The organism is Moritella sp., assembly GCF_013215705.1.
Lineage (GTDB): Bacteria > Pseudomonadota > Gammaproteobacteria > Enterobacterales > Moritellaceae > Moritella.
Genome location: NZ_JABSQR010000021.1, coordinates 1 through 57,671 on the forward strand (window position 1 = coordinate 1; position 57,671 = coordinate 57,671).

Here is a 57,671-nt window from a genome sequence, read left to right on the forward strand (position 1 = left end):
TGCCAGCAACGCACGACTTCTGATTGGCTTGAGCGCCAACAATCAAAGTTACTGCCCGTGCATTACTTTATGGTCACGTTTACTTTGCCCTATGAACTCAGGCTGTTAGCACGCCGCCAGCCAAAGGCGCTTTATCAATCGATGTTCTCAGTCGCTGCAAGTGTGTTGAAGGATTTTGCCAAACGTAGAAACGGCGGCGAAATAGGCTTCACCACCGTTTTGCATACTCACAGTAGGCAACGTAATTTACATCCCCACTTACATATTATAGTCGCTAGTGGAAACTACAATAAAACGCGCAACCAATGGCATAAAGGTAAGAGTAACTACCTGTTTAACGCCTTTGCACTGGCTAAAGTCTGGCGAGCTAGAATGATTGATACAATCAATCAGCACGCTGATTTGTCGCTGGCGAACGCGGATACATTACCCACTAAATGGGTCGTTGATTGCCGAAAAGTCGGTTATGGACTACCTGCGCTGCAATACCTTTCACGCTATTTGTATCGGGGTGTTTTGCCTGATAAGGACATCATCGACACATCTAATAATACCGTTACCTTCAAATACAAAGACGGGCAAACGCAAACCTCCGAAACCAGAACCTTGCCGACGTTACGATTTCTCTGGCTCATCTTGCAACATGTGTTACCAAAAGGATTACAGCGAGTGCGGGATTATGGTTTTTTGCACGGTAATGCCAAGCGGCTACGAATGCGTATTCAAGTCATATTGCTGCATCTGTTTAATTGGAGTATGCCTGAGCTCATTGAAACGAGCACAGCAAAAGCAATCAGGATTTGTCCTTGCTGTCAGCATGAAATGAGGTGTGTTGGCATTACGCGAACGACCTAGCCGAAAGGCGAACATAATAAGGATAATGGCATTAACATTACAGTTGGAGATATTAAATTTATGGTACAACTAGCTAGTTAATTGATAAATAACAGGTCTGTTGTTTATCTCTCTTTCGCTCGCCTTGGGTTTAACCCAAAGACGAAGTACCCACCAAGATCAAACACGTTATTTACTATATAAAGAAGGGCTTCGGACTTGTTCAACACCCGAATAAGGTGTCGGCTGCGCGACACCTATTCTTATATGTTAAGCGGCGACTAGCACGGAACTAGACTAGCCGCATGACCTATGGTTTGTAAAAAAGCATTTATAATTTCGGTAGTTACCTTTGCTTTGTTGAATACAATATCGCAGAGTACAGCAAAAACAAAGGTGAGATAGCCAACATAAGTAAAACCAGTGTAATTATTATAAATAATTGTATAAAACCAATTTTGTTCGAATATGTAAAAATAAGAACAAAGCACCGTTGAAACAAGCATTAATACACTTGGAAGAAAAAGATGCTTAATCGCTGCTGGCTTTAGAAATGAAGCTAACATAAGAAACAAAAAGACAGCTCCATTTGCACCAACAAAGATACGAACATCTAAGGTTAGCTTTTCAACAATTTCCATATACTTTGCTTGAGTAAAGTCGACTAATTTCGATTTAGCGACATTAAGGGAGGCCAACTCGAACTTCATGGAGTTTCGTAATTTTTTCTCCCATGATTTGCGACATTCGCAATCCAAGTTGCGAATTTTTGATAATTGCGCAGCAATTAGTGAAGGCGCATCATCTTTAAGTTGCTGCTTTAGGTTTTGAATTTTTTCTTCTGTTTTATTTCTTAACTCTTTAGCTTTATTTCCCAGTAGCTTTTCAAACTTACTCTCATTGGGCAATTTTATTGAGTCAATTTTAGCGTTTGTTGATTTCTCCAATTTCCATTCAATAAATGATTTCCCTGAATTTTCAATTAGCTGAGGATCCGCAAACGAGAGCAAGAAAATAGGAATAAATAAAATCATTCCTAGAAAGCCAAATACTCTTAATGTGAGATGCTGCATGGATAATCCTTTAGCCGTTTAACGCCTCAATTTGCGGCGAGCGTCAGCGAGTCTGGCCACGAAGTGGCGAACAACATTGACTTGTTATAGGGTTTATGATTCACGGATTAACTTACCCGAGTCCCAAAATTCGTTGACCTTAAGCCACCATCGCTTTGACTCAGTCAATAAATAAGCTTCAATTGAAACTGCATTATTTTCTCCTTGCAGTTCCTCAAGAAGACCAACAGTCGCAGCTTCTTTGACGTAAGCACTGCCTTCAATATGCCAATGCTCAACGATCAAGAATATTTCTTTTAACTCATCAACTTTCCTTGCTTCAACTAGCGAGGCGATATGCCTTGATAGCTCACCAAGAACCAAATATAAGGGAAGATCATTCTCATCTTTCCACTCTTCGAGGAATTCTTCCCACATCGGAGTAAAACTTGGAGAAGCCTTTAGAATTGGCGGAAACATTTCATCTTTATCGATCATGATGTGCCTAGGCCCTATAACGCCGTTTTAAGCGGCAATAAAATAGTTGGTTAAAATAGCGACGAAGGAGCAAAAACCAACTGTTTTTTGTCCGACTTGAAAACCATTGTTAGCTTTAGTTAGAAGCCACGTCATCAATTAAAAAAAGATAAATCTCTTTTTGGGTTTTATATGGTCAGATATATCTACATTCCCATAAGAGAATATAGGATCGATAGTTCTGATATCCTTATTTGAAAGTGACCCTACGCGAATTTTATCTATCATATTCATTCGCTCTTTAGTAGCAATTTCAAAACCACATTCAACAGGAAACTCTTCTTCATACCTCATAGAAAGCTTCATATACAAATCTGCTAATTCTGAATTATTCAATTTATACTCCAATAGAAAGCTAACGTCTTAGTATTTGTGCTTTGCGTTCTTTGCAAGGCTCAAATCGCTTGTTGGACTTGGCCGCTGCCACGTCCAATCTATTCGGTATGCTTTATGTTATAGGAATTTGCTTTTATCGGGTAGGTATTTTTACGTAATTTGCTGTTAATCGCTTGATATTATTTACTCTTTGTTGCTTACATATGCCTATTGCTATCATCTTTATGTCCTTTTTTTTAGTGATAAATTCAACTTCCCACGTTTTAAAACATGTCTGCCTCCCTCGTCGATATTCATACCTACAAGGTATCTATTTTCTACTATTTGCAATGACGTTACCGCCACCTTTACTTCATCAGCCTGACAGTCGTAATTGTTCTCGATATCCTTGCATCATTATCTGCGACAGAGGTTTGATAATACCGACAAACTGCAAGTAGCTCTCCTTACATTGAGGACATAACCACTGACAACCTAATTCTACGGATGTATCTTCTGCTTTAGCGGGAACTGAGGATAATTGATCTTTAATAAGCGCCAGTCTTTTTCGCTTGCAAGCGTTGGCTAAAAATCCAAAATGGCGAACTCGCATCACGCCCTTAGGAAGTACATGTAATAAATAGCGACGGATAAACTCATCCGCCGTGAGTTGCATCACTTTACGCTTATTACCGTCGCCATAGTCAGTATACTTAAAACTCACACTACTAGAGCTCACCGCTTTTATTCTTGACTCATGCAACATGCCTTTACGTGTATATCGGCCTAAATAACTAACCACGGTTTCAGTTCGACTCAAACACGCTTTACTGTATACATTCCATGATTTTTTCATTAACTCATCAGCTTGCTCAATAACTAATTCTCGATGCCTTAACGCTTGCATCATCTTAGCTCGATACACATTAGCAAGGGCTTTTACTGGAAACAAATAATCAGATTTAACCCCATGCCACTCTCCTTGTGAAGTTAGCACTCCACCAGGAATTAAACAGTGTAAATGAATATGCTGCATCAGGGTTTGGCCCCACGTATGCAAAACTACTGTACCTCCAAGTTGACCTTGCAAGTGTTTGCGTGTCATCCCAAATTGGCTCAGCGTCTGCCACACCGCTTCAAACAATGCGCTATACAGTTTCTTGGCTTCATAGTGCGCCAAAATATTCAGCTCGTGAGGCAAAGTAAATACCAGATGGAAATATCGACAATTCAGCACCTCAGTTTGTTGCTTCGCTATCCACGCTTGCGTCTGCTGCCCTTGGCACCGAGGACAATGCCGATCGCGGCAAGAACAAAAGATACGTTGTTCATAATGGCATGCTCCGCAACGCCATTGTTGCTCACCTAACACTTGGGTACGGCAAGCTTGAATATGCTGACACACTAAAGATTGTTGCTGAGTCAATTTGTGCTGCTGTTGGTAATGCCCCAAATTAAGCGTGAGAATATCGCTCAGATGATAGGATGTTGCCATGACAAACCTCCTCCTAGATTTGCCAACAAGTCGGTGCCTTGATGACCTAGTTCTGGCGACCAATGTAAATATCTTTCCGTGGATTGAATACTTTGGTGCCCAAGCTGCTGTTGCAGTTGATTGAGTGGCATACCAGCTTGTAATTGGTGAGTGGCATAAGCATGCCGTAAGCTGTGTGGACTACAAGGTTTTGTTATTCCTGCTTTTTTGGCTGCGCAAGTTAGCCCTTTACGAAATGTGGATTCATGAATCGGGAAAATAACACCATGCCAGCGAGAACCAAACAACCAAGTATCAGGGTGGTACTGTTGCCAGTATTGGCGCATAAACTGGAGCAATACAGGAGAGATAATAACGAGGCGATCTTTAGCTCCTTTACCTTGGCATACTTTTAATAGTTGCCGCTGACCGTCGATATCACTGACTTTCACATGCGTCAGCTCGCTGACACGCAAACCACAGCCGTAGCACAACGCTACCATTGCTCTGTGTTTATTCGTTTTGCAATAGTAAATGACCGCAGAGATATCTTGCTGTGTTAATAGTTGTGGTAGTTTTTCTTTTCGTTTAGGTAAACAAACTGAGATAGTAAAACTGCGGTGTAAGACGTGCTCAAACAGAAAATGAATACCATTAAGGTGCAGCTTTAACGTTGATCTGCAATGGTGTTTTTCCAAGTTCAAATAGCGGAAGTACATTTCCAACTGTTTATCTGAAATAGTATCGAAAGGTTGCCCAAAATACTTATACAGTTGATTTATAGCATAACGGTAAGAGTTCCGAGTTCGCTCAGAGTAACCTCTTAAGGTGATTTCTTCGTTGAATTGTTGCAGTAGTTGTCGCATGACATACCTCCTAAGCAGGGATGATCCCTAGAGGTAAGTGTGGAACAGTGAGCGATCTTTTGGCTCCGCGCAGCGGCTTAGTTCAACATTTGTATAACAGGACTCTCGATTTCCCAAATTCATTCACCTCAATAAAAGTCGATTAATCAATTGAAAAATAAGATTATACTTCAAATTTATTAATTACATGTTTATGGGAAAACGAGTCGTCCTGTAAATTATTTGTTTAGTCTTGTAAGTTATATACAAGACTAGCTATATACTTGATTATATTAACATTAATTTCAGAGTACAAGATAAACCTGACTGCCTTTTGACAAATCGAGACTCAGTTTACCAAAATGCCAATAACACTGTATAAAATCATCCTATCTAACAATTTTATTTATCCATAAATATGATCAACTCAGCCGATCAATTTTTCATGATTTAATGTATGGAATAACGATATGAATATATTTTGGGAGAGCTCTTACTCTAAGCCATTTAGAGGCAGGAATGGCTTAGTGTTATTATTCTAGCCGATGGTAACACACATTAAATTTTGTAGGGTTAGTGATGGTTTTAGCTGATAGCCTCATCACTATAACATCGTTATGCGGGGGGTATTACCCTCTTTGCTTTTGTCTAAATTGGTAATTCCACTACAGTCGCTCCAATACAGAAAAACTTATCCGCTTAATACCTAGAACCCAAGGTAGGAGGACGTTTTTCATTTTTAGGTAGGTAACACAACAGGTAACCCTGACGTAGGCAGTATCCACCAGAGATAAATCATCGTCATTAAAAAAGGGTCCATCATAGAGTACCGCCTCCAAACTTTCGATTTTTTCTTATCTGTGCTTACAACATCGAAAAACTCCTCTTCCGTCTTGGCTGTCGTCATGCGTTGGATATCTATTAAGCAGCTCGAGTTCATCTACGAGCTCATTGATCACTGCTGACTAAAAGATAAAATTACTACCATTCACCACCAAAAGAGGGACGTTTTACTAACTTTTCATATTTACGCTGTTTACTGTGACACTCCGAAACCAACTGCTCCATATCATCCGTCAAAATGCACGTTAGTAGCGCTCCCATTTTTGTCATTACTTTACGTTGCTTAAACTAATCGCTGGTAACTACCCTGCTGTAACAATGTAGTTAAATCCCTAGCGCCATGCTTTTTTATTGCCTTGTTTTGCTGCTCTGTTAATACCTGATCAAAGGTTGGTCGCTGGATCTGACGAAAAATACCAACAGGCACTGGAAATTGAGGATAATTCAGGTTAGCCAACGCAAACGCATAAGCAGATTCCTGTGTCTTTATATCGTGAACAAGCACACTGGGATCATCCACCGTTGTCACCTTGAAGCTAAAACCATCATTTATTAGTGCTTTAGTCTTATCTTTACCAAATAACAGCGGCATACTATTATTCAGATAAAGCAAATTTTCATCACGGTTTTTGGGGCCATTATATGGTTCGTGAACTTTGTCATTAAATATCACACAATTTTGCAATATTTCGACAACCGCGGTCCCTTTATGGTTTGCTGCAGCTTCTAGCACCATTGCCAAATGATTCGGGTCATTATCCGAAGTACGCGCAATAAAGGTCGCATCGGCCGAAGCTGCCAATGCCAATGGGCTTAGGGCTCTGTCAGGAGAGCCTGATGGACTAGACTTAGATACCCACCCCTGTGCACTGGTCGGCGAAAACTGTCCCTTGGTAAGACCATAAACGGCATTATTAAACAGTAAAATTTTAATGTCTTGATTGCGCCGTATCGCATGAATGAAGTGATTTCCACCGATACTCAGTGCGTCACCATCACCAGTGATAACCCAAACATCCAGCTCTGGGTTTACCGCTTTCACACCAGTGGCAACTGCAGGAGCTCGGCCATGAATAGTATGAAAACCATAGGTTTCAAGGTAGTATGGAAATCTGGATGAGCAACCGATACCTGAGATAAACACACTGTTCTCCCTAGTTCGACCCGTTTTGGCTAGTACTGCCTGCATCGTTTTAAGAACATTAAAATCTCCGCATCCGCGACACCACTTGACCTGCGACTTAGAGACAAAGTCTTTCCTATTTAGTATTTCAACATCCATCAGTAATTTCCTCATAATATTCACTTATCGTTTTAACAACATCGCTGACTTTAAATGGTAATCCGGTAGTCTGGGTGACGCTTTTTGCAGGGGCTAAAAATTCAGCTCGGATTAGCTTAATCATCTGCTGATTATTGAGCTCAAATACTAGAATATGTTTGAATGCAGCTACAATAGCAGCCAAATTTTCGGGGAATGGGTTTAGATAACGCAAATGAATGTGAGCAACTGGCATGCCTTGCTCTCGAAGTTGTTTTACCGCTGATGAAACCCCTCCACGAGTGCTTCCCCAGCTAATGACCAACACTAGATCGTCAGTTTCCCCGGTTAATGGCTGCTCCGGAATAAATGCGCTGATCCCAGAGATTTTTGCTGCTCGCTCTTGGGTCATCCGTTGATGATTATCAGGATCATGAGAAGGGTCTCCCGTTACTGATTGCTTTTCCAATCCTCCTATTCGGTGCATTTTTCCTTTGGTACCAGGGCTCACCCAAGGACGACTCCCAGTAATCGGATTGCGTTTGTAGGGATGGAACTGGCCAGTTTGCTGATATTGCTCTACCGCACTGATCATTATGTCATCGGAATTTGGAACCCGCCAAGACTCAGTACCGTTCCCAAGGTAACCGTCACTCAATAGGATCACGGGAGTCATGAAAGTCGTTGCAATTCGGCTAGCTTCTAATGCCATATCAAAACAATCGGCAGACGAAGCAGCTGCTAATACCGGTATGGGTGAATCACCATTTCGACCATACATGGAAAATAACAGATCAGACTGCTCAGTTTTTGTAGGTAATCCAGTTGAAGGGCCGCCGCGTTGCACATTAATTACGACCAAAGGCAATTCGGTCATCACTGCTAGGTTCAATGTTTCCGTCTTAAGGCACAATCCAGGACCTGAAGTCGAGGTTATACCCAGAGCACCAGCATAAGATGCCCCCAGAGCAGCACAGGCTGCCGCAATTTCATCTTCAGCCTGGAAGGTTTTTACACCAACGTCTTGATATTTTGACAAGGTATGCAAAATTTCTGATGCTGGCGTTATAGGATATGAACCTAAGAACAAGGTGCGCTGCAATTTCTCTGCCGCACAGATAAAGCCCAGTGATAGAGCTTCATTTCCCGAAATAGTACGATAGAAACCTTCTTTTTTGGGTGCAGGATCTACTTGAAAACTTTCACCAAATATCTCCGTTGTGTCCGCATAATTAAAACCAGCATTCAGTGCTAAGATATTTGCTTCCATCACAAGCGGTTTATCTGAAAACTGCTCCTTTAACCACTCCTCAGTCTGTGTAACAGAACGACTGTAAATCCAAAAGACGATACCTAACACAAAAAAGTTCTTACTGCGTCTTAGCTGTTTAGTCGGTAAATTAAGTTCCTTGAGAGACTGAACCGTCAAGTGAGTAAAATTATCAGCTATAATGCGGTAATCAGGCAGGCTGCCATCGCTCAGGGGGTCAGAGCTGTAACCGGCCAATTCTATATTTTTTTTACTGAACCCATCTTGGTCTGCTAAAATCAAACCTCCGCTCACCAGACCACCAATTTTATTTTTCAGCGCCGCCGCATTCATGGTAATTAATACAGCAAACTCATCACCCGCAGTATTAATATCAGTGGAAGAAAACTGCATTTGAAAAGCAGACACACCTGACACAGAACCAGCGGGTGCCCTGATCTCCGCAGGATAGTCCGGCAATGTCATAACGTCATTGCCCCATGTGGAAGCATTATGTGAAAAATGAGAGCCAGTTAGCTGAATTCCGTCACCTGAATCACCGGCAAAGCAGATCACTTCCTGCCTAAGTTGAGTTACTGTCATCTATATCTCCAGATATTAAAGAAGGCACTTTGGCGCCTGATTGAGCATAGCGGCTGTTAACAAGCAGCGATTTTTTGTATCTGTCGCTATATTAGAAAATAAAAGGCTGTGTTAAAATAAGCTTTAAGTCACTTTACTATTGAATATTATTCACTAATCTAAGCCCTCTATGGATAAGCTAAACCTATTACAACTATTTGTGTCGCTCGCTGAGCACGGCAGTTTTGTCGCCGTTGCAAATCAGTCAGGTCAATCACCTTCAACCATAAGTAAAGCCATCTCGAGACTTGAAAAAGACTTAGGTGTACGACTTTTACACAGGACGACTCGTCAATTGCAATTGACTGAGGCTGGAAGAAACTACCTACAAACTGCTCGAGAAGTTATTTCGTTGCTGAATAACTGTGAGGGGCAACTGGCTCAAAATGTAGTCGCACCAGCGGGAACGCTCAAAGTGAATTTACCTATTTCATTCGGAAAACTTTATGTGGTGCCCTTGATTCCGGGGTTTTGCCAAAAATATCAGGATATTAAGCTAGAACTTAGCTTTTCTGATGAGTATACGAATATTGTAGATAGCGGAATGGATATTGCGGTGCGCAGCGGAAAATTGGATGACAGCAGCTTAATTGCGAGACGGCTCTGTCCTATCGACATGGGTATATTTGCGAGTCCGTCCTACATAGAGCAGTTCGGCAGACCGGATTCACCAGAACAATTAACTAAGCACCGATGGATATTATACCGCTTCAGACAATCGGGACGTATACTTGAGATCACCTCCGGTAAAAATGCTCAAATGGTTGATATTAAACCTGATTATCAAATTATTGTAGACAACGGAGATGTTATGGCGCAATTGGCTTGCCAAGGTGCAGGGTTAGCATTTATGCCTCACTTTCTTGCTCGAGATCTGGTAAAAGAAGGTAAGCTTATATTAATTTCACCGCAGCAGCGCAATCCCGAACAAGCGGTATATCTGTATTATCTTAGTCGTGATTATATGCCAGTTAAAGTGAGGGTGTTTATCGAATATATAGTGCAACAACTTGAGGCGCAGGGAGAAACAGCTTATACCACTTGGATGGATAGCGACTCTGAACCGTTCTCATAAAAATAGATTACTTGACCATTTTATATAACCCTGCCTTGCTGAAAATATGCTAATTGCATGCACCCTAGAGGTAAATAAAATAAGAACTACACTAATAGTATTCTTTATTATGTTTCAGATCATAGTAATCAATGGCCTAAATGCTGCTGCATAATATCTCTCAACCTTTTTAACCCTTTACCTTTATTCACGGTTTTCCAAGCAAGGTAAATGGCTGATATATACTCGTCATCGTCTAGGTCAATTGCGACCAAAGCACCCGAATTTAAATGTGATTGAATACGTGTTTTCGGCAGATAACCGACTCCAATGCCAGCAATAATGGCTTGAATCTTGTGTTCAACTGAATTGACGTAAAAATGTCGACTCTGTTCAATAATGTTATTTGACCAAGGTATGGCTGTTCTTGCTGAGTCGTGCACAATAACAGTACGATAATTATCAATTTCGGATTTGCTAACTGGCGCTGTAAAACTCACGAGCTCATGGTCTTTAGGTACAACGAATATTTTCTGCAGATTGCCTAAGGCGGTCACACTAATACCTTGTTGATGCGGTATAGGGTCAGGTGCAGCAATAACCAAATCGGTGCGATCTTCAATCAATGCTTCCCACGAACCATTCATTACCTCTTCATTCATGTCTACTTCGATATTCGGATGCTCATTTAAAAACAACGCTAATGGTTGAAGTAATAGCTGCATGTCAAAAAGAGAATCGAATGTGATATTAATTTTAGGTTCCCAGCCATGGGATATGGTTTGTGTTTGCTCCGTCAACTTACTCACAGCACCAAGTACCTTACGGCCTTCATCGAGTAAGTGGCGACCCGCAGGCGTTAATACCGACCGCCTACCCTGACGTACAAACAAAGTCACCGCCAGTTGTTCTTCTAATTTCTGAACTATGTAAGAGAGTGCCGAGGGTACTTTATTTAACTGTTCAGCTGCGGCAGCAAAACTACCACGACGGTCAATAGTATCCAGCACCTGTAATGCTTCTATCGTTATCGGAGATTTATACATTTATCGCCTCTCTCTTCTTATTATTTTATTGTCACGCTTATACACGTCATTAATTGTTCAAATATTTTGAACATATTAAACAAATTTCAGTGGTTATTCCAATCCATTTAAGCGAATACAATAGCTACACACTCAAAAATACATTAACAAATCAAAAAGAGCACAACATGAACACTTCAATAATTAAGCAAGTTTTAACATCAGATAATACCTTTTCAGCATTGCCACTACGTGTTGTTGCCGGGATTATTTTTACCGCTCACGGCGCACAAAAACTGTTTGCTTGGTTCGGTGGTTATGGACTCGACGGCACAGGTCAATGGATGGAATCTATCGGGCTGGCACCAGGTTACTTAATGGCGATGATGGCAGGTAGTGCCGAGTTCTTTGGTGGCCTGCTGCTTATCTTAGGTTTATTGACTAGACCTACTGCATTGGTATTGGCTGTCACTATGCTTGTTGCCATTTTCAGTACCCATTTAACTAATGGTCTATTCATAAGTAACAACGGTTATGAATTTGCTTTGTCACTCTTTGCAATCAGCGTTTCAGTTATGCTGCAAGGCGGCGGTAAATTGTCACTCGACCGCCTGCTTGTAAACAAGCTTAACTAATCAATATATTTCATATTTTTATAAAAATATAACGTATAAAATCACGAATCAGTTAGGAGTATTCTCATGGGATTAATCGTCAACGGTAAATGGCATGACCAATGGTACGAAACCAAAGGTAGTAAAGGACAATTTGAACGTCAGGAAAGTCGCTTCAGAAACACGATCTCAAATGAGGAAGGTAGTCGTTATCCGGCAGAAGCAGGTCGCTATCATTTGTATGTTTCGCTAGCGTGTCCGTGGGCACATCGCACGTTAATTTTTAGACAGTTGAAACAACTTCAAGACATCATTTCAGTCAGCGTCGTTAAACCTGAAATGCTCAGCAATGGCTGGGAGTTCGGCGCTAATAGTGACGACTACAGCGACACGCTCTATCAAAATGACTATGTGTACCAGCTTTATCTTAAAGCTGCGCCGGATTACGAAGGTCGAGTTACCGTACCAGTATTGTGGGATAAAAAAACACAAAGCATCGTTAACAATGAATCAAGTGAAATAATTCGTATTTTTAACACTGCATTTAACGAATTAACGGGTAATCACGATGATTATTATCCGACTGATTTACAACCAGAAATAGACACCATTAACGAACGTATTTACGACACGATAAACAATGGTGTGTATCGTGTGGGGTTTGCCACGACACAAGCGGCATACGACCAAGGGTTTGACGAACTTTTTACCAGTTTAGACTGGCTTGAAATGCACCTGAACAGTCACCGCTATTTGGCTGGTGAACAGCTAACCGAAGCAGATTGGCGATTATTCACAACGTTAATACGTTTTGATGCCGTTTATCATGGTCACTTTAAGTGTAACCGCAATAAGTTAAGTGAATTCCACCATATCAGTCACTATGTACGTGAATTATTTCAGTTTGAAGGGATCAAAACCACGATCGATTTGGAGTATACCAAGATCCATTATTACGCGAGTCATGACACCATTAACCCAACTTTGATTGTCCCGCGTGGCCCACAGCAAGATTTCACAGCTCCGCATGATAGAAATCGCTTAACCAGTAAACCACTGGTAAGGAAAGTACAATGATAAAACACTATCCTTGTCTGTAGATTGGCAAACGAATGAAGGAATTTTCGACGTTATGAAGTCTTGATTTAGAATAACTAAATCCTCGACTTCTTATTAAAAATCGAGACTGATGCCCAAACCACCACGCACCGAGGGTGGACATCGCATCTATGCATTACCTCATGTTAAGCGGCTTAATTTCATTCGCCGTAGCCACGAGCTTGGATTTAGCATTGAACAAATAAAGGCACTGTTCAAATTTATTGATGAACCAGATCATGATTGTGGCGAAGTGCAAACAATGGCAATGCAGAAAATAGCGGAGGTACAACAAAAAATTGCTGATTTACAACGACTACAATCAGCACTCGATGCAATGGTGAACAGCTGTAAAGGCGCTGGCCACTCGATTGATGATTGCCCGATTATTGATGCACTTTATGTTGAAAACCAATAGATTTAGTTTTTACGCCTGAGTCTAGAGACACCTAACTCGGTACTGGCCTCGAAATGATATTTGATTAAGTTATAAGCGCAAACTACCTTTATAGTACGTTTAAGGTGAATATAGCCAAACTACTTCAAAATGGGATATCAGAGGCCAATAGCATGGACAACTTATATGTGATCCTGCCAATGTTGCTTAAGATTGCCGTCGTTGTGGCGGTGCTGCTACTGCTGCCCTTACCTCTTACCTGGCTAGAACGAAAAATTGCCGGTCATATCCAACAACGTCCGGGCCCCATGCGGGTTGGCTGGCATGGTTTGCTGCAACCCGTAGCCGACGGCATCAAACTACTGACGAAAGAAGATCATATCCCCAGCGCAGCCGATCGAACCCTATTCAAAATGGCACCAGTGGTCGCATTGGTACCGCCTTTTGTGGTGTTTGTCGCCATCCCACTCGGGGAGCCAGTAACCATTTTTGGCACTGAAGTGATGCTCAGTCTGTCAAATATGAATGTCGGACTGTTGTTTATTCTCGCCGTTAGCGGCATCGGCATCTTTGGGATCATCCTCGCTGGCTGGGCCTCCAACAGTAAATATGCGGTGCTCGGTAGCCTCAGGGCGATTGCCCAGATGATCAGTTATGAAATCCCCATGGGGTTCTCTGTAATTGGCGTGGTGATGCTGGCTAACTCGATGAATATGATGGACATAGTCACCGCCCAACAAGACATGTGGAATGTGGTCTATCAACCCTTAGGTTTTTTTGTATTCTTTGTCGCAGGACTGGCCGAAGTTCAGCGTATTCCGTTCGATTTACCAGAGGCCGAAGGCGATCTGGGGGCCGGTTATCATACCGAATATAGCGGCATACGCTTTTCCTTTTTTATGCTTAGCGAATATTTGGGCGTCGTGATCATCGGCTTTCTCAATGTGATGCTGTTTTTTGGCGGCTGGCATGGCGCGCCCCCCTTCATACCAGATACAGTCTGGCTGTTACTCAAAGTTGGTTTCTTCATCTGGGTGTTTATGTGGTTCCGTTTTACCTTTCCGCGTTACCGTTATGATCAGTTAATGGCGATTGGCTGGAAGGTGCTTTTACCCCTGTCGCTAGTAAACATTTTAATCAGCGGATTATTTATGTTTTAAGCACATCTCGTTACCCAGCAACACGGGATAAACAAATGAGATATGAGGTATCGCTTATACCGGGAGGCCAACATGGCCAGAACACGACAACAAAAGCAAAGCTGGATCGGATGGCTGTTATTCAGTGATCTGTGGCGCGCACTGCGGCTGACATTACGCTATATGTTTTCCAGAATTATTACCCACAGATATCCGGACCATGAAAAATGGCTGCCTTACCATCGTCATCGCGGGCATCATTTCATGAAAACCAACGATGAAGGCGACGTAAACTGTGTCGGCTGTGAACTGTGTGCAAAGATCTGTCCCTGTGACTGCATCACTGTGGTGCCTTATGAAGATGCAAAAGGTAACCGACGACCAAAAGTGTTTGATATCGATTTGGCGCGCTGCCTTTATTGCGGCTTGTGTGAAGATGCCTGCCCGGCTGACGCGATCAAGCTCGGTCAGGAATATGAGGTTGCTAGCACCACCACCGAAGCGTTAGTGGTGCATCTTGAAGACTTAATCGCCGCGCCACGTAAGGCTGAAGAAGGGGCTGGCACCGTCATCCCGGCATCGCTGGCTACAGATGGCAGTGGTAAAACCATCGCTCAGGCTAACGTAAAAGGTTACGACTGGTGGCAATTGCTCAAACGACAAAAATAACAAAAAAGGATCAATCAATGGAGCAACAATTTTTTATATTACTTGCCTTGGTTGCCATCGGCACTGGCTTGCTGGTTGTTGTCGCCAGAAATCCGATCCACAGTGCCCTGTCTCTTGTCGCCTGTTTTGTGCAGATCGCAGCCCTATTTGTCCTCCTGGGATCGCCATTTCTTGCAGTGATCCAACTGTTTGTTTATGTCGGTGCCATTATGGTGTTGTTTTTATTCGTCATCATGATGTTAGACGTACGTAAAGAAGCCCATGGTCGGTTTATCAATAACAGTCGCTTTATTCAAAAAGGGGCAATACCAGCCATAGTCGCGCTGCTGGCACTGGCATCAGAGCTGTTATTCCTACTCAGCCAAAGCAGCCGTCTGCATGCGGTGATGGCGCAGCAAAGCATCATTGGCGATGAACAAACCAAGCAACTAAGCTTAACCTTATTCAGGGATTTTCTGCTGCCCTTTGAAGTGGCTTCAGTCATCCTACTGGTCGCCCTGATCGGCGCGGTAGTACTGGCGCAAAGTAACGGTACTAATCACAGACCTAGCGAACACAAAAAAGGATCCACCAAGGAGGCATCCAAATGATCCCCATCTCTTGGTATTTGATATTAGCCGCCATTTTATTTGTCATTGGCGCGGCAGGCGTATTACTCCGGCGTAATGTTTTGATTGTGCTGATGTCTCTCGAACTCATGCTCAACAGTGTCAATATCAATCTGCTTGCCTTCGGGTATGAAATGAACGATCCCCGCGGCCAGATCATGGCTATTTTTATTATTGCGATCACCGCAGCCGAAGTCGCTATAGCACTCGGCATACTGGTGGCTTTATTGCGTAACAAACGCACATTGGAAGTCGATGACTTAACAATAATGAAAGGCTGAGACTAGAATTGATGACTCTTATCAATATGGAATTACTGAATTGGGAATTAATATTATCCATAAGGCCAGCTTTAGCGGTCACCGTCTCGCTCATTGCTGCGGGCATCATACTGTGCCTGCATAATCGCCCCAACGCACGGGATGCGGTATCGGTTGTAGCCGCGGTGATAAAGTTCATCATCGTTATTTCAATGGCGCCGTTAATACTGGCCGGCAATACTGTCGACCTGACTTTATTTGAGATCCTGCCAGGGGTTGATTTTGCGTTTCGAGTTGACGCGCTGGGTATGGTATTTGCCACAGTATCCAGCCTATTATGGATATTGGCGGCCATTTATTGCATCGGTTATATGCGCAGCCAGAATGAGAAAAATCAGACCCGATTCTATGCCTCTTTTGCCGTCTCGCTATCGGCCGCTGTGGGGGGAGCATTTGCCGCTAATCTGTTTACCCTGGTGATATTTTACGAACTACTCAGCCTTATCACTTACCCACTGGTTTATCATAAAGAAAACCAGGAATCCTGGTATGGTAGCAAACGATATATCGTCTATTTAGTGGGGGCCTCAAAATCCTTTTTGCTGGCCGCACTGGCGCTCACTTATCAACTTACTGGCAGCTTTGATTTCTTGCCCCAAGGCTTGTTCAAAGATGTCGTCGCCGCCGATGGCTTATTGATTATTATCTATTTCTGCTACCTGTTTGGATTTGCCAAATCAGCCATCATGCCGTTCCACGCCTGGCTGCCAGCGGCCATGGTCGCACCAACCCCGGTCAGCGCTTTGTTACATGCGGTCGCGGTGGTCAAGATGGGGGTATTCTGTCTGTTACGGGTCATTTTCCATGTATTTGGTATCAACCTGATGAGTACCTTGGGTCTTGGCATCATCACCGCTTATCTGGTGTCGTTCACCATCGTTACCGCCTCTATTTACGCGTTGACCCGAGACGATTTGAAAGCCAGACTGGCCTATTCCACCGTTAGCCAACTCTCTTATATCATTCTCGGCGCCGCCATGCTGACTCCGATGGCGGCCATGGGGGGAATAATTCATATCGCCGCCCATGCCTTTTCAAAGATCACCCTGTTCTTCTGCGCAGGTTCTATCTATTGTGCCAGCCACCGCAAGAAGATCAGTGATCTTTCCGGCATAGGTAAAAGACTGCCTATCACCATGGCAGCATTTTTTATCGGCTCCCTCGGTATGATTGGCATCCCGCCAACTGGTGGCTTTATCAGTAAATGGTATCTGGTCGTAGGATCGGTCGATGCCGGACAAATGGCACTACTAATCGTACTGCTGGTTAGCGCTGTACTTAATGCGGCTTATTTTCTGCCCGTCACCTATAAAGCCTTTTTTGAGCGGGAGAAAATACCACAAGATCCGTCACTGGTGGCGGCCAATGATATCCATGAGATCCCAATGGTCGCGATGCCCTTACTGATCACCGCACTATTGTCTTTGCTCCTGGGACTCTATCCGGACTATTTTTTAGGTCTAGCCAATAGCTTAGTCGCAGAGGCATTTGTCGACAGAGACCTTATTACAATAGGATCACTACCATGATGGCAAAACTGGTCAACTTCTTTGGTGACAAAAAATACACCAAAACACGCTGGCGTCTGTTAGTCGTCATGTTAGTGGGCATCGTCATTGCCGATTTTCTGGTTGCCAGACCGCACGGTTATAACTTTTGGGATGCTATACCCGGCTGGGGAGCGCTGCTTGGGTTTATCGGCTGCGGCTTGATCATATTAGTCAGCAAATTCATCGGCAAAAAAATCGGTATCTCCAAGAAGGAAGACTATTATGACTGAATGGTTCTCCTTCTCCATAATGCCAGCCTTTCTGCTACTCGTCGGCGGTCTGCTGCTGCCGTTATTTAAAGGCAATAGCCAAAAATCTTACTCAATCATCATTCCACTGCTGGTGATCTTTTCTCTTACTCAGATGGAAATGGGAAGCTTCGGCGAAATTGACTTTCCCGGTATCTCATTGGTCATGTTCAAAGTTGACAAACTGAGTCTATTTTTTGGCTGGGTGTTTGCTATTGCGGCGCTGATCGGCAACATTTATAGCTTGCATATCAGTCATACAGGCCAAAGAGTGGCGGCGTTTCTTTATATGGGTAGTGCCTTTCTCGTACTCTTCGCAGGTGACTGGTTTACCCTGTTAGTCGGCTGGGAGATCATGGCATTTGCCTCTGCTTACCTGATCTTTGCCACTCGGGAAGATCCGGCCGTGAAAGCAGGCTTTCGTTATCTGATGGTGCATGTCACCGGCGGGGTATTACTGTTTGCCGGTATTGTCCTGCATGGTCTTGAAACCGGATCTTACTTGTTTGGCCCGATAGATGGCGCGCAGCAAGGGGGGATAGCCTATACCCTGATCCTGATCGCCTTTATGATAAACGCCGCAGTGCCACCGTTAAATGCCTGGCTCACCGATGCTTATCCGGAGGCGACCGTGACAGGCGCAGTATTCTTAAGTGCCTTTACCACCAAAACCGCTGTTTATGTGATGATCCGCGCCTACCCAGGCGCAGAAGTCCTGATCGGATTTGGGGTGTTTATGGCCCTTTACGGGGTGATATTCGCCATGCTGGAAAATGATTGCCGTCGCCTGCTGAGCTATCATATTGTCAGTCAAGTCGGTTACATGGTCGCAGGTATCGGCATCGGCACCGAGATGGCCCTGAACGGGAGTTCTTCCCACGCCTTCGCGCATATCCTCTATAAAGGCCTGTTGTTTATGGGGGCTGGCGCTGTCATCCACATGACCGGCAAACGTAAACTGACTGAACTCGGCGGCCTCTATCGAACCATGCCCTGGACGGTAGCGCTTTACATGATTGGCGCATTTGCTATCGCCGGTTTTCCCTTCTTCAGTGGTTTCGTCAGTAAAAGTATGGTCATCGCAGCGGCCGCCGGGGATCATCACGCGACAGCCACGCTGTTACTTATGTTAGCTTCTTCCGGTACCTTCCTGTCGACGGGGCTTAAGCTGCCTTATTATATGTTTTTTGGCAAAGACTCTGGTCTCCGCCCCAAGGAACCACCAATCAATATGTTAGTGGCCATGGGCATTGCCGCATTCTTCTGCATTGGCATCGGACTCTTTCCCGGTGTGCTTTATAACATGCTGCCTTATGCCGTTGAGTTTGAACCCTATACCGGTGCACATATCACCGAAAGTCTCGGTATATTGATGTTCACCCTATTGGCTTTTGTACTGTTACTTAAATACCTCCATCCCAAGAATACCATCAGCATCGATACCGACTGGTTTTACCGGCGCGGGGCAGCTGTCTTTATGTGGTTGGCGAATAAACCGGTTGCGCGGTGGGAACAAAGAGTCATCACGCTGGGTGATGGCGTTATCCTTAATACCCTGCACCGATTGTCAAAACACAGCCTGACCGTCGATACTCATGTGGTCGACGGCGCGGTTAACGGCGTGGCTAAAACCGCAATGAAAAGCGGTAATTTGTTGCGTCGCCTGCAAACTGGCATTGTTTCCCATTATGCCCTGGCGATGGTGATTGGCCTGTTTTTGGTGATCGCTGTTTATGTGCTGATTGGGAGTGAGGCGTTATGACTGACTTCTTTATGGCCCCTTTCTTCATAGCACCTTTCTTCATGACAAGTGTGCCGATATTAAGCATATTGATATTCCTGCCAGCAATAGCCGCCTTATTCGTGCCCTTCTTGTCTGGCAATAACACGGTGCGCGGGTTTACGTTTACCGTCTTATTTGTCGACTTCTTAATTGCCACCTGGTTGCTGGTCATGTTTGATAATAACACTGCCCAGATGCAATTCGTAGAGAGCAAACCCTGGGTACCGTCTCTGGGCATCACCTATAAATTAGGAGTTGACGGGGTCAGTGTATTATTTCTGTTCTTAACCTCCCTGCTCGGCTGGATCTGTGTGTTAGCGTCTTGGACCGCCATTGCTAAGCGGATTAAAGAATTTATGATCTGCTTACTGGCGATCCAGAGTCTGATGCTTGGGGTTTTCTGCGCGTTGGATCTGCTGCTGTTTTATGTGTTTTGGGAAGCAATGCTGGTGCCCATGTATCTGATGATCGGGATCTGGGGCGGTGAAGATCGCATCTATGCCGCGTTTAAGTTTTTTCTTTATACCCTAGCTGGCAGTCTGATTTTTCTGGTGGGGATATTGGTGCTGTATTTCGCTGGTGGACGTACCTTCGACATCTTAGCGCTAATGGATGTGTCATATGACTTTGAGCTGCAGCGCTGGGTCTTTATCGCGTTTCTGATCGCATTTGCGGTCAAGGTGCCGATGGTCCCATTCCATACCTGGCTACCAGATGCCCACGTACAAGCCCCCACCGCGGGCAGTATTATTCTGGCTGGGGTACTGTTAAAAATGGGCGCGTACGGTTTTATTCGTTTTTCGTTGCCAATGTTACCCGATGCTTCCCACTATTTTGCTCCGTTAATGCAAGGGTTGTCAGCCTTCGCGATTGTCTATGGGGGGTTCCTCGCATTAGCCCAGCAGGACATCAAAAAACTAATCGCGTATTCTAGTATCAGTCACATGGGATTTATCACGTTAGGGCTTTTTACTTTCACTATCAATGGTACAACGGGTGCGGTGATCCAGATGTTTAACCACGGCATCACCACGGGTGCCTTATTCCTGTTTATTGGTCTGGTGTATGAGCGCACCCATTCTCGGGATATTCCAGCTTATGGCGGGTTGCTCAAAGTGGTTCCCTTCTACGGCATATTTTTCGCACTGTTTTTACTGTCTTCCATGGCGGTACCCGGAACCAACGGATTTATCGGCGAAATTCTGGTGCTGTCAGGGACCTTTGGTGTCAATAACTGGGCCGCGACTGCCGGTGTGCTAGGGGCTTTGCTCGGCGCTGCTTACCTGTTAGGCATTTATCGTCAGATGCTATTGGGACCGGTCCGTATTCCTGACGCGGCCAAGATGTGGGATCTCAATAAACGAGAACTTTGTTGCGCACTACCGCTGCTGCTCTTTGTGTTCTGGATCGGGTTTTATCCTAAACCCTTCCTCAGTATTTTGCAGCCGACCCTAACACACCTGCTTGAGCAAACATTGGGAGCAGGCTTATGAGCGACATCGCAGACAAACCAACCGCTGCTGACTTAGTCACTGTAGATCTAACAGCTATCAGCCAGTCGGTATTGGCGAGCGGGCCGGAAATCATCCTCATTATCGGTGCCTGTGTGGCGTTGATGTTATCGCTGGTGCCACATCCGCGCCAAGATCAGCTGCTGGCAGGGGTTTCGGTGTTCATGATTTTGCTTGCCGCTGGCATGAGTTATGTCCTATCCGACGTTCCGCAGACAGCTTATGCGGGTATGTTCGTGGTTGATGATTTTTCCACTTTTTTCAAAGTTATCCTTTATCTTGGCACCACGTTAACGGTGCTTATGTCAGGTAAATACCTCCTCAAGGAAGGTGTGTTCCAGGGTGAATATTATGCGTTACTGCTGTTTGCACTAGTGGGCACTATGATCATGGTATCCAGCACAGATCTCCTGCTCATCTATCTCGGTCTGGAACTGCAGGCTTTATCTATTTATGTGTTAACAGGTTTCCTCAAAACTGACGTCAGATCCAATGAAGCGTCTTTAAAATACATCATTCTTGGCGCTTTCTCGTCCGGTATTATTCTTTACGGCATGTCTTTATTTTATGGTTTGACTGGCACCACTAACCTCAAAGATATGGCGGTAGCGCTATCTACCTTAGATTTGTCCGATCCTATGTTGATCCTGGCAACCTTGTTTATGCTGGTTGGTCTGTTATTTAAAGTCGGGGCGGTTCCCTTTCACATGTGGGTGCCAGACATTTATGAAGGTGCCCCGTCACCGATCACCGCTTATATGTCAGTGGCCTCCAAAGCGGCCGCGTTTGCCGTTATCATGCGTATTTTCATGCAGGATCTTGCGGTGCTACAGCCCATTTGGATTTTAAACATTGCGGGTATTGCCGTACTGACGATGGCGCTGGGCAGCTTTGTGGCACTGGTTCAAAACAATATCAAACGCATGCTGGCTTATTCCAGTATTGCCCACGCTGGTTTTCTGATGTTAGGGCTGGTGGCTGGAGGCCGAGACGGGATGGCGAGTATCATGCTTTATCTGCTGGTTTATACGTTTATGACCATAGGTATTTTTGCCGTCATCATTCTGTTAAATAAAGGTGTCAGGCTAGGTGAACCCATCGAGGATTTTTCTGGTTTGGCAAAAACCCATCCCGGACTGGCTTTTATGAGCCTGATCTTTTTATTTTCGCTGGCTGGTATTCCGCCAACCGGTGGTTTTTTTGCCAAATTTTATGTGCTGACAGCCCTGGTAGATAAAGGCCATGTGATGCTGGCAGTGATCGCAGTACTGCTTAGCGCCGTCTCGGCCTGGTTTTATATTCGTATCATCATGTTGATGTATGTACAGCCACCAGCACCTACACCTACACAACTGGCCGAAATACAGCTTACCCCATCCATACGCATTGTTTTATTAATAGCAACAGTTGGTACCTTGTTGACCGGATTATTACCCGCTGGATTCCTTGGTTTTGTCGCCAATTCAATCCCCCTTGGTCTTGGATAAAACCCCAAAACAAGACTACAGTTAAAAAGAGCGTAGTTGTAGGAGAGTGGAGTAAATGCCTATTGATTTTTTACCGGTGTTTTTGATGGTTGCGGTGGTGATTATGCTGGCCGCATTTATCTTGACCGTCTCCCGCCTGCTCAGGCCAGACAATCCCTATCCAGAAAAGAACCGGCCCTATGAATGCGGTATCGACCATGTTGGGGAAGCGTCTGCTGGATTGTTTAAAGTACAGTATTTTGTGATCGCCATCCTGTTTGTGATATTTGACGTAGAAACCATGTTTCTGTTCCCTTGGGCGGTGGTGCTGGCAGACCTCGGCCTGTTTGGTTACATCGAAATGTTTATTTTTATCATGATGCTGTTGGTTGGATTTATCTACGCTTGGATAAAAGGAGCCTTAGAATGGGAAGTTTAACAGAACGATACAAAGACAATGTACTTTTTACCACCTCCGATAGCATTATCAACTGGAGCCGGAAGTCATCCCTGTGGCCGGAAACCTTTGGCATCGCTTGCTGTGCCATCGAAATGATCGCGGCTGGTTGTGCCCGATATGATCTTGACCGCTTTGGCGTGGTGTTCCGTTCCTCTCCCCGCCAGTCAGACGTGATGATCATCGCCGGTACAGTGACCAAAAAAATGGCACCGATTATCAGACGTCTTTATGATCAGATGCCAGAGCCAAGGTATGTGATTGCCATGGGTACCTGCGCCATCTCAGGCGGTGTTTATAATACTTATTCAGTGGTGCAAGGTTCAGACCTTTTTGTCCCGGTTGATGTTCATGTGGCCGGTTGTCCACCGCGTCCAGATGCACTGTTACATGCCATGGTGCTATTACAACAACAGATCACCAACAACCGTCAACCTAAGCAGGATCAAGCGCAAACTACCCCAGTCTCTATTTATAATACAAAAGAACAATCTGCCTTTGTGAAAGAAAATGTATGATCATGTCGGGGCAGTTTCCACTTAACCAGCTCATCGATAGTTTCAACGGCCGTATCAGCATCGATCCAAACGTCATCGATATGCCCTGTGTCGTGGTCAGCCCGAAAGACCTTGTTGAACTGTGTTTGTTGTTGCGCGATGACGACGCCTTTAAATTTAATTTTATGGCGGATATTGGCGGTATTGATTTTCACCCGAATACCCCGCGCTATCAGCTGGTCTATCACCTTTATTCAATTTCACTGGGCTGGCGATTGCGCATCAAATGCCCGCTAGATGATCCACCCAAAGCACCGACCATCACCCACCTGTGGACCACCGCCAACTGGCATGAACGGGAAGCCTATGACATGTTTGGCATCGTCTTCGAAGGCCACCCTGACTTGCGCCGGATCTATATGTGGCAAGAGTTTGAAGGCTGGCCGATGCGCAAGGATTTTCCGCTGCGGGGTTACAAAGATAAATATAATCCGTTTGGCGAAGAGAAACCGGGCGCAACGCCCCCCATCACCAAGAACCCCGTCGGAGATATTCTATGACCAGTGTCAATATCATCCACGAAAGCCAACAGGAACATGGCTTAAGCCGCGAAGTGTTGATGAATCTAGGGCCACAGCACCCCAGTACCCATGGGGTATTACGGCTGCTGTTACAGATGGATGGCGAGATCGTGAAACGCATCGAGCCACATATCGGTCTGCTACACAGAGGCACCGAAAAGCTGTGTGAAAGTTTCACTTATACCCAGATCTTTCCGCTCACCGATCGCTTGGATTATCTCTGTCAGCCGTCCAATAACCTGGGCTATGCGCTGGCGGTAGAGTCATTACTGGGGATCAAGGCACCAGAACGCGCGCAATATATCCGGGTATTAATGGCAGAACTGTCCCGGATCTCTGGGCATTTACTGATCACAGGCGCGCTGCCAATGGACGTAGGTGCGATAACAACCTTGCTGTACACCATGCGTGACCGAGAAATGATCATGGACCTGATGGAGATGATCAGCGGCGCGCGTATGCACACCTCCTTCTGCCGAGTTGGCGGGGTAAGAGAAGATCTGCCTGACGGCTGTGTCGAACGTATTATTGAATTTTGTGACATCTTCGAAAACAGCATTTCTGATTATGAAAATCTGGTGGGCAACAACCGGGTATTTCTGGCCCGGGTAGAAAATGTCGGCAACATCACCGGGGAAGATGCAATCGCCCTCGGCCTTAGTGGACCCTGTCTCAGGGCTTCCGGTATCGACTGGGATATCCGCCGCGATGCCCCTTACGAGATTTACGACAGACTCGATTTTAACGTTATCGTACGCACCGATGGCGACTGTTATGACCGTTGGAAATGCCGAGTCGACGAAATGCACGAAAGCCTAAAGATGATCCGCCAATGTGTCGCGCAAATGCAGCCGGGCCTATTTTTAATCGATGATCCTAAGATCGCCTTTCCAGTCAATAAAGACCTGTTGGCTCATTCGATGGAAGCCCATATTCATCATTTCAAACTGGCGGCCGAAGGTTTCAAGGTGCCCAAAGGCGAGGTTTATACCGCCATCGAAGCGCCTAAAGGTGAGCTTGGCTTTTACATCATCAGCGATGGCACTGAAAAACCGTTTCGAGTCAAGATCAGAGCGCCCTCGTTTGTCAACCTACAGGCGCTGACCGACCGCACCACCAATTTGAAGTATCTGGCCGATGTGATCGCCATGATCGGTTCACTAGATCCAGTGATGAAGGAGGTGGATAAATGACGGCAGAATATTCCAGACAAGCTATCATCGCCGATCTCACTGCGCCCATCGCTGACATAGTAAAACGCTATCCGACCCAGCGCAGCGCGATCATGCCGGCGCTGTATCTGGCTCAGGAGAAATATGGTTTCGTCGACGAAACTGCCTATCTGGCAATCTCAGAGATCTTAGCCGTACCTGAGATCTGGGTATTTGAACTGGCCAGTTTCTACACCTTGTATAAGAATAAAAACATCGGCAAATATCACCTCCAGATCTGCACCAATGTGCCCTGCATGTTGCGCGGCGCCTATGATCTGCTGGACCACCTGCAAACCCGACTCGGGATTAACAAAGGTGATACCAGCACAGATGGTCTTTTTACCCTGACCACAGTTGAGTGTATCGGTTCCTGCGATCTCGCGCCCGCCATGATGGTCAATGAAACTTATCATACTAACCTGTCAAAAGAGCGGGTAGACAAGCTTCTAGACCAGTTATCACGGTCAGGTATAACGTCGTCAGTAGAAGAAAGTAAGTCGTCAGTAAAAAAAAGTAAGCCGTCTGTGGAAGAAAATAACGCCTCAACGGAAAAGGGGCCTGCAACGGGAACTGAGCCTTCAGCAAGAAATGAGCCTTCAGCAGGAAATGAGCCATGAGCGAACTTGTGTTACTAAAATACATCAACCATCCAGACTCTACCAATATTGAGTTTTATGAAAAGACTGGCGGATATCAGGCTCTCAAAAAAATCCTGACGACTTATTCTCCAGATAAGGTGATCGACACAGTTAAAGCCTCCAATCTACGCGGTCGCGGCGGTGCGGGCTTTCCTACTGGTTTGAAATGGAGTTTTGTGCCCAAAGACGATGGCAAAATCCATTACCTGTGTTGTAACGCCGATGAAGGTGAACCCGGCACCTTCAAAGACCGACTGCTTATGGAGCGGGACCCACATAGGGTGATTGAAGGCATGATCATTGCCGCTTACGCTATCCGAGCTAAGGTGGCTTATATTTATATTCGCGGTGAATATGGGTTATCGATAAAAATGATCACACAGGCGATCAACGCAGCTTACGCTAGGGGCTACCTTGGCCAGCATATATTTAACACCGATTTCTGTCTCGATATCTATGTGCACAAAGGTGCCGGTGCTTATATCTGCGGTGAAGAAACTGCGCTGCTGGAATCAATCGAAGGCCGACGTGGTCAACCGAAATTAAAACCCCCTTTCCCTGCGGTATCTGGCCTTTATGATTGCCCGACCGTGATCAATAATGTGGAAACGTTTGTCTGTGTCACGCATATATTGGCCAGAGGTGTTGACTGGTTTACCTCCATCGGCCCTGATGATGCACCCGGTCCACGCCTGTTTGGTCTGAGCGGACAATTGCAGAACCCCGGAATTGTTGAGCTGCCGATGGGACTTCCGCTGAGTGAGTTGGTGTATGATTATGGCGGCGGACCTTTGACTGGGAAATTCAAAGCGGTGATCCCTGGCGGGTTATCTGCGCCAATGATCCCTTTAGCAGGGTTAGATGTAAAAATGAATTTTGCCGATCTGGCCACCGCCGACAGCATGATGGGATCTGCCGCGGTGATCGCGCTGGATGACACAGTATCTATTCCCGCAGTCGGCAGGCGAATAGCCGAATTCTTTTCCCATGAAAGTTGCGGTAAATGTGCACCTTGCCGAGAAGGTCTCCCCTGGGCCAGCAAGATCCTTAACCGTATCGAGCGTGGCCAAGGCCGACCCGGTGATGTAGAACAGTTGCAGGTAATATGCGGCGGTGTATTTAACAATAGCTTCTGCGCACTGGGTGTCGGCGCGGCCTGGGCGATCAGAGCCACCCTGAAACATTTCCCTCATGAGTATGACGCCCTGATCACCCAACAAAAAATCCCAATACGCGACAGGACAAACTCATGATCATGTTCACAATCAATGGTCAGGAGATGGAAGTCGAAGCAGGCACCACTATCCTTAACGCCGCCCGCGCCAGGGCGATTGAGATCCCGACCTTTTGCTATCAAGACCGACTGTCAATCTTAGCCAGCTGCCGCATGTGTCTCATCGAAATCGAAGGCAGACCAAAACTAGAGCCCGCTTGTGCCACCGTGGTGTCGGAAGGCATGGCGGTACTCACCCATTCGGAAAAAGTGGTTTCCAGCCGCGAAGACATGCTGGAGATTTTGCTGGCCAATCATCCGCTAGACTGCCCTGTCTGTGACAAAAGTGGTGAATGTGAACTGCAGGATACGGTGTTTGAATATGGCAAAGGCGATTCAAGGCTTGCTGATCCGAAACGCGTATTCAGAATCGACGATATTGAGCTCAATAATGTGATCACCTTTAATGCCAACCGCTGTATCCAGTGTCAGCGTTGTGTCCGGGTTTGTGAAGAAGTAGTCGGTGATGTGGCACTCGGCACCATGGAGCGCGGATTAGATTCCGAAATTACCGGGGTTGGTAACAGCCTGAAAGATTGCAGTCATTGCGGTAACTGTATCGAAGTCTGCCCAGTAGGCGCGCTAATGAGTACTCCCTATCGTTATAAAGCGCGGCCTTGGGATCTTGAAAAATTTGAAACCACCTGTGGCATGTGTGGTACAGGCTGCAGCATGACTATCGAAACCCGTGAAGGTAAACTGGCACGGGTCAAAAGCCAATATGAAACGGGTATTAATGGCGAACTGCTGTGTGCTAAAGGCCGATTTGGGTTTGATTTTATCGACGGTGGGCAACGTATCACCCAACCTATGCTGCGTAAAAATGATGTTATGACGGCGGTGAGTTGGACTGAAGCGTTAGATTTCATTATCAGCCAAACCTTGGATATCCTCGGGAACAAGGGGCATATCAAAGGCCTGATCTCACCACGACAGACCAATGAAACTGCCTTTATGTTTCAGAAGCTGATGCGGGAGGTTTTTCAGTCGTCTGACATCCATGCCAGTTGTCGATTCTCTGGCCTGAACCTGCAACCGGAAACCAATGACATTTTAAGCAAGCTGCTCACCCAGACCTATAGCCGCCAACCACTTGCTGAGATCCTGAAAAGCGACTGTGTGTTTTTATTAGGCGGTAACATCTGTGATGAAAACCCTGTCTCGAGTTACCTCGTCCGACAGTATAAGCGGGACAATCATTATCACTTATTGTTGGCGAGCTCTAGACCCTGTGCTTTGGATGATATTGCCACTGAAAAATTGCGTTTACTGCCTGGTAATGAAGCGAGGTTATTGGCGGCTCTTATTTCAGAAATAGAGCTACCAGATGACAAAGACATGGCCGATTTTGTTAGCGCGGGTAAAGTTATTCTGGAACAGGCTAATTCAATCACCCTGTTAATCGGCACCGAATTTATGCGGGGGAAGCAGACCAAAGACTGTTTATTATGGATAGAAAAAACCGCACAGCGTCTGCAACAACAAGGCAAGCAAGTGTTTGTACAATTCTTGTTTGACCGGCCCAATCAACTTGGTCTGTGGCACATGGGCTGCCTACCAGACTTGCATAACGATCAGTCCGGCTTACAAAAGTATGACCCAGAAAGTGTGCCAGATATGTTTTATGTGGTCGGTGCAGATCCACTCGCAAACTGCACAGCAGGTGATCCATTGGAACAAGCGGCCTTAAAAACCCCCTGCCTCATTGTCCAAACTGCCTTTATGACTGCCAGCGCACAGCAGGCGATGGTTATTTTACCTGCGCCTTCATACGGCGAAGAAAATGGCACTTATACCAACAATGAAGCCAGGGTGCAAAAGGTCAGAGCAATTAGGCCACCAGCCCAAGATATCTTACCAAGCACAGCTGTTTTTGCGCACATCGCCAGCGCTCTGGGGATAGATATAGGCCCGAGCACCGTGAAACAGATATTCAGTCAAATCAAACAGGAAATAGACGGTTATCAAGCGCTTAAAGAGGACTTTATTTTTGGTCCCGAGATCAATGACTATGGTTTGACCACAGTGCCTCCAGCAATGAATTCTTCACTTAAAAACCCAGTAATTAAGCCACCTGCGGTTGATAGCTGTCCTTCAGCAGGTTATACCTTACTCACTGGCGACAGCCTGTTTCGCTCTGGCAAACTCACCGCTCAATCAAAAAACCTGTCCGGTCTCGGCCATGACGCTTATGTAGAAATGAACCCCGGCGCAGATTATGATGAACAGCAGGATTATCAGATAACCATCACTCGCGGTAATGCCACGATCACTGCACCGTTAAAAATAAACCGTGCTTTCCCTGACAAGCTGCTGTTTATACCAGAAGAACAGTTATGCTCCCCAGCGAATAAAATCATCACCGCGGCGGAGTATCCTTGTATCGTCGAGATTAAGATCAAGGTTTCGAGTGATTAGTCTGATGCATCGTTAGGTACAAACCCCAAGACTTTCGGTGTTTTTAAGCTGTTAGTGCCTCAATGGTTAAATAGCCCAAATAATTATGCCAGTGCGATCGTATGATCTAATTGTGATTTTGGTCTTAGCGATATCGTTTGTGTCATCAAGTGATAACGTTGATTAGCTGAAAAATATCTATTTAGCATAGACGACGAGATAAAACGTTCTGACTATGAATTTATCACCCGCGCCTGTATCATAACCAAGCTACTGAAACTCTAGCTATAATGTTACGTCAGCAAGACCATACTAAACCAGTAATAGGACACTATGGAAAAGAAAAACCAAGGCATACAATCTGTAGAACAAGCTTTTGAGATCATCGACTTTTTCTCTAACAAAAATCACCCAATCTCGTTAGGTGATGCCGCTGTAGAAATGGATATCTCTAAAAGTAAACTCCATAAATATCTCGCTAGCTTTCTGCGTATTGGGGTCATCATTCAAGATGCTAATGGTAACTACTGCCACGGGTCAAAACTGATCGAACTTGGCGCGAAAATCCTTGGTCATACTGATATTCTCCACTTCTGTGAACCTGAATTACAACGATTAAGACTAGAAACGCAAGAAGCCACAGCACTCGCCGTTTGGACCACACAGGGGCCGATGATTGTTCGTTTTCTCGAAAGCCCATACCCTGTCGCGATAAGCTTTAGAGTTGGCTTTCACGCACCACTAACTGGCAGTTCTGTCGGGATGTGTTTTGCGGCGTTTTCACCGGAAGAAGCTTACCAACACCTTTTAAAAACAGAAACGAAAGGTCAAGCACAGTTGGGCGAAGAATTTAAACAAGACCTAATATCGATAAAAGATGAAGGTTATGCGATCCGAAATAAAGTAAACCCAAGCATTCCGGGTGCCAAAGCGATATCAGCACCTGTTTTTGACGCGACAGGCAATATAGTTGCGTGTATTCTAATTATCGGTTTCAAACAGCAAGACGCCATTCAAGAAAAAGATATAAAAGCCATACGTGATACGAGCAAACGACTCTCTCGACACTTAGGTTACACGATGACAAAAGCGGTTAGATAAGACCATAAGCAGTTAATTTTGAACCATTGGTCCGAATAGCCGGAAGCTCCAATCTTCTACAACGTCGTTTGCGAGGCGACGTTCGACAAGCCTTTGCCATGAATCGACCAATGGTAAATCCAGAAGTTGTATGAGCGCTTGTTTGTCTAAACATCCCGTAAAAATTAAACTCATTATTCTTGCGACAGACCAGTCTGGGTAAGGTCGTTCACAAAGTAAAATCTCATCACCAACGCCGATTTCACCTTCTTCCAGCACCCGAAAATACCAACCTGTCCGTAGGGTATCTTGTAGTTTTAGCGACATATTGTGTTGATCAAATCTTTCGTTTAATTTCCAACAAGGCATACGTCCTTGTGACACTTCCAATAGTGTCGTTCCGATGCGGATCTTATCTTCGATACAAATGGTATGTTCATTCAGCCCCAAGGAACTAATGTTTTCGCCAAAAGCCCCGACCTCTTGAAACATTACATTATCACCTAGATCTTTCTGCCACTCGACATAGTGTTCACTCGGATAGATATGTAGCGCTTTTTCAATGCCGCCGTGTACACTCAAGTCCCCGACTTCATCGTTGACAAATCCGAGCCTCTCAACAACCAGACGTTCATTCATCACTTTTTTATCTATCGCACTTGTTGATCCTCTCGCATAAGAGACAGCTTTACCTACAAGTACTGCACCAACCGTTCCTATCTTTTTCATATTCAAGCCACCTCTTTGTTCTGCTGTCACGTTACTTCGTCTCTATTCTGTATTGCTTCACCATTTGCTGTTTTGGCCGACGATAATTCTAACTATTCGTCGATCGATAAATGGGTTGTAAAGCGAGTACTTCGATGCCTGTTGGCGTACTTTTTAGATAACGCACTTCATCATCTGAAAATAGCACCTCTCTCTCAAACCCTTCAGCTGTTGGGAATCGGTCCAACACTAATGCTAGTATTTCTTCCCTTGTTCTGTGATCGTTATTTTCGATTACGACTTCGCAAAGCGGTTTTTCTTCCTTTGTTATTTTTACCTTATATCTCATTACTATTCCTCACTCTTGTTGCTTCAACTCTGTCTAAATGACTTCTGACAGCTCAATTCATTAAATAGGACATACAATTTAATAATGTTACATGACGACTATACCAACCTTACTTTTGTTTATCTATAGTGAATCCAATTTAACATAAGGAAATACCATTGAAGTCGATCTATACCATGAATAGCGGTGTCTCTTGTCAATTACGATTAAAGTAAACCTTAGGAGCAAACTGATACATGTAACCAAACTCATCCCAAGTTTTCCTTAACATTACAATGCAAAAAAAAGCGTTGAATAAATATAGGGTTGAGCCTTACATACTGTAATTAGTGTAAGGAAATATACCCATTTACCACACTATTTTGTACACTATCAGCATATTTTCATTCATGAGCCAGCTATGAGTATACCGACAGACGTTTTACAGGCGGTCGCCAACGCGATGATGGCGACGCGCGTTGTCAGTGCCCAGCTAATCCAACCATTATGGGGAGGATACGGTGAGCTTTTTCGTGCCACGTTGAGCGGTAGTCAACATACCTCGGTGATAGTCAAACACATCAAGTTACCGCAACCAAAAGTGCATCCACGCGGTTGGAACACACCCATCTCTCATCAGCGAAAATTAAAATCATATCAAGTAGAGCTACACTGGTATCAGCACTACGCCAACAATTGTCTAGCGCAATGCCCTGTGCCTAAGTGTCTGTATGTTAACGAGCAGAATGATGAGATATTACTGATCATGGAAGATTTGGCCACGTTGGGATTTGAGCAAACGTTCACCAGTTTTGAGCCTAAGCCTGCTTCCCACGAATCAGCTGTAGACAATCCACATATCAGTCATCAACACGTCAGCCAACAACAGATAGAGGCCTGTTTATCTTGGCTGGCTTATTTCCATGCCCAGCATCTCGCGATTGAACCGGAAGGTTTATGGGATTGTGGCAGTTACTGGCACCTAGCCACCCGTCCCGATGAACTAGCCGCGTTAACCGACATCGCATTGCAGCAAGCTGCCGAACAAATAGATAACACATTGCAACAATGCCAATTTCAAACCCTGGTCCACGGCGATGCTAAGTTGGCTAATTTCTGTTTCACAACCACAGGCTCTCGGGTTGCTGGCGTTGATTTCCAATATGTCGGTAAAGGCTGCGGCATGAAAGACGTGATCTTATTGCTGAGCAGTTGTGTACCCTATCAACACTGTGAACAAGATGTACCTTCGTTGCTGGATTATTACTTTGGACAATTAAAACAGGCTCTCGTCGAGCATCAACCACACATAAACGCGCAAGCAGTGGAAGATGAATGGCGACCGCTTTATTGTGTTGCTTGGGCTGATTTTCAACGTTTTATGAAAGGCTGGAGTCCGACTCACTGGAAGATAAATAGTTATACCGAAGCACTGACACAACAAGCGTTAGCACAATTAAATTCAGCTGAACAAGGTCACTAAACACAATGAAACTCACGGTTTTTCAGCTAGAGCAGCTATTACAACTTGCGACAGATGCAGCATTAAAAGCAGGAACATTCATCAATAGCGTTGATAGAAGTTCACTGCTAGTACACAGCAAACAGGCTGGTTCGAGTTTAAGTGCGCAGGTAGTAACGCAAGTGGATTTGGATAGCCAAGCAATTATATTGGAGATACTGCAGCCTACTATCCAGCAATATGATATTGCCCTGTTGACCGAAGAAAATGCCAGCGAAGAAGATGTAGCAACCCACGCCCGTTTTAATAAAGACTATTTCTGGTGTATCGATCCACTCGATGGCACCCTGCCCTTCATTGAAGGTGGTAGTGGCTTTGCCGTGTCTATCGCTTTAGTCGATATTGCAGGTAATCCGATCATTGGCGTGGTACATAACCCAAGCACAGGTGATACCTACCAGGCCATTAATGCACAACCACAGACATCAAAAGTATTGAAGAATGGATCGCCTTGGCAGCCTGAACGGCTTGAGGAGTACAGCCATTCATTAAGTTTGTATATCGACCGCAGTTTCCAGCAAGACCCACGTTATCCGGCTGTCCTTGAGCAATTAACGGTTTTTTCTAAGCAACAAGGTTTAGTACTGCAAGTGATTAAAACTAATGGTGCAGTGATGAATGCAATTGGCGTACTTGAAAATGCCCCCGCTTGTTACTTAAAATTACCCAAAGCACAACTAGGAGGCGGTAGCTTATGGGATTTCAGTGCTACAGCAGCAATTACCCAAGCATTGTCAGCTCAGTATTTAGCGTCATCTTCGCCAATGCTCTGCGCAGTAAGTGACTCTCAAGGCGCAGCTTTAGATCTTAATCGCAGCGACTCTAATTACATGAATCATAAAGGGGTGCTGTATACCATAGGGAGCATCAAGGAAATGTTAACGCCTCATCAACTGCTGACTTTTGCATTGTAAATTGAATAAGAAAAAGCCAACAACAAACAGATACCAGCGGGGATATATAGGGCATAAAAATTTAACACACTGAAAAAACACGCACCTAATGTGCCGCCCGAAATAAACCCTATGATAATTATCATAAACAATGATGCCTTTCTTTTATCAAATTGTTCACCTCTCAATCTCGCCCCTAACATAATACCCAAATCAGTAAATATACCGGTTAAATGCGTTGTTCGGATAACCGCACCGCTGTAAGTAGTGACGAGTGCGTTCTGTAAGCCACAAGCCGCTGAAACCAAATAATTACCTTGCACTGAGCCCTCGACTAAGAAATAAATAGAACCCAAAATAAACATGGCTTCTAAAGCAAGCAGGCCACTGTAGTTTCGACCCAACTTTAATGCGCCACTACGCAGGAAATAACCCGATATAACAGAACCCATTACGAAGCTAAGGATAACTAAAGCCAAATGCAGCACATCAGAAAAATTTGAGTTTATAATTCCAGTGCCAAGCAGTGTCGCGGTACCAGATAAGTGTGAGACGGCTTGGTGCTTGAAGCCTAATAATCCAATAGAATTGATAAGCCCTGCAACCAGAGCAAGAACAAACGAACCATATTCTACCCAGCGGGGTAATTTTGAAATCACGACAATCCTTTAGCTTGTTAAATGGAATGCCGTATAACGTGAATTCCATTGTCATTTTATTACGATGCACAGTAGCAAATTTATTATTAATTACAAATCGAGAATCAAATATAGTGACTCTAAATCAAATAAAATACAGTAAACATACTAAAGCCTATTGTACCTGTATATAAAATTAGCTGAACGATTGGTGTACTCTAAAATGCCCCAGCTTGTTATGTTAAATGACCTAAACCACAACTCGGTGGCGGTAGCTTATGAGATTTCAGTGCTACGGCAGCAATAATTCAAGCACTGTCAGTTCAGTATTTAGCGTCATCTGTGGAAGAATGCTGTGGAGATAGTGATTATCAGGGCGCGCCTTTAGATCTTAATCGTGTAGATTCTAATTACATGAATCATAAAGGGGTGCTGTATACCAGTGGGTTGCAGCATCAGATTTTATCTGATATCAAGATTATTATTCATGTCCCCGTTAAACTGATAAACCCAAGGTTATTAAATATTTAATGAACACTCCTTGTTGAATACTTTTGACTCTTTCAAGTTCTAGCATCCAGAACTTGTCTCTTTACTTTAAAACAGCAACCTTAGTACGACTTGATATGACTAATCACCAAAGAAACGTTTATCTGAACCATATTTGGTCTTTAGAAGATAATTCACATCTCTATGCAGTCGGAACTTTCTAATTTCTCCAGTAGTTAATACAATTTCAAATTTCATCCGCGTCGACAAAATCAAAAAATACAACCGTAAACCAGAGATTTCGTTATTGGTTATAAAATGCTTAAACATTAAATCCAAATCTAATTCTGCCTCTAAATCTGCCGTTGGACCTAAAGTCTTTTTGTTATCAGAAGTTTTATATTTAATTGCTTTATCACTTGCATAGCATGACGCAGATTCGTTTCCGACCAAATAATCAATGCAACGCATTACTTTCATAAATCCATGTATTTGAAGTCTTGGCGTGTCATCAATAATCAAAAGCGGAAGTCTAATACTTCTAATAGTTATAGGCCTCTCGCTCTTGTTAACGACATTAAATAAAGCTACTGGACGGCCATCTATTTCTCGTAAGGATGATTTAGCTATTATTATAATCCTCTTTGAATGCCAAAGGTAAGTAAACCCTAAAATTGCAATGAAGACTCCAAGAATACTGATATATGGAGAAAGAGAAGAAAATTCATCTACTAACATGTTCATAATCTCAAATTATAATCCTGCCAACAGCGGCAAGCATTTTTCAGTCAAAGAGGCATACGCCTAATTTTTCGCGCCTTATGGCAGTAATTACGCTAGACGCCATGGTCCAGACTCTGACACTCGCTCAACTTTACCCTCAGAGGCTAACTCTTGAACGATTGCAGATACCCAATACTGCTGATTTGATGAGGTTGTTTTAGGGTAATGCCCCCAATCAAAACCACACGCCCTAAAAATGGTAGCAAGCTTCATGCCTTCACTATTTGGCTGACACATTGAGTTCGACAGCATAAATTCTAAAATTAGTTCTTTAGATAACGCTCGGATTTTATTTCCACGATCTTCAAATGAATTCATAATACTCCCTGTTTAGTTTGTAGTAGTACAGTAATTTTGGCCACCTAACTAGAGACAAGATCACATATCCAAAAGGTGAAAAATAATATCACTACAACTTCACCTCCGGAGTAACAAAGGAAAATTAACTTCATTTTCCTTTGTTACTTACAGCTACGCTTCTAATCGTTTCTTCTTCATATTTATAGGTAAAGACTTTAGACCCGCTTCGCTGTATTTATAATGAAAGTAATTAGCGACTTTACTTTCATGAGTGGATAATAATACTTGCATATCAGGGAACTCATATCTCATCATCTGAACAAACGAAGCCATATTAACTTCGTCCATGGTTTGTACTGGATCATCAATCATCAAAGTTGAGAGCTTTGATGGGTAAACTTTATTCATCGCCAGCATAAATGAAATAACAACACCTGCAAGCTGTCCTGAACTCATTGTATTCCACGCATCATGACTATCATTGGGAGTAGCACTAAACTGCATAAATCCCTTAGCATTATTCGTTTCTGGGGTAATTAAAAAGATACCACTACCTTCAGGTCTAGATTGTAATATTTTAGAACTATAAACAAAAAGCGGTATGGCAATATGTTTAGCTACATCTTTTTCATACGCTTTAATTTCATATTTATATTTCTTACTAAGATCCATTATCTCAGTTCGTTTTACCGTTAATTTCCTAAGTTTTTCTTTTAGATCTGAAATTATTATCTCTTTAGCTTTATACGATGTAGAATTTTGTTGCACCATTAACCGAGATAGTAATGTTAAGTCCTTACTAATATCGTTTGAATTAATAGACAATTTATCATTCTCATCAAATGCTAAGTTAAGAGTTTTAAAATCATGAACAAAAGTTAAGTACGTTTTGGGCACTTCATCTAAGTATAAGTGTATATGACTGTTGATAAATGTAATCAGTTGTTCTTTGCTTTCGCTATAATTTTCATTAATTTCAAGTAAAGACTTATCAGTAAATGATGAGCAATCTCCAATATTTGATATAAGCCAATTCTTAACTACAACCATACGTTCAAATTCAAGTTTCTCAATATTTTTTATCTTCTTCAAATTTTCAAAATCAAAGTGTATGTATTTATCATACTTAGTCACAAATAGCCTCATTTTCGAAACCAAAGGGATCACAAGTCTTTTTATAAGATTTTTAGTAACAACCGTTAATGACTTACCATTTTCACCTAACTGCCCTTCAAAAAATGTTGTTTGTACATTATATTCATCGAGTAAATCTTGCAGTTTTGGTTTTAAATCACCGCATAACGGACAAGGTACATTTAGATACTCTGTAGTATCATCATGACCAAGATGCTCTCTGTAATTGGATAATAAATTATCGCGGTTTTCATTAATTTTAATTAATAATGAACTTAATGAACCATTAGTCTTTGATAAACTATCAAAAGCTATTACATCTGAAGCAGATTTATCATATTGTGTTGGGAAGTACCCTTTATATTTATTTAAAATATCTTCATTAAGGGTATTTGGCTCATCGTCATAAAGTTTTATTAACTCATTATAAATATTCGCTTTCTTATTTGCACTTTTCCAAACCGAGTAATGTTTAGTCAACTTTACTATTTCATCATAACTATCAACGACACCAAACTTCATATAACTATCAAGTTGAGTTGTAGGATCTATTGTAATTTGTTTAATAAGGTGATTGAATTTGATACTTTCAAAATATAAAGGGTTTTTTAAAACCCAGTCAACGCCTTTTAAATTATTTCTGTATGCTTCAAGTTGTTCAACAGTGTTAGATGATAAATCACTGAAAATAGAAAGTTTTCCACTTCCTAAATTATTTTCTTTATCATTTTCGTCAATGGTCGGTTTCGATAACTGGGCTAAATCTAATTCAGCGTTAGTGAAAACAGGAGTATAAAAATAAATTTTTTCTTTTAATTTTTCCGAAAGTAAATCTAACTTAGTTACCTTATCTGTTTCTTTTGTTGTACCAAATAAGTGGCTTATTTTATTATGTCGCGTGCTTTCATCAAGTTTTAAAAAATGGCATGTTTCCTCTTGTTGGATATAATTAAATAAGGTAAACGTTGAATCTAGTTTTTCATTTTCTAAAAGATTTTGTAAACCATCTACATCTAATTGTGTTTTTCTAATATTATTACTAGTGACATCATCCGGCCACTGTTCAGATTCAAAACGTTTGATAACATTTTTGTAATCAGAAACCCTCCCTTCAGCCCCTGAAATATCTGCAGGTATATATATGCCGATGACTAAAGATGTTTCATCATTATTCAGCAGTTCCAAGTGAATCGTGGTTTGCTTTCCGTTATCACCTTTAAGAATATGATCCTTTTTAACTTTGGTGTCAGTTTGCTTGATTCGAGAAATCTCACCTGTGAAACACAATTCAACAGCATCAAATATTGTCGTTTTACCAAAACCGTTAGGGCCATCAAAAAGAATTAAATCATTACCGGTAAAGTCAAAATAAACTGGTTCGATAAAAGATTTAAAATTTTCGATCCGCATTCGTCCTAATTTAATCATCAACATTTTCCTTTACTATTTCGGCAAACCAATCGTCTAACTTATTTATATCAAGAGCTAATAATTCATCACAGTTTACTCGCTGTAGTTCTGATAATTTACTGTCTATTTTTTGTTGTAAATTTTCCTGACTAGATTCCTTAACCAGTAACGTTAAGAACGGAAGTTTTTCATAGAGCTTCGCTACAAAAGAATATTCAATTCCTTTATCAGTCACCCCTAATCGCTCAGAGTTAGTAAACTCATTAAATCGTCCAGTATCTGAGATCAAGTGTTGAACATAAGGGATATAGTTGTCTTTGTGTTCATCAAAACAACTTGTAATAATTGGAAGTTCTTTTGTAGATATTGATAAGACTTGTTTCTTAAAAAAATATGGATCTTCTTCAATCAAAATAGCCTGTTTCATCACATCATTTTTTACACTATCGTCATAATAACTCACAATAATTAAGGTTGCATTTTTATCAAATGAAGATGATATCTTTACTTTATCACTATTTATTTGTTCAAATTTATCGGTGCCATTTTTAATTAATGAAGCTAATTTTATTTGAATATCGTTAGTAACATAAGGAAGTAATTTTTCAGGAACGTTGAGATAGATGAAGTAATCGCCTTGCCGTTTATGGGCGATATATATTTCAGTTGAAAAATCATAATCTTCCTCAACGTATTCAATTTTTGCTAAAGAAAATGCTGATTCAATGAAAATACATGCCATCAGCTTATCAAATAAGTTATCCATTAATTTCTCCTAATGCTTTACGACTGTCCATGAAGCTAACTTCCTTTTTTTCGGTTATTTTATCTGACTCTTTTACTGCTGAATTTGCCTGTTCATAACTTTCGACTTCAGTTATTTTTTCTATTCCAGCTGAAATTACATCTTGAGAGTCCGTGGAATTCACGACAATGTAATCAACATTTGCATGAATTAACGATTGGTTGCTATGATTGTCGGCTAATCCTTTCCTGACAGTATTAATTTCTCTATCTTTCCGTCTTTCTCTTGAAAAATTAAAGTCAATACAACTAGGTTGATATTCAAAAGTATTGTTTTGACAACTAAGTGTTAATTTCCCTGATGGCTTACTCACCTCTTGAATGAAATCTAGAAAGATACTTTTAATTTTTTTTGGCTCTGATATCGCATCATAAAACTCTCGAGTATTAAAACTCAGTATTTCGTGTGGGTATATTTGCCTTAAGAAGCTAACACAGTCATCTGGAAAATAATCATCTACGATATTTATCCGTACTGACTCCAGCCTTGTAATAAACTGATTATATTCCTCAACATCTATATCAGAAGTTGAATACTTCATATCTTCATAAAGCTCTTCTAGCTGTTCTTTGTAGGCTTTTTCAAAGTTTTCTCGACAAACTAAATTCCAATAAACATTATCTTGAACTCGATAGATTTTTTTTAACTCGCAAACAATTTCCTTAAAATAGATACTTGGCTTAGTTCGTTGCAAATAAGGAAGATGAATGTCTCGCTTATCTCTGATATGCTGATGTCTTGTTACTAAATTCTTGTCAATCAATGCACATAAAGCCGTTTTATATAATTTAACGTCTGCTTCTGAAAAAGTTGTTCTTAGATGAAATAACGCTAAAAGATCACCGATTTGCCTATCTAGCTCAATATTAAGCGCATCATCGGATAATGCTAAATTGTAGGCTGTGGGATTATCAAAGCTAAGAAAGATCTGTTGACAAGAAAGGCTCTTGGGCTGAGCTAACCCAACAACTAAATGACTGGGTATTCCATTGGTTTGGGAAATAGCTTCTAAAGGTGGGTTAACTATATCTGCAGTATGAAAATAGGTAGTTGATGAGCGAAACGCTTTTTGTGACAACAATTCAAAATCATTAAAGCACTTAGTAATATTGTCACGATACTTAGTGTTAACAGATAGTACATTAACCTTCCAATTACGATCTAGTAATCCATTACCATCAATAAGTTTGTGATCATTTATTTCACTTTTGATATTTGCTTTTAATCTAGCTGTATCACCTGCTACTTTTACCTTAAAAGTAAAGTATTTGAATATATCAGTATCAGACAGCACACCATTCTTCCGATTCAAAATAGTCGTGATTGCTTCAGCATGATCTTTGAACCTATTATCGGCTTTATGTTTGACCTGATGAAGTGATAAGTAATTACTACCCTTCTTAATAGCAAAATCTTCGATCCATTCATATTCAATATGGTGTTCACCAAGAAAAACATTAAAAGAGGGCAGACCTACACCGCATTGAGCTTCATTTAGAATATTTTCCAAGCAAACATAAAGACCAACTTTACCTTGATAATTGTAGCCATTCCAAGAGGGGGTCGCATCATGCAACACGCTTTTAACTGAGTCCACCACTAAAAATTCCTTTAAAATAAAACAGAGTGTAATAACAGGATCATCAATTTACTTTAGCTAGTAATACTATGTTCCATACCGCCAATGTTTAGATAAAAAGATAATCGCCACATATATTACTAATTGAGTATTTTCACTTAATACCATCTCAATTTCAATAAGATAAGTTAACAAATCAATTATGGGTAACAATAAATTTTTAACTAAGAATCCATTAGATTATAAATAATGCAATTTAAGTCATTCGTAATGAGAAAGCGTCCAGATAGCTACAAAAAAAGGAAACCAATTGGCTTCCTTTGTATCATGACAGTGAGGTGAGACTCACTGCGACGTGCATAGTATGGAGGTCGAGACTCCATACTTGTTAAAATCAGCCATTCCTATGTTAAGTGTTAAATAGCGTCTTTCGCATTCTTCATCAAGAAGTCGAGTACTAAGCCCTGCTCTTCTGGGTTTAGACCAGCGCGTGGGAACATACTTTTGGTGATACCTTTCCACTGTAGTTTCGTAAAGTGGGTGGTGTCTTTTGGACCATGACAAACGGTACAACGTTGATAGAAGATCTTTTCACCCGGGCTTAAGTTTTCACTTACTTTAGCTTTCAAGTTTGAAACGCGAGCTAGACCATAAACAATCGCAAATTCGGCTTTAGACTTATCGATGATCGCAGGTTTGGTGTATGCCTGGTTCGGTCCATCAGGATCGGTACATTTCTTCATTCTCACTAACACAGTATTAGCGGTTGTTGCCTGACTCAAGCCACTTGAGGCCTTGTCTGACGTGAGAAAGTTAACCAAACCACTGTTACAACGACCTTTACTGTCAACCGATGGCCAGCAACCTTCATAAATACTGATAACACCTTTCATGATGCGAGCGTCGACACGGGCACCTACTAAAATAGAACCACGCTTGTTGTATACTTCTATCAAGTCGCCATCTTTAATGCCACGACTTGCCGCGTCTTCTGGACTCATTAAGCAAGGTTCACGGCCTTGAATATTGTCGATATCACGAATGCTGGTATTAGCCATTTGTGAGTGTAAACGCATACGAGGGTGCGGGCTTACTACGTGTAATTCATCTTCTTCTGCATTACCTAAGTATTCATGCGGCGGGAAGAAGGTTGGGATTGGCGGGCAATCTGCCAATTTATACTTAGCAAAATCACTCGAGTAAAGTTCAATTTTACCCGATGTCGTTGCTAACGGGTTTTTCACTGGATCGGTATAGAAATCACCATGGCGAACCCACTTGTTGGCTTCCAGTGGTACTTCCATGTGGGCAATACCTTGCTCCCAGAACGCTTTAAACGGCATAGTTGCAGAACTCTTCGCGTACGCGGCTTCAATCATTTGCATCACGGATTGGCCTTGTTCCATGAACTGATATTCAACATTGAACAGGCTAGATAGACGGCGGAAGATCTCGATATCATCTAGGCTCTCTGCCTGCGGTTTAATGATCTGACGCATCGCATAGACTTTATCATTACTGTAAGTACCGCCAGAGGTAATATCGTTACGCTCTACCGTTGTGGTTGCTGGTAATACAATATCTGACCAGCGAGTAGATGCACACCACCACGGGTCTTGGCACACAACGGTATCAACATTTTGCAGTGCTTTGATCAACTTGTTAGTGTCTTGCTGATGCGACATGAAGTTGTTACCCGAGTTATAAATCATTTTTACCAGCGGGTATTTATGGGTTGAACCGTTATGGGTAAACTCGCCACCTGGGTTGTTTAACATTTCGGTAATACGTGATGCAGGGCAGTAAGCTTTAACCAAATTACGACCTTGCGATAAACCAGCAGGCATAGACTTACCAGAAACCGGCATGCCACCACAACCATAGTGCCAGCTGAAACCAACACCTTCACCTGGTTTACCTATGCCACCTAACATGCTTGAAAACGCGATGATTGCCCAATGTTGCATTTCACCGTGATCTTGACGTTGCAGTGACCATGCACCCGCAAACTGGGTTCGGTTATCAGCGAACATTTTTGCTAATTCAATGATTTTAGCTTCTGGAATACCAGTAATCTTAGCTGCCCACTTCGGGGTTTTCTCTTCACTGCCGTCTTGACCTAACAGTGATGGCAAGAATTTTTCGAAACCAACGGTGTACGTATCTAGGTATTTTTCATCATGTAAGTCATTTTTGTACAGGTAATGACACATAGATAAGAACAGTGCCGTATCTGTACCTGGAATGATCTTAACCCACTCACAATCTAATGCTTCATCGGTAATAGTGAACTGTGGGTTAATGGAAACAAACTTAATGCCCTTGTTCTTAATTGCTTCCCAACGTGGGTACATTTGATGATCGGCTACGCGAAATTCAACACGATTATTTTTGAACGGATCACAACCGATCATACAGAATACTTGGGTATTATCGCGTACTTGTTCCCAGGCTGTTTGCGGTGAGTATACTTCCATGTCACCGATGATATGTGGCAGACTGATTTGTGATGCGCCACCTGAGTAATCACCCGATGTTAAGCTACAACCACCAATCATGTTAAAGAAACGGCCTTGTAATACGTTCGGACGGAACACACCAGCATGGCTCCAGCCACCATAAGAACTACTAAAAATACCTTCGTTACCGGCTTTATCAATGGTATCGAGAATAGCTTTAGCCGTTAGACCAAGTGCCACATCCCAAGAAACCCGCACGAACTCTTCTTTACCCCGTAATTCAACTTTGGTATCGCCAGTGCCGTTAGTCATACCGTCTAGATACGACTGACGTACCATAGGATAATTCACCCGAGTTTCGTGGTAAGTTCTGCTTAATACCCCCTCAGTCAGCATTTTAGTTGGCATCGCATCAATGTCTGATAACGTCTGCACACCAATAAGTTTGCCGTCTTTTACCACAGCTTTAAATGCACCGTAATGACTTGCATGTGGGATCAATTCGATATCTTTAGCAAATACGGCCTTGGGACCAAACAACGTCAGCGCTGGTACGGCTCCTGCGGCTGCTAATGAAGATTTCAAGAAACTTCGACGACTAATACTCATAATTTCTGTCCCCCTGAGGATTGTGTAAGTTAAGTACAGTAATACTAAGTTACTGCTTTTTAACCATACAATAATGAAATATTGAGAATGAAACCACCGCATAATATGACTAAATGTGAACAGACATGAAAACATACGAACAGGTTATGAATAGATATCGAGCATCCTTTTCCATTCCTAAAGGGATAGTTTAATGTTTTTTAAATGCCACATAAATTAACCATTGGAAACATAAGGTTATATAGCAACCTTTGTTATTCACTAGATCCATCAGCCGCAGAAAGTTGCATCAAATAATTTTGTAATTGGCCGACAGAATTATTAATTAATAATGCCAATTGTGTTAACTGTGATGCAGATAACACTTTAGTTTTGCAAGACTTTTTAAATGTCATCTCAAGTTGATGACAACGTTCATACAACGCAGTTAAACCTAAACCGACAGCAGCGCCTTTTAATTTATGCAGTAACTTTTCTTGTTGTTCGGCATTGAGCGCAGCAAAATCACTATAATCCGACTGCGTCTGACGACAGAACAACTGCCCCAGCGCTATGATCTTATCTTTTCCCAGATATTGTAGGTCTTGATCAAGCGTTGCAGGGGTGAATAACACCGTGTCCTTGCCTGCCCCTTCAACTTCCTTTCCTACCTCTGACAGTGCCTTGCTCATCTCAGGAGATCCATCACCATCATCTAGACCAACCACATTTACCATTACCTTGGCGATCGTGCTTTTCAGGCGTTTCATTTGTACCGGTTTGGCAATAAAACCATCAAAACCGGAATCGATAAACTTGGTGATATCGTCTTTAAATACATGAGCAGATACCGCAATGGTTTTTAATTGTCGCTGTTTACATTCGGCCATATCTCGCAGTTGAACCGCCAGTTCGACCCCATCAATATCTGGCAGGTTGATATCTAACAGAGCCAGATCAACATCTTGATTTGAGTACAGTGCCAGTGCAGAGGCTCCGTCGCAGGCGCTGTAGACTTGATGGCCTAACTTTTGTACCAGTGCGCAGGCGACATCACGATTGATTTGGTTATCTTCAACAATAAGGATACGAAAACGGCTGTTGGTTTCAACCACATTTGATACGGTAGATAACTGTTCATTAATCAACGCTTGTGGGGCGACCAGCAGTGGGATCTTAAAGTAAAAGCAACTGCCCTGATTCTCAATACTGGTTAACGAAAGCGTACCTTGGATTGCTGACACCAGTCGCCGAGAAATTGCTAAACCCAGTCCTGTGCCTGTGGCACTGCTTAAGTTAGCCACTTGGGTGAAGGCGTCAAATACTGCTTTCTGCTTATCATCGGCAATACCACAACCGGTATCGGTAATACTAAAACTAAGCTGCTCGTCATGTGTCGCAATCGCCAGAGTAACGCTGCCTGAAGTGGTAAATTTTATGGCGTTGTTGACTAAGTTGATGATGATCTGGCGCAGTTTACCTAAGTCGGCAAGTACCCAAATATCAAGTTCATCGGCAAGGTTAAAGGTTAAATTTAGCCCCTTACTCTCTGCCCTCGCCCGCATCAGGTCGATAACGTTATTGCCTAAACGCTGAAGATTGACGGCACGGTTAGAGACTTCGATATGCCCCGCTTCAATTTTGGAATAATCGAGAATATCATTAAGAATATCCAGTAAGTTTTCACCCGAGGTTAGGATAGTCTGGGTATAAGTCTGTTGCTGCGTTGACAGCGGTGTATCTGATAACAGCTCTAATGTTCCTAACATGCCATTCATCGGGGTGCGAATTTCATGACTCATATTGGCCAAAAATACGGACTTGGCGTTGTTGGCATCTTCGGCCTGTTGCTTCGCTTTGGCATGACCGGCGGATTCATTATTGAGTTTTTCATTAATGAGCGTTAGCTGTTCTGTTCGTTGTTTTACCAAGCGTTCTAAATTTTCTTTATGCAGACGTAGTTCTTTTTCAGTTTCAATTTGCGCTTGTTCAAGCTTTTGTTTTTTTAATGCATTGTCGCGGAAAATATCCAGTGCCAGAGCCATTTGCTTTAACTCTTCATCATTAGAAGGCTCGACAGTAATTTCGAGATCGCCTTCGGCAAGCTTTTTAATCACTTGGGTATGTTTGGATAACTTAAATACGATGCCTTGATATACAATCTTCCACATCACGCCAATAATCACGATTAATGACAAGATGGTGGCCAGGATCAGAATATTTTGCGACCATGAAACCAACTTTTGCTGTTGCTGGCTGGCTTGCTGTGCTTGTTGAGTCTGCTTTTCTACCAGCGTACGAATACCTTGGTTAAGTTCACTCAATTGCTTGGAAATATACAAGTGTAAATCATTTTGCTGTTGTTCAAGCTGTAGATAGTCGCTTTGTTGATTGATCAAGGTGGTGAAGGTATTAAGGTTTAATATAGTAGATTGAACACGCGCTAAACGATACGGATCTGTGATTGAGTCTACCAGCTGACGGATGATGTGGATGAGTTCATCCTTTTGTGGTTTTAAACGGGTAAGTTGCTCGACTTGCGAGGTGTTGATAATAAAGTTAGCAATTTGTCCCAGTTCTAAGCTGTATCTTTCCAATGCGGTCATTTTATCTAACAGATTAAGATCTTCATCAATGATAAGATCAAGGTTCTGATAGATAATATTGTTATCCTGATGCTGTTCAATTAAGTCATACAGTCCGCTCAGTCGCACTAAGGCAAAGGTGTGGGCATTGGCAACTTGAGATTCTGATAATTGAAAGATATTACGTACGGCAGTTGTAACCCGAACAAATGAATCTTGGCGCTGCTGTCGTTGCTGAATTTGTAGTTTCGCATTGTCATTGAGCTGACTAATATCTTTAATAATATTGGTTTTTTGTAATACCAATTGACGGATATTACGATTATCAAGTTCAGAGATATCCAAGGCCTGGAATTTTTTGCCAATAGCCAAGTTTAGCTGAATTAATTGTGCATTTATGTTCTGACGATCAATATCACTGCTGGCATTTTTCAGTAACGTGGTTCGGTTGGTTATTTGCAGACTAATATTAGCCAATTCACTGGCGCTGGATAAGCTAGGTAGCGTTTGTTGTGCAATTTGTTCACCTGTATCAGCAATAAGACTTAAGCTATACCAAGACACAGTACTGGTTAAAACCAATAAGCTGGCAACAAAACTAAACGCGAATAACAGTTTGTTTCCTATACTTTGACGAAATCGCAATGTAAGCTCCTATTACTAAAAAAACGGTCATGACTAAAAACAGTTATTACTAAAATAACGCTCATTACCAAATATAACTGATCCAGTGGTACCTGTTTATTGTGACATCTAGTGAGAGATTTATTGTGACATCTATTGAGAGAATTATCGTGAAACCTTTGTTTTTATTCATTACGTTACTGTTCAACTTACCCGCTTGGGCGGCAGCTAACGAGTCACAAGAAACTATTCAATCACAAACCGTTCACTCACAAGACAGGGTTCGACTTTGTGCGGTTTATCCACACTTAAAAGACTCATATTGGTTAAGCATCAATTTTGGCATGACTGAACGTGCAAAACAAAGAGGTATTTCATTAAAAGTGCTGGAAGCTGGCGGTTATCAAAATAGTCAGGAGCAATGGACACAAATTGAACAATGCCTGCAATGGCAAGCCGACGCGATATTAGTCGGGGCGGTATACTATAAACAACTGAGTATCAAACTCGCGGAACTGAATAAAACCGTGCCATTATTTGGTTTGGTTAATGAAGTCACCACCACGAATCTGACTGGTCGCACAGGTGTTTCTTGGTATCAAATGGGCGCAAAACTAGGTCAGTTCCTGAGTAACAAACATCCAAAAACAACCAGTAAAACTAAGTTAAAGCTGGTTTGGTTTCCCGGTCCAAAAGCCGGTGGCGGCAGTGAACAAGCGACCTTGGGCCTGCAAGAGGCGTTGAAAAACAGTGATGTTGAGATCGTTTCAATCAAATATGGCTTTAATAATAAAATGCGTCAGTTTTCATTGTTAAGTGAAACGCTCGCTGAATTTTCTGATCTGGACTATCTGGCTGGTAATGCCGTGATGGCAGAAATGGCCATTGGTGAATTAGTCAAATTAGAGGAACATCAACGTCCGCAAATTTTAAGTCATTACCTCAGCCATGGTGTTTATCGTGGTATCAAGCGTGGCAAAATTCTGATGGCCAATACTGACCAAATGGTATTACAGGGGGCAATGGCAATCGATCAGGCTACTGATTATTTATTAAAGCTAGCAATTATCAAAAATCAGGGGCCTGAAATATTAACACTAACCAAAGAACGGTTAGCCCAATTCCCAACTGAGCAATCGTTGTCACCCAGTTATTTCAAGCCTGTTTATTCGGTTAATCCTTAACATTGTGCTTAGCATTGTCTCTAAACAATGCTAAGAGCAGTGCTTAGAATGAGGTTAAGAACAATTAAGACCGCTGTTAACGCCGCTCCCCTGCAAATAAATAGCCTTCGCCATGAACGGTCACTAAGTATTCCGGATTTTTAGGGTCTGATTCTATTTTGTTACGTAGTCGACGTACTAATACATCTATCGTACGATCATTGGGTGCCTCAACGCGATGGTCGATCAAGCTCAGTAATCGGTCTCGAGATAAAACCAGTTCAGGATGGGCTGTGAAGGCAACTAACATTTCGTATTCCGCTTTAGTCAGTTTTATTTGCTCGCCGTTTTGACACAGTTTTCGCTTAGCTTTATCAAAACTCCAAGAGCCAAAATGAAATAACGCATCGTTTTTTTCATCTTTAATCGCATTTTCTAATTCATTATTGGCCTGAGTGGTCAACGAAATACGCCACAACAGGTTTTTTACTCGTACGAGTAACTCGCGTAATTCAAAAGGCTTGGTAACATAGTCATCCGCGCCCATTTCTAGACCAACAATTTTATCAATGGCATCAATGCGCCCGGTAACCAGAATAATACCGATATTTGACTGACTACGCAGAGTTCGGGTGATCATCAAGCCGTCTTCATCTGGCAAGTTGATATCGAGCATAATAAGATCGATGTGATGATTGGCTAACACGATATTCATTTCTGCTTTACTCGCAGCTTCACTAACTTGGTAACCCTCATGTTGAAAATAACCAACCAGTTTAGCTCGGGTTATCACTTCATCTTCAACAACCAAAATATGCTTATTTTTCAAATTCAATTCCTTAACATTCTGCATTAACTAGCGAAATAACAATAACTCACTAGGTAGTCGATTCACCTGATGTATATCAATATATGAGTACTAAATAGTGGCTGAACACCGACTAATTGCCTTTATGTTATCACAAACAGCTTTTGTACTCCCCCCTGTAAGCTGCAGTTATTTATCTTTGTCGCCATAAGCGCCATCAAAAACCAAATGGCATATAGTTATGCGATGGAATAACCTTAGTTACTCCGGACGTTGAATACTAAATGGGGCTGTAATTGATGCATACTCCCCGCCGCCTAACCGCGCAAGAGGTTTAACTTTATCTGCGGCAATATTCAATCGCTCTTTAGCATCTTGACTGACTACCGTGTCATTGATGTAAAGCTGTTTAACTTCAACAAAGATAAGCGTTTGCGGTATATCACCGAGTTCTTTAATCTCATAAAGCTCGCAACCATAGGCTATGTCGCATTGTGTTAGCCGCGGCAGTGGAAAGTCGTCAAATGCAGATGTGGTTAGTCCGGCATTAGCAAGTTCAGATTCACCGTGCGCTAATGTCGCAGCAGTTTGGGTAACAATCTCAGCTTGATGTTCAGCGGCAATGTGGATGACCATTTTCTTATTCTTAAGCACGTTGGTGAGCGTATCTTTATTGTCACCATTAGGCTTTTTACCAACGGATATCATTAACAAGGCGGGTTTGCTGGATACAGCAGTGAAATAAGAAAACGGCGCTAAATTATAATTCTCATCACCCGAGTCGGTGAGTACCCAAGCAATAGGGCGTGGAATGATAGTTTGTGTCATCAAATGATAACGTTGATTAGCTGATAGGTCGGTAAAATTTAACTGCATGTCACTAACTCCCTGTTAAAGAGAGTATCGTGACATGTTAAGATTTATTCACCTAGGTTTTATTTACCGTCATTAATGTTTATAATTTTCTAAACAGTCATCGAGTTGCACAGAGACTGCAATTAAAGACTCTTTATCTTTATTCAGCGCTGTTAAGCTCGTTAATGATTGCTCTGAAGATTCGCTGAATATGCCTAAACTTGTGGCTAATTGTTGTGAAACACTAATTTGAGACATGGCCGCAGTTGAAATATCATTGGTTTTTCCTGACAAGTCTTGAAAGTAACCGGACATATTATTCATACTGAATTTTATATTCTCCGCATCTTTTAACATCTCTCCAGTACTCGAAATGTTTGATTCAACACTTTTGATTAATTCATTCGATGTTTGATCTAGGTTTTCAATCATTTGATTAATTTCGATTGTCGCCTGCTTAGTACGCTTGGAAAGTTGGCGAACCTCATCAGCAACCACAGCAAATCCTCGACCAGACTCACCAGCACGAGCCGCTTCAATTGCCGCATTTAACGCGAGCAGATTGGTTTGTTCCGAGATGCCAGTGATCACATCAAGCACCTGTTTTACCTTATCCGAGGTTGTTTTTAAGTTATTACCGGCTTCACTCGATTGTTGTATGTCCTTCGTTAGGGAACCAAAGTTATCAACTAAATCAGATATATTTTCATTCATTTCACTCACAGAGTTTTGCGCTAAATCAGCGATGTCTTTTACATTCTCGGCGTTGTCAGATACTTGTGAAATGGCATAACTCATAGACTCCATTGCACTATTACATGCTTGAACTTCACTGTGTTGTTTTTGGATCAGACTTTCATTGGTTGCCACTGTCGATGAAATGTTGCGAGTATTGCTACTCAGCTCATTCACGCTATTGGTTACCGTCGTCACCATGTCAAACAAACTATTAAGTGTCTTATCAATCGCAGCGCCAATGCGACCAAATTCGTCTTGGCCACTCAAACCGATACGTGAATGAATATTACCTTGGTCGATATTGTTCATTACATTTTCAATGTGCTTTAGTAACGGTAAAATATTAGCTTTTACTGCATAAGCAAAAAAATAACAAGTAAAAAGGAACATGACCGCGAGCATTGCAACATTGTTAAACTCTAAATGGCTTGGCATTACAATGTTATTGTTTGCTAAAATATCCGTCACGGACGCATAAAATGATAAAAAAGTAATCGTTGAAATGGTTGCTATATAAGCAGGTAAATACATTTTGTTGAATAGTGATAATTTCATCACTAGTTTATCTGTAAATGTAATTTTAAGTTTTGAAATCATAGATCCTCTAAACAAGCTGTGCATTAATAGACTATATCGGCTAAAAAGCGAAAAACATGACCATTACTTGTACTTTTTGTCGAGGTTTATTGCATCACGATACGCGCAACAAACATTTTCTCTTCAAACTGACGTCGATATAATTTGCAAAGACAAGGTGTGCAGAGACAAATTCGGCACACTAATAGTACTAATACGAGTCTTGCTTATGCATGAATATCTAGGTCAATATCAAGTTTGAGTGACGAACTATCTGCAACCGATACTTTTTGATGTTGTTGAAATAAAACGCCTTCATTAGCTTGCGTCAACAACGTAAAACGGCGCTGACTTTCATCTCCACCAGCATTCGACGTAGTGGACTCATCGAGTCTAACTTGAACACTAAATTTATTATCAGGATAACGCAAAGCACGAGTTTGGACCTCGAGTGTGCCTATCGCTTGCGCAATGTTTTTGATTAACTGTTCGGCCATATCCCAACTAAAGCTTTCTTTGACAACCATACGCATCATATTAACAGTGGGAGCATTGGGGTCCTGAGGGTCTATCGGTGAAGTTGCATCAAGCGGCATCGAGAATGCCGGCACAATCCAGTTATTTTGTTTTAACTTAGCAACCACATCATGCTCATTGTATAAATAATCGTTATCACTCAGACTGTCAGATTGTTGCCCCAGACTCAGCTTAGCGGCACAAGCAGGAAAATAAGCGCCATCATTGACTATTTCCAATACCTTATAATCGCTTAACAAGGCTTCATCATTGCCGTCTTCGATAACGGTCACTCGAATGCGGTTTAGCCCTGCTGATAAATGCTGCGCAATGCCCATTAAGTTTTGGATCACAGAGCAGTAACCATTCTTACCCAGGCGTAAAAAGTTATAGTACTGACCCAATACCATTGAACTGCCCCGCGAAAAGTTCAGGCTATACGTTGACTCATCAAAACCCAGCACGTTGGTGGTGACAAATAAGGCTTTCGGAATATCTTTAATATCTCGCCATAGTGCCCAGCCGATCCCTGGATAAACTAAACCAGATTTATGTCCGGAAACATTGATAGTTTTCACCTGCTCTAAGCTGAAATCCCATTTTAACTCCGCTTGCTGACCGTCACTGTGCTGACGAAATGGTTCGATAAAACCACCACTGGCGGCATCAACGTGGAGTGGAATATCTAATGGTTCAGTCGTGCTATTTTTAAACTTCACTAACACATCATTAATGTCTGACACCGGATCGTTCTGACCTGTGTATGAGGTTCCCATGACAGCAACCACACAAATGATTTGCTTATTACTTACGGCAGTATCATTGGGTGTATTAATACTAATCGTAGGGTTATTTATAACGTCTTCAACTTGAGTTGCTGAAATCGCATAATTATTTTCTTTTGTAATCGGTACCCAAATAATATCTACATCAAAATACTCAGCAAACTTAACCCAAGTAATGTGCACATCAGAGCCTAATACAATACAAGGTCGCTCGGTACTCAGTCCCTGTGCTTTACGTGAATCCATCCAACGACGCTTATGCGATAAGGCACATAACATTAACGCTTCTGACGAACCAACCGCTAGCGTACCCCAGCTGCTTGGCTGATGATCATCTTTGGCTAATTCTTCAGCATCTAACATAGGGGCTGGCGCGTGATATAAGTCGAGTAGTGTTTTCACACAACGTTTCTCGATTTCAGCAGTGCATCCTAAAACCTCGGTTCGGATAAAACGGTATACCGCACGTGGCTCGTGAGAGTTTTCCGGTAGCTTGTTTTTAGGAATGTCTTCATTGAATAGTACTCGGCCATATGTTGGGGTTAAATAGCTGGTGTTATCTTTAGGCATCGTATTTTCTTCCTTGAGTTATATTCATCTTTGGATGTAATAGGCTCTGTTAAATGATCCGTTTGGTATACAGCAGTGCCAAGCAGAGCCGATAGGTCTGACAAAATTAACCAAAACTACAAAAATAGTAGTTACGCGATTAAAAAACGTAGAAAATAAATCGAAAAGTGTGACAGTAAGGTTGAAAACATTATGTTGAAAGTGAAGCTGTTGGTTAAAAACGACAGGAAGGCGATGAGGGGGATGTACATCCGTTATGTATCAATTAAAAAGCAGCCTCTTTAAGGCTGCTTTGTGGGCATTAATCACGTAACAAAAGGTCTATGCTTGCAGTGCCATAGCAGCCATTTTCATCGTGCTTTCAAACGATGCTGCACCTGCAATAAATAAACCATTATGGCAGAACATAGCATCATCAAGGCCAGTCTCGTCTTTAAACGCTTGCTCAGACAAGCCAGCCCATGGTTTAGGCAATGACTTTCTGTCTTCGAATGAACCAAGTTCAACGGGTACCGCTTGAATGATCCATTTACCAGACTGAGATGGGTAAACCATAAATAAAGCTTCAGCGGCTAAATTTAGAACCGTTGTTTTCCACGGCGTATATTGCTCTAATACAATCACTCTTGGATCGTCGGCATTATCAATCGCTTTAGCGACAATATCTTTCGCATTAATGCCACCAGTCGCAGAGGCAATAAAACGCGTTAAAATGCGCGATGCAAAAGCAACCGCTTCATCAAAACATGCATCCAGATCACTGTTTTCTTCCCAAGTAGGGTTAAACATTGAAATAGTTTGGCTAAGGCTAATACCTTGAGCAACACCTTCAACATAACCACAATCAACCGCGTCAATCGTAGACACTAAACCGGCATCCACTGCGTCGGCGATTTCTTGGTTACCTTGGCATATTTCTAAGCCGTATTTCTGCCAAATTAAACCAAATGAAGAATAAGGAATACCATTCTCACGCTCACCCGCACCACCACGTTGGTGATGATCAAAACGACCTGTATCAGGATCATATTCACCACCTACATCGATCACAAGATCAGCTTCGCCAATAATCTCTAAATCACGTGTGCGCACGAGTTTAAAAGCAGGAAAAATATTTTTAAGTGCAGCGATACTGAAAACATCATCTGCATGAAACTTACCGTTGTGAGTTACTATCGTTTTATCATTCATTTGTTTTATGTCATTTTAGAAAGAGATAAGAAGGTTTATACCCAAGCTACTGTTTTGGACTTGCCAATTTTAGACAATATTAATCAGTAACATTATATGGCCGATTCTATACGAAGACAGCTAACAAAAACAGCTGATTTTTTGTGTTAATAGATAGATAGAGCAACACTTGCTGCCCTACCTCGTTATTATCTTAATACTTCGAATATAAACTCAAATTTCCATTTTCATCAAAAGCAATCACGTTAAAATCTTTGTAGTCTTGACCTGGGGCTGCCATGCCTGGCGAGTGCTGTGGCATGCCAGGAGCGGTAAGACCTGATATATCGGTTGGTCGTTCGCTAAGTAAACGCGCAATGTCCTTTTCGGGCACATGCCCTTCAACCATATAACCGTCGACAACTGCCGTGTGGCAAGACTTTAACTGATTCGGCATGCCGAATTTCTTCTTCACAGAACTCCAGTCACGTTGGTGATGCACATTCACTTTATAGCCTTTGTCTTCCATGATGTCTGCCCATTCAACGCAGCAACCACATGATGGAGACTTGTATAACTCAATCGTCGGTTTGGCGAACGCAACAGAAGTAAACGTGAGTGATAATATTGCAATTAGTTTTGTAATTGTTTTCATTTTAAATTCCTTAAATTTGGGTGTATTACTTAATTTCGATTGCTAGCACACTTTGCTTATAGACCAGTTCAATAGTTCCCTTTTTAGGTATCCATTGAACTGCTTTGGTCTCATATGGCTTCATCTCAATAAATGAGGATTGAGCCACAAACGGCAGTGCTACTTTGATTGTCTCTAATCTTTTATTGACCAGAACCAGCTGACTTAGCGCACCCTCTTGTATAGATGCGTTGCTGGGAGCAACCTTGTCATCAATTATCCATTCTACGGATGGTATTTTCCCTAGCTCGATAAGGTATGAAGCAAGTAGTTCTCGCTGCGCTAGATCAAGTGCGTTACTGAGCAACAGCATCGTGGGTTCTTTCTTTAAAGCGCGGTTAAGTTTGTCTATACCTTTGCCTCTGACATCACCGCCAACATTGCCGCCGCCTTGGGCGAACATACCATGGCATGTCGAGCAACCGTATCCACCTGCGGTTCTGAATAAATGTTCTCCCTGCTCAAACAAAGTTTTGCTATCTGCATAGGCAAAATTGATCGAGAAAAGTAGAGAGCAAAATAATAGTATTTTCACTGGTCTCTATAACCCTTTAATTATCAGTTAAAAAACATTCTATTCGATAATATTTCTGATCGTCGATGCTTTCTACAACGAGTAGACATTCACGAAAATAATAGATATATCTCACTCGAATAGGAGTGCGGATGTGAGTATTAGGCTGATATTAAACGATAGGAGGTCGATACAACAGATCGGGTATGGCAAAACTAACTTGGGATGTGTCTCGCTGAATAAGGCTTAACGTGAAAGGCTGACGAGAATTCAAAGGTGACATAGAAATGATGGTATAACTTGTCGTCGCGTTTGGGAAACAACACTGATTTTCAATATTACTTGCTAAAGGATCGCAGCAGTTCCCCTCTGCAGGGGTTGCCATCATACATGCTGTATCGCAATGCATTTCATGTTCGACAGCTTCAGCTTTATATGACCGATTATGAGCAGAAAGAGGGGCATAGACCGTCAGGCTTGAGAGTACAATACTCACGAGCAACAAACAGATCACCTTAATTACATGCGTTGGTATTAGCATCATAAACTCTTCTTACTACATTATGACGAATTATCTATAAGACTGGCTATATTGTCAATATGATTAAGTAATCGATCTGGGCGAGTATCTAGTTCATACCTGATTACGTAGGTACTTCAAGTTCAAACTTTCTTGTAAAATGCATTCAATTTCATTACTTGTGACAGGCTTATAGAACAGATAACCTTGACCATATTCACAACCTTCTAAATAAAGCTCCTCGTAATTGTCGATGACTTCAATCCCCTCAGCCACTACCTGCATACCAAGTCCATGGGCTAGGTTGATAATAGTTCGGATAAAACTCATGTCTCTAGGTGCATTATTCAGTTCTTGGATAAAGATTTTATCAATTTTAAGCTTCTGAAATGGCATTTTCTTGAGATGACTAAGAGAAGAGTAACCCGTTCCAAAATCATCCAACGCCAATTCTACTCCCAGACGACGTAATTTGTGTAGTATGCCTGGTGAGCTCTCAATGTCTTGCATTGTGGTATCTTCAGTTACTTCGATAATCAACTGGTCTGCTGGCAAGCCTGTAATGGATAGCGTACGGCTGACGACACCCACAAGATCATATCGCGTATACATAGCAGGAGAGATATTCACAGATACTTGAATCCATGGTAAACCAGCTTTCCTCCAGCTCATATTTTGAGAACATGCTTTTAATAATACCCATTCATTTAATTTATCCGCTAAACCTGCTTCTTCGGCGATGGAAACGACCTCAAGCGGAAGGATATAACCATATTGTTCATGATGCCATCTCAATAAAGCTTCAACCGAAACGATTCGTTTTGTCTTGAGGCAAATAATGGGTTGGTAAATCTGCTGGAGCTGGTCATGCTCTAATGCTACCTGTAAGCTTTCTGCTAATATTCTATAACGTAGAACGCTATCATTCATTTCTTGCTCAAACAATCGGTAATACGCTTCATCATTGTTTTTGGCACAATACATAGCAGTATCAGCATTGTTCAACAACTTATCAGGATGCTCTGCATCATCAGGAAAAATACTGATACCGATACTAACATCCGAATATATCCGATAGCCGTGAACATTTATTTCACTATTTATCAGCTCGTGAATACGTTGCGCTAACTGGACACATTCATCCGAATTGGTAATGTTTTTCTGAATTATGCCAAATTCATCCCCGCCCAAACGAGCGACGACATCTGACAAGCCAACGCTCTGCGCTAGGCGTGTGGCGACCACC

Annotated in this window: 52 protein-coding genes (1 of these 52 running past the window's edge); 25 read left to right on the top strand and 27 right to left on the bottom strand. The window is 42.4% G+C overall.

The features are described from left to right. On the top strand, positions 1–855 hold an 855-nt coding region (locus HRT96_RS14275), incomplete at its 5' end, for a transposase (RefSeq protein WP_293157969.1). 260 nt (positions 856–1,115) lie between these two features. On the opposite strand, the gene HRT96_RS14280 is transcribed toward HRT96_RS14275, so the two are convergent. The 7 genes from HRT96_RS14280 to HRT96_RS14310 all read right to left on the bottom strand — a co-directional run bounded on the left by HRT96_RS14280 (position 1,116) and on the right by HRT96_RS14310 (position 9,013). Next, positions 1,116–1,907 (bottom strand): hypothetical protein, encoded by a 792-nt coding sequence (locus HRT96_RS14280; protein WP_293157972.1) that lies wholly within the window; start codon positions 1,905–1,907, stop codon positions 1,116–1,118. A 93-nt stretch (positions 1,908–2,000) separates the two neighbouring features. Then, positions 2,001–2,384, bottom strand: coding sequence for a hypothetical protein (locus HRT96_RS14285; RefSeq protein ID WP_293157975.1), 384 nt, complete (start codon positions 2,382–2,384; stop codon positions 2,001–2,003). Positions 2,385–2,522: 138 nt separating this feature from the next. Then, positions 2,523–2,759 carry a hypothetical protein gene (locus HRT96_RS14290; RefSeq protein ID WP_293157978.1) on the bottom strand — a complete coding sequence of 79 codons (237 nt, stop codon included), beginning with the start codon at positions 2,757–2,759 and terminating at the stop codon, positions 2,523–2,525. Positions 2,760–3,114: 355 nt separating this feature from the next. After that, positions 3,115–4,233 carry an IS91 family transposase gene (locus HRT96_RS14295; protein WP_293157981.1) on the bottom strand — a complete coding sequence of 373 codons (1,119 nt, stop codon included), beginning with the start codon at positions 4,231–4,233 and terminating at the stop codon, positions 3,115–3,117. Next, positions 4,212–5,078 carry a site-specific integrase gene (locus HRT96_RS14300; RefSeq protein WP_293157984.1) on the bottom strand — a complete coding sequence of 289 codons (867 nt, stop codon included), beginning with the start codon at positions 5,076–5,078 and terminating at the stop codon, positions 4,212–4,214. The genes HRT96_RS14295 and HRT96_RS14300 overlap by 22 nt, the downstream gene beginning before the upstream one ends. 1,105 nt (positions 5,079–6,183) lie before the next feature. After that, positions 6,184–7,182, bottom strand: a complete 999-nt coding sequence (locus tag HRT96_RS14305) for a 2-oxoacid:ferredoxin oxidoreductase subunit beta (protein WP_293157987.1) — start codon at positions 7,180–7,182, stop codon at positions 6,184–6,186. Beyond that, positions 7,172–9,013 carry a 2-oxoacid:acceptor oxidoreductase subunit alpha gene (locus tag HRT96_RS14310; protein WP_293157990.1) on the bottom strand — a complete coding sequence of 614 codons (1,842 nt, stop codon included), beginning with the start codon at positions 9,011–9,013 and terminating at the stop codon, positions 7,172–7,174. The genes HRT96_RS14305 and HRT96_RS14310 overlap by 11 nt, the downstream gene beginning before the upstream one ends. A 169-nt stretch (positions 9,014–9,182) precedes the next feature. On the opposite strand from HRT96_RS14310, the gene HRT96_RS14315 reads away from it, so the two are divergent. After that, entirely contained in the window at positions 9,183–10,127 is a 945-nt protein-coding gene (locus HRT96_RS14315; protein WP_293157993.1) for a LysR family transcriptional regulator, read from the top strand. Positions 10,128–10,255: 128 nt separating this feature from the next. Here the strand turns inward: HRT96_RS14315 and HRT96_RS14320 are convergent, their stop codons facing one another. After that, positions 10,256–11,152: a LysR substrate-binding domain-containing protein gene (locus HRT96_RS14320; protein ID WP_293157996.1), complete on the bottom strand. Its 897-nt coding sequence runs from the start codon at positions 11,150–11,152 to the stop codon at positions 10,256–10,258. A gap of 167 nt (positions 11,153–11,319) precedes the next feature. Here HRT96_RS14320 and HRT96_RS14325 point away from each other — a divergent pair, with 167 nt between their 5' ends. The 20 genes from HRT96_RS14325 to HRT96_RS14420 all read left to right on the top strand — a co-directional run bounded on the left by HRT96_RS14325 (position 11,320) and on the right by HRT96_RS14420 (position 30,692). After that, a complete protein-coding gene (locus HRT96_RS14325) occupies positions 11,320–11,766 on the top strand; it encodes a DoxX family protein (protein WP_293157999.1) in 447 nt (148 codons plus the stop codon). Positions 11,767–11,832: 66 nt separating this feature from the next. Further along, a complete protein-coding gene (locus HRT96_RS14330) occupies positions 11,833–12,822 on the top strand; it encodes a glutathione S-transferase family protein (protein WP_293158002.1) in 990 nt (329 codons plus the stop codon). A gap of 112 nt (positions 12,823–12,934) precedes the next feature. Next, positions 12,935–13,261 carry a MerR family DNA-binding protein gene (locus HRT96_RS14335; protein ID WP_293158005.1) on the top strand — a complete coding sequence of 109 codons (327 nt, stop codon included), beginning with the start codon at positions 12,935–12,937 and terminating at the stop codon, positions 13,259–13,261. A gap of 152 nt (positions 13,262–13,413) precedes the next feature. Continuing rightward, the gene (gene nuoH / locus HRT96_RS14340) at positions 13,414–14,400 is read left to right on the top strand and encodes an NADH-quinone oxidoreductase subunit NuoH (protein ID WP_293158008.1); all 987 of its coding nucleotides are present in this window, start codon (positions 13,414–13,416) and stop codon (positions 14,398–14,400) included. A 72-nt stretch (positions 14,401–14,472) separates the two neighbouring features. Next, positions 14,473–15,048 carry a 4Fe-4S dicluster domain-containing protein gene (locus tag HRT96_RS14345; RefSeq protein ID WP_293158011.1) on the top strand — a complete coding sequence of 192 codons (576 nt, stop codon included), beginning with the start codon at positions 14,473–14,475 and terminating at the stop codon, positions 15,046–15,048. A gap of 17 nt (positions 15,049–15,065) precedes the next feature. Beyond that, complete coding sequence (locus HRT96_RS14350; RefSeq protein WP_293158014.1) at positions 15,066–15,638, top strand: NADH-quinone oxidoreductase subunit J; 573 nt, start codon at positions 15,066–15,068, stop codon at positions 15,636–15,638. Next, positions 15,635–15,937, top strand: a complete 303-nt coding sequence (nuoK, locus tag HRT96_RS14355) for an NADH-quinone oxidoreductase subunit NuoK (RefSeq protein ID WP_006032153.1) — start codon at positions 15,635–15,637, stop codon at positions 15,935–15,937. Before HRT96_RS14350 ends, nuoK begins: the two co-directional genes overlap by 4 nt. Positions 15,938–15,948: 11 nt before the next feature. Further along, a complete protein-coding gene (locus HRT96_RS14360; RefSeq protein WP_293158185.1) occupies positions 15,949–17,505 on the top strand; it encodes a monovalent cation/H+ antiporter subunit D family protein in 1,557 nt (518 codons plus the stop codon). Further along, positions 17,502–17,756: a hypothetical protein gene (locus HRT96_RS14365; protein ID WP_293158017.1), complete on the top strand. Its 255-nt coding sequence runs from the start codon at positions 17,502–17,504 to the stop codon at positions 17,754–17,756. Before HRT96_RS14360 ends, HRT96_RS14365 begins: the two co-directional genes overlap by 4 nt. Next, the gene (locus HRT96_RS14370; protein WP_293158020.1) at positions 17,749–19,536 is read left to right on the top strand and encodes a Na(+)/H(+) antiporter subunit D; all 1,788 of its coding nucleotides are present in this window, start codon (positions 17,749–17,751) and stop codon (positions 19,534–19,536) included. The genes HRT96_RS14365 and HRT96_RS14370 overlap by 8 nt, the downstream gene beginning before the upstream one ends. Continuing rightward, positions 19,533–21,050 carry an NADH-quinone oxidoreductase subunit M gene (locus tag HRT96_RS14375; RefSeq protein WP_293158023.1) on the top strand — a complete coding sequence of 506 codons (1,518 nt, stop codon included), beginning with the start codon at positions 19,533–19,535 and terminating at the stop codon, positions 21,048–21,050. The genes HRT96_RS14370 and HRT96_RS14375 overlap by 4 nt, the downstream gene beginning before the upstream one ends. Then, a complete protein-coding gene (locus tag HRT96_RS14380) occupies positions 21,047–22,555 on the top strand; it encodes an NADH-quinone oxidoreductase subunit N (protein WP_293158026.1) in 1,509 nt (502 codons plus the stop codon). Before HRT96_RS14375 ends, HRT96_RS14380 begins: the two co-directional genes overlap by 4 nt. Before the next feature lie 55 nt (positions 22,556–22,610). Then, a complete protein-coding gene (locus HRT96_RS14385) occupies positions 22,611–22,973 on the top strand; it encodes an NADH-quinone oxidoreductase subunit A (RefSeq protein WP_293158029.1) in 363 nt (120 codons plus the stop codon). Continuing rightward, on the top strand, positions 22,961–23,509 hold the full coding sequence (locus HRT96_RS14390) for an NADH-quinone oxidoreductase subunit B family protein (RefSeq protein ID WP_293158032.1): 549 nt from the start codon (positions 22,961–22,963) through the stop codon (positions 23,507–23,509). The genes HRT96_RS14385 and HRT96_RS14390 overlap by 13 nt, the downstream gene beginning before the upstream one ends. Then, positions 23,506–24,048 (top strand): NADH-quinone oxidoreductase subunit C, encoded by a 543-nt coding sequence (locus HRT96_RS14395; protein ID WP_293158035.1) that lies wholly within the window; start codon positions 23,506–23,508, stop codon positions 24,046–24,048. The genes HRT96_RS14390 and HRT96_RS14395 overlap by 4 nt, the downstream gene beginning before the upstream one ends. Continuing rightward, positions 24,045–25,262: an NADH dehydrogenase (quinone) subunit D gene (gene nuoD / locus HRT96_RS14400; RefSeq protein WP_067042803.1), complete on the top strand. Its 1,218-nt coding sequence runs from the start codon at positions 24,045–24,047 to the stop codon at positions 25,260–25,262. Before HRT96_RS14395 ends, nuoD begins: the two co-directional genes overlap by 4 nt. Next, positions 25,259–25,900 (top strand): NAD(P)H-dependent oxidoreductase subunit E, encoded by a 642-nt coding sequence (locus tag HRT96_RS14405; protein ID WP_293158039.1) that lies wholly within the window; start codon positions 25,259–25,261, stop codon positions 25,898–25,900. Before nuoD ends, HRT96_RS14405 begins: the two co-directional genes overlap by 4 nt. Continuing rightward, positions 25,897–27,174, top strand: coding sequence for an NADH-quinone oxidoreductase subunit NuoF (nuoF, locus tag HRT96_RS14410; protein ID WP_293158042.1), 1,278 nt, complete (start codon positions 25,897–25,899; stop codon positions 27,172–27,174). Before HRT96_RS14405 ends, nuoF begins: the two co-directional genes overlap by 4 nt. Positions 27,175–27,176: 2 nt before the next feature. After that, positions 27,177–29,612, top strand: a complete 2,436-nt coding sequence (gene nuoG / locus HRT96_RS14415; protein WP_293158187.1) for an NADH-quinone oxidoreductase subunit NuoG — start codon at positions 27,177–27,179, stop codon at positions 29,610–29,612. 312 nt (positions 29,613–29,924) lie between these two features. After that, on the top strand, positions 29,925–30,692 hold the full coding sequence (locus tag HRT96_RS14420) for an IclR family transcriptional regulator (RefSeq protein ID WP_293158045.1): 768 nt from the start codon (positions 29,925–29,927) through the stop codon (positions 30,690–30,692). Positions 30,693–30,704: 12 nt separating this feature from the next. Here the strand turns inward: HRT96_RS14420 and HRT96_RS14425 are convergent, their stop codons facing one another. Beyond that, positions 30,705–31,400, bottom strand: coding sequence for an MOSC domain-containing protein (locus HRT96_RS14425; RefSeq protein WP_293158048.1), 696 nt, complete (start codon positions 31,398–31,400; stop codon positions 30,705–30,707). Between the two features lie 88 nt (positions 31,401–31,488). Next, positions 31,489–31,728: a hypothetical protein gene (locus tag HRT96_RS14430; RefSeq protein WP_293158051.1), complete on the bottom strand. Its 240-nt coding sequence runs from the start codon at positions 31,726–31,728 to the stop codon at positions 31,489–31,491. Between the two features lie 400 nt (positions 31,729–32,128). Between HRT96_RS14430 and HRT96_RS14435 the strand changes: the two genes are divergently transcribed. Beyond that, a complete protein-coding gene (locus HRT96_RS14435) occupies positions 32,129–33,190 on the top strand; it encodes a phosphotransferase (RefSeq protein WP_293158054.1) in 1,062 nt (353 codons plus the stop codon). A gap of 5 nt (positions 33,191–33,195) precedes the next feature. Then, positions 33,196–34,143, top strand: coding sequence for an inositol monophosphatase family protein (locus HRT96_RS14440; protein WP_293158057.1), 948 nt, complete (start codon positions 33,196–33,198; stop codon positions 34,141–34,143). Here HRT96_RS14440 and HRT96_RS14445 read toward each other — a convergent pair. The 8 genes from HRT96_RS14445 to torS all read right to left on the bottom strand — a co-directional run bounded on the left by HRT96_RS14445 (position 34,119) and on the right by torS (position 47,537). Then, a complete protein-coding gene (locus HRT96_RS14445; RefSeq protein ID WP_293158059.1) occupies positions 34,119–34,781 on the bottom strand; it encodes a YoaK family protein in 663 nt (220 codons plus the stop codon). The two genes, HRT96_RS14440 and HRT96_RS14445, sit on opposite strands and share 25 nt — an antisense overlap. A 609-nt stretch (positions 34,782–35,390) precedes the next feature. Beyond that, entirely contained in the window at positions 35,391–35,987 is a 597-nt protein-coding gene (locus HRT96_RS14450) for a hypothetical protein (RefSeq protein ID WP_293158061.1), read from the bottom strand. 93 nt (positions 35,988–36,080) lie between these two features. Next, positions 36,081–36,350 (bottom strand): hypothetical protein, encoded by a 270-nt coding sequence (locus tag HRT96_RS14455; protein ID WP_293158064.1) that lies wholly within the window; start codon positions 36,348–36,350, stop codon positions 36,081–36,083. A gap of 153 nt (positions 36,351–36,503) precedes the next feature. Continuing rightward, a complete protein-coding gene (locus HRT96_RS14460) occupies positions 36,504–38,894 on the bottom strand; it encodes an AAA family ATPase (RefSeq protein ID WP_293158067.1) in 2,391 nt (796 codons plus the stop codon). Beyond that, a complete protein-coding gene (locus HRT96_RS14465; protein WP_293158070.1) occupies positions 38,887–39,642 on the bottom strand; it encodes an ABC-three component system middle component 1 in 756 nt (251 codons plus the stop codon). Before HRT96_RS14465 ends, HRT96_RS14460 begins: the two co-directional genes overlap by 8 nt. Continuing rightward, positions 39,635–41,278, bottom strand: coding sequence for an ABC-three component system protein (locus HRT96_RS14470; RefSeq protein WP_293158073.1), 1,644 nt, complete (start codon positions 41,276–41,278; stop codon positions 39,635–39,637). The genes HRT96_RS14465 and HRT96_RS14470 overlap by 8 nt, the downstream gene beginning before the upstream one ends. A 398-nt stretch (positions 41,279–41,676) precedes the next feature. Further along, the gene (locus HRT96_RS14475) at positions 41,677–44,328 is read right to left on the bottom strand and encodes a molybdopterin-dependent oxidoreductase (RefSeq protein WP_293158076.1); all 2,652 of its coding nucleotides are present in this window, start codon (positions 44,326–44,328) and stop codon (positions 41,677–41,679) included. Between the two features lie 254 nt (positions 44,329–44,582). Then, complete coding sequence (gene torS, locus HRT96_RS14480) at positions 44,583–47,537, bottom strand: TMAO reductase system sensor histidine kinase/response regulator TorS (RefSeq protein ID WP_293158079.1); 2,955 nt, start codon at positions 47,535–47,537, stop codon at positions 44,583–44,585. Positions 47,538–47,686: 149 nt separating this feature from the next. On the opposite strand from torS, the gene torT reads away from it, so the two are divergent. After that, positions 47,687–48,700, top strand: a complete 1,014-nt coding sequence (gene torT / locus HRT96_RS14485) for a TMAO reductase system periplasmic protein TorT (protein WP_293158082.1) — start codon at positions 47,687–47,689, stop codon at positions 48,698–48,700. Between the two features lie 76 nt (positions 48,701–48,776). On the opposite strand, the gene torR is transcribed toward torT, so the two are convergent. The 9 genes from torR to HRT96_RS14530 all read right to left on the bottom strand — a co-directional run. After that, positions 48,777–49,532, bottom strand: coding sequence for a two-component system response regulator TorR (gene torR / locus HRT96_RS14490; RefSeq protein ID WP_293158085.1), 756 nt, complete (start codon positions 49,530–49,532; stop codon positions 48,777–48,779). Positions 49,533–49,748: 216 nt separating this feature from the next. Next, positions 49,749–50,363: a flavin reductase family protein gene (locus tag HRT96_RS14495; RefSeq protein ID WP_293158088.1), complete on the bottom strand. Its 615-nt coding sequence runs from the start codon at positions 50,361–50,363 to the stop codon at positions 49,749–49,751. A gap of 72 nt (positions 50,364–50,435) precedes the next feature. After that, positions 50,436–51,635 (bottom strand): methyl-accepting chemotaxis protein, encoded by a 1,200-nt coding sequence (locus HRT96_RS14500; RefSeq protein WP_293158190.1) that lies wholly within the window; start codon positions 51,633–51,635, stop codon positions 50,436–50,438. 248 nt (positions 51,636–51,883) lie between these two features. Continuing rightward, complete coding sequence (locus HRT96_RS14505) at positions 51,884–53,527, bottom strand: pyridoxal-dependent decarboxylase (protein ID WP_293158091.1); 1,644 nt, start codon at positions 53,525–53,527, stop codon at positions 51,884–51,886. A gap of 321 nt (positions 53,528–53,848) precedes the next feature. Beyond that, positions 53,849–54,718, bottom strand: coding sequence for an MYG1 family protein (locus HRT96_RS14510; protein ID WP_293158094.1), 870 nt, complete (start codon positions 54,716–54,718; stop codon positions 53,849–53,851). A 193-nt stretch (positions 54,719–54,911) separates the two neighbouring features. Continuing rightward, positions 54,912–55,352 carry a DUF411 domain-containing protein gene (locus tag HRT96_RS14515; RefSeq protein WP_293158097.1) on the bottom strand — a complete coding sequence of 147 codons (441 nt, stop codon included), beginning with the start codon at positions 55,350–55,352 and terminating at the stop codon, positions 54,912–54,914. A 25-nt stretch (positions 55,353–55,377) separates the two neighbouring features. After that, a complete protein-coding gene (locus HRT96_RS14520) occupies positions 55,378–55,926 on the bottom strand; it encodes a hypothetical protein (protein ID WP_293158100.1) in 549 nt (182 codons plus the stop codon). A 151-nt stretch (positions 55,927–56,077) separates the two neighbouring features. Then, a complete protein-coding gene (locus HRT96_RS14525; protein WP_293158102.1) occupies positions 56,078–56,449 on the bottom strand; it encodes a hypothetical protein in 372 nt (123 codons plus the stop codon). Between the two features lie 90 nt (positions 56,450–56,539). After that, positions 56,540–57,671 carry the 3' portion of an EAL domain-containing protein gene (locus tag HRT96_RS14530; RefSeq protein ID WP_293158103.1) on the bottom strand. It continues 773 nt past the right edge of the window, so the window shows 1,132 of its 1,905 coding nt (coding positions 774–1,905); the start codon falls outside the window, past its right edge — the gene reads right to left on this strand; its stop codon occupies positions 56,540–56,542.

Excerpts from the sequence above, each read along its gene's own strand:
- HRT96_RS14280 (WP_293157972.1), bottom strand. The coding sequence starts at position 1,907 with ATGCAGCATCTCACATTAAGAGTATTTGGCTTTCTAGGAATGATTTTA.
- HRT96_RS14285 (WP_293157975.1), bottom strand. The coding sequence starts at position 2,384 with ATGATCGATAAAGATGAAATGTTTCCGCCAATTCTAAAGGCTTCTCCA.
- HRT96_RS14295 (WP_293157981.1), bottom strand. The coding sequence starts at position 4,233 with ATGGCAACATCCTATCATCTGAGCGATATTCTCACGCTTAATTTGGGG.
- HRT96_RS14300 (WP_293157984.1), bottom strand. The coding sequence starts at position 5,078 with ATGCGACAACTACTGCAACAATTCAACGAAGAAATCACCTTAAGAGGT.
- HRT96_RS14305 (WP_293157987.1), bottom strand. The coding sequence starts at position 7,182 with ATGGATGTTGAAATACTAAATAGGAAAGACTTTGTCTCTAAGTCGCAG.
- HRT96_RS14310 (WP_293157990.1), bottom strand. The coding sequence starts at position 9,013 with ATGACAGTAACTCAACTTAGGCAGGAAGTGATCTGCTTTGCCGGTGAT.
- HRT96_RS14315 (WP_293157993.1), top strand. The coding sequence starts at position 9,183 with ATGGATAAGCTAAACCTATTACAACTATTTGTGTCGCTCGCTGAGCAC.
- HRT96_RS14320 (WP_293157996.1), bottom strand. The coding sequence starts at position 11,152 with ATGTATAAATCTCCGATAACGATAGAAGCATTACAGGTGCTGGATACT.
- HRT96_RS14325 (WP_293157999.1), top strand. The coding sequence starts at position 11,320 with ATGAACACTTCAATAATTAAGCAAGTTTTAACATCAGATAATACCTTT.
- HRT96_RS14330 (WP_293158002.1), top strand. The coding sequence starts at position 11,833 with ATGGGATTAATCGTCAACGGTAAATGGCATGACCAATGGTACGAAACC.
- HRT96_RS14335 (WP_293158005.1), top strand. The coding sequence starts at position 12,935 with ATGCCCAAACCACCACGCACCGAGGGTGGACATCGCATCTATGCATTA.
- nuoH (WP_293158008.1), top strand. The coding sequence starts at position 13,414 with ATGGACAACTTATATGTGATCCTGCCAATGTTGCTTAAGATTGCCGTC.
- HRT96_RS14345 (WP_293158011.1), top strand. The coding sequence starts at position 14,473 with ATGGCCAGAACACGACAACAAAAGCAAAGCTGGATCGGATGGCTGTTA.
- HRT96_RS14350 (WP_293158014.1), top strand. The coding sequence starts at position 15,066 with ATGGAGCAACAATTTTTTATATTACTTGCCTTGGTTGCCATCGGCACT.
- nuoK (WP_006032153.1), top strand. The coding sequence starts at position 15,635 with ATGATCCCCATCTCTTGGTATTTGATATTAGCCGCCATTTTATTTGTC.
- HRT96_RS14360 (WP_293158185.1), top strand. The coding sequence starts at position 15,949 with ATGACTCTTATCAATATGGAATTACTGAATTGGGAATTAATATTATCC.
- HRT96_RS14365 (WP_293158017.1), top strand. The coding sequence starts at position 17,502 with ATGATGGCAAAACTGGTCAACTTCTTTGGTGACAAAAAATACACCAAA.
- HRT96_RS14370 (WP_293158020.1), top strand. The coding sequence starts at position 17,749 with ATGACTGAATGGTTCTCCTTCTCCATAATGCCAGCCTTTCTGCTACTC.
- HRT96_RS14375 (WP_293158023.1), top strand. The coding sequence starts at position 19,533 with ATGACTGACTTCTTTATGGCCCCTTTCTTCATAGCACCTTTCTTCATG.
- HRT96_RS14380 (WP_293158026.1), top strand. The coding sequence starts at position 21,047 with ATGAGCGACATCGCAGACAAACCAACCGCTGCTGACTTAGTCACTGTA.
- HRT96_RS14385 (WP_293158029.1), top strand. The coding sequence starts at position 22,611 with ATGCCTATTGATTTTTTACCGGTGTTTTTGATGGTTGCGGTGGTGATT.
- HRT96_RS14390 (WP_293158032.1), top strand. The coding sequence starts at position 22,961 with ATGGGAAGTTTAACAGAACGATACAAAGACAATGTACTTTTTACCACC.
- HRT96_RS14395 (WP_293158035.1), top strand. The coding sequence starts at position 23,506 with ATGATCATGTCGGGGCAGTTTCCACTTAACCAGCTCATCGATAGTTTC.
- nuoD (WP_067042803.1), top strand. The coding sequence starts at position 24,045 with ATGACCAGTGTCAATATCATCCACGAAAGCCAACAGGAACATGGCTTA.
- HRT96_RS14405 (WP_293158039.1), top strand. The coding sequence starts at position 25,259 with ATGACGGCAGAATATTCCAGACAAGCTATCATCGCCGATCTCACTGCG.
- nuoF (WP_293158042.1), top strand. The coding sequence starts at position 25,897 with ATGAGCGAACTTGTGTTACTAAAATACATCAACCATCCAGACTCTACC.
- nuoG (WP_293158187.1), top strand. The coding sequence starts at position 27,177 with ATGTTCACAATCAATGGTCAGGAGATGGAAGTCGAAGCAGGCACCACT.
- HRT96_RS14420 (WP_293158045.1), top strand. The coding sequence starts at position 29,925 with ATGGAAAAGAAAAACCAAGGCATACAATCTGTAGAACAAGCTTTTGAG.
- HRT96_RS14425 (WP_293158048.1), bottom strand. The coding sequence starts at position 31,400 with ATGAAAAAGATAGGAACGGTTGGTGCAGTACTTGTAGGTAAAGCTGTC.
- HRT96_RS14430 (WP_293158051.1), bottom strand. The coding sequence starts at position 31,728 with ATGAGATATAAGGTAAAAATAACAAAGGAAGAAAAACCGCTTTGCGAA.
- HRT96_RS14435 (WP_293158054.1), top strand. The coding sequence starts at position 32,129 with ATGAGTATACCGACAGACGTTTTACAGGCGGTCGCCAACGCGATGATG.
- HRT96_RS14440 (WP_293158057.1), top strand. The coding sequence starts at position 33,196 with ATGAAACTCACGGTTTTTCAGCTAGAGCAGCTATTACAACTTGCGACA.
- HRT96_RS14450 (WP_293158061.1), bottom strand. The coding sequence starts at position 35,987 with ATGTTAGTAGATGAATTTTCTTCTCTTTCTCCATATATCAGTATTCTT.
- HRT96_RS14455 (WP_293158064.1), bottom strand. The coding sequence starts at position 36,350 with ATGAATTCATTTGAAGATCGTGGAAATAAAATCCGAGCGTTATCTAAA.
- HRT96_RS14460 (WP_293158067.1), bottom strand. The coding sequence starts at position 38,894 with ATGATTAAATTAGGACGAATGCGGATCGAAAATTTTAAATCTTTTATC.
- HRT96_RS14465 (WP_293158070.1), bottom strand. The coding sequence starts at position 39,642 with ATGGATAACTTATTTGATAAGCTGATGGCATGTATTTTCATTGAATCA.
- HRT96_RS14475 (WP_293158076.1), bottom strand. The coding sequence starts at position 44,328 with ATGAGTATTAGTCGTCGAAGTTTCTTGAAATCTTCATTAGCAGCCGCA.
- torR (WP_293158085.1), bottom strand. The coding sequence starts at position 49,532 with ATGCAGAATGTTAAGGAATTGAATTTGAAAAATAAGCATATTTTGGTT.
- HRT96_RS14495 (WP_293158088.1), bottom strand. The coding sequence starts at position 50,363 with ATGCAGTTAAATTTTACCGACCTATCAGCTAATCAACGTTATCATTTG.
- HRT96_RS14500 (WP_293158190.1), bottom strand. The coding sequence starts at position 51,635 with ATGAAATTATCACTATTCAACAAAATGTATTTACCTGCTTATATAGCA.
- HRT96_RS14505 (WP_293158091.1), bottom strand. The coding sequence starts at position 53,527 with ATGCCTAAAGATAACACCAGCTATTTAACCCCAACATATGGCCGAGTA.
- HRT96_RS14510 (WP_293158094.1), bottom strand. The coding sequence starts at position 54,718 with ATGAATGATAAAACGATAGTAACTCACAACGGTAAGTTTCATGCAGAT.
- HRT96_RS14515 (WP_293158097.1), bottom strand. The coding sequence starts at position 55,352 with ATGAAAACAATTACAAAACTAATTGCAATATTATCACTCACGTTTACT.
- HRT96_RS14525 (WP_293158102.1), bottom strand. The coding sequence starts at position 56,449 with ATGATGCTAATACCAACGCATGTAATTAAGGTGATCTGTTTGTTGCTC.